This is a genomic window from Pseudomonas sp. A-1 (assembly GCF_004801855.1).
Classification (GTDB): Bacteria; Pseudomonadota; Gammaproteobacteria; order Pseudomonadales; family Pseudomonadaceae; genus Geopseudomonas.
In genome coordinates, this window is sequence record NZ_SSTC01000001.1 from 1 (window position 1) to 56,955 (window position 56,955).

The 56,955-nt window shown below is 67.5% G+C and carries 51 protein-coding genes and 1 pseudogene (1 of these 52 only partly in view); 28 read left to right on the forward strand and 24 right to left on the reverse strand.

The features are described from left to right. The 3 genes from E5198_RS00005 to E5198_RS00015 form a co-directional block, all read right to left on the reverse strand. Positions 1-167, reverse strand: a 167-nt coding sequence (locus E5198_RS00005) for a DUF4381 family protein (RefSeq protein ID WP_136487965.1), incomplete at its 3' end; no start/stop codon positions are given. Continuing rightward, positions 164-1,111, reverse strand: a complete 948-nt coding sequence (locus E5198_RS00010; protein WP_136487966.1) for a DUF58 domain-containing protein — start codon at positions 1,109-1,111, stop codon at positions 164-166. The genes E5198_RS00005 and E5198_RS00010, both read right to left, overlap by 4 nt. 10 nt (positions 1,112-1,121) lie before the next feature. Beyond that, positions 1,122-2,081: a MoxR family ATPase gene (locus tag E5198_RS00015; protein WP_136487967.1), complete on the reverse strand. Its 960-nt coding sequence runs from the start codon at positions 2,079-2,081 to the stop codon at positions 1,122-1,124. A 176-nt stretch (positions 2,082-2,257) separates the two neighbouring features. Here E5198_RS00015 and E5198_RS00020 point away from each other — a divergent pair, with 176 nt between their 5' ends. The 15 genes from E5198_RS00020 (at position 2,258) to E5198_RS00090 (ending at position 20,650) form a co-directional block, all read left to right on the forward strand. After that, entirely contained in the window at positions 2,258-7,117 is a 4,860-nt protein-coding gene (locus E5198_RS00020) for an NAD-glutamate dehydrogenase (RefSeq protein ID WP_136487968.1), read from the forward strand. Between the two features lie 101 nt (positions 7,118-7,218). Next, on the forward strand, positions 7,219-8,562 hold the full coding sequence (locus tag E5198_RS00025) for a glutamine synthetase family protein (protein ID WP_136487969.1): 1,344 nt from the start codon (positions 7,219-7,221) through the stop codon (positions 8,560-8,562). An 81-nt stretch (positions 8,563-8,643) separates the two neighbouring features. Continuing rightward, positions 8,644-10,038 carry an MFS transporter gene (locus tag E5198_RS00030; RefSeq protein ID WP_136487970.1) on the forward strand — a complete coding sequence of 465 codons (1,395 nt, stop codon included), beginning with the start codon at positions 8,644-8,646 and terminating at the stop codon, positions 10,036-10,038. Positions 10,039-10,192: 154 nt separating this feature from the next. Next, a complete protein-coding gene (locus tag E5198_RS00035; RefSeq protein WP_136487971.1) occupies positions 10,193-11,647 on the forward strand; it encodes a sigma-54 dependent transcriptional regulator in 1,455 nt (484 codons plus the stop codon). Next, on the forward strand, positions 11,644-12,510 hold the full coding sequence (locus E5198_RS00040; protein WP_236574771.1) for a P-loop NTPase: 867 nt from the start codon (positions 11,644-11,646) through the stop codon (positions 12,508-12,510). The genes E5198_RS00035 and E5198_RS00040 overlap by 4 nt, the downstream gene beginning before the upstream one ends. 218 nt (positions 12,511-12,728) lie before the next feature. Then, positions 12,729-13,322, forward strand: a complete 594-nt coding sequence (gene ccmA / locus E5198_RS00045; RefSeq protein ID WP_372239852.1) for a cytochrome c biogenesis heme-transporting ATPase CcmA — start codon at positions 12,729-12,731, stop codon at positions 13,320-13,322. Beyond that, positions 13,315-13,986, forward strand: coding sequence for a heme exporter protein CcmB (gene ccmB / locus E5198_RS00050; RefSeq protein WP_136487973.1), 672 nt, complete (start codon positions 13,315-13,317; stop codon positions 13,984-13,986). The genes ccmA and ccmB overlap by 8 nt, the downstream gene beginning before the upstream one ends. A gap of 17 nt (positions 13,987-14,003) precedes the next feature. After that, positions 14,004-14,747, forward strand: a complete 744-nt coding sequence (locus E5198_RS00055; protein ID WP_136487974.1) for a heme ABC transporter permease — start codon at positions 14,004-14,006, stop codon at positions 14,745-14,747. Beyond that, complete coding sequence (gene ccmD / locus E5198_RS00060) at positions 14,744-14,920, forward strand: heme exporter protein CcmD (RefSeq protein ID WP_090347346.1); 177 nt, start codon at positions 14,744-14,746, stop codon at positions 14,918-14,920. The genes E5198_RS00055 and ccmD overlap by 4 nt, the downstream gene beginning before the upstream one ends. Next, on the forward strand, positions 14,917-15,396 hold the full coding sequence (gene ccmE, locus E5198_RS00065) for a cytochrome c maturation protein CcmE (RefSeq protein ID WP_136487975.1): 480 nt from the start codon (positions 14,917-14,919) through the stop codon (positions 15,394-15,396). Before ccmD ends, ccmE begins: the two co-directional genes overlap by 4 nt. Next, positions 15,393-17,366 (forward strand): heme lyase CcmF/NrfE family subunit, encoded by a 1,974-nt coding sequence (locus tag E5198_RS00070; RefSeq protein WP_136487976.1) that lies wholly within the window; start codon positions 15,393-15,395, stop codon positions 17,364-17,366. Before ccmE ends, E5198_RS00070 begins: the two co-directional genes overlap by 4 nt. Continuing rightward, on the forward strand, positions 17,363-17,893 hold the full coding sequence (locus E5198_RS00075) for a DsbE family thiol:disulfide interchange protein (RefSeq protein ID WP_136487977.1): 531 nt from the start codon (positions 17,363-17,365) through the stop codon (positions 17,891-17,893). The genes E5198_RS00070 and E5198_RS00075 overlap by 4 nt, the downstream gene beginning before the upstream one ends. Then, entirely contained in the window at positions 17,893-18,384 is a 492-nt protein-coding gene (locus E5198_RS00080; protein ID WP_136487978.1) for a cytochrome c-type biogenesis protein, read from the forward strand. Before E5198_RS00075 ends, E5198_RS00080 begins: the two co-directional genes overlap by 1 nt. After that, complete coding sequence (ccmI, locus tag E5198_RS00085; RefSeq protein WP_136487979.1) at positions 18,381-19,583, forward strand: c-type cytochrome biogenesis protein CcmI; 1,203 nt, start codon at positions 18,381-18,383, stop codon at positions 19,581-19,583. The genes E5198_RS00080 and ccmI overlap by 4 nt, the downstream gene beginning before the upstream one ends. Before the next feature lie 191 nt (positions 19,584-19,774). After that, on the forward strand, positions 19,775-20,650 hold the full coding sequence (locus E5198_RS00090) for a hypothetical protein (protein WP_136487980.1): 876 nt from the start codon (positions 19,775-19,777) through the stop codon (positions 20,648-20,650). Positions 20,651-20,722: 72 nt separating this feature from the next. Here E5198_RS00090 and E5198_RS00095 read toward each other — a convergent pair whose 3' ends face one another. Next, the gene (locus E5198_RS00095) at positions 20,723-21,559 is read right to left on the reverse strand and encodes an ion transporter (RefSeq protein ID WP_136487981.1); all 837 of its coding nucleotides are present in this window, start codon (positions 21,557-21,559) and stop codon (positions 20,723-20,725) included. Positions 21,560-21,791: 232 nt separating this feature from the next. Here E5198_RS00095 and smc point away from each other — a divergent pair, with 232 nt between their 5' ends. From smc to E5198_RS00145, 10 genes are all read left to right on the forward strand, one after another. Then, positions 21,792-25,277 (forward strand): chromosome segregation protein SMC, encoded by a 3,486-nt coding sequence (gene smc, locus E5198_RS00100; RefSeq protein ID WP_136487982.1) that lies wholly within the window; start codon positions 21,792-21,794, stop codon positions 25,275-25,277. Between the two features lie 144 nt (positions 25,278-25,421). Continuing rightward, a complete protein-coding gene (gene zipA, locus E5198_RS00105) occupies positions 25,422-26,333 on the forward strand; it encodes a cell division protein ZipA (protein WP_136487983.1) in 912 nt (303 codons plus the stop codon). A 69-nt stretch (positions 26,334-26,402) separates the two neighbouring features. Beyond that, positions 26,403-28,790: an NAD-dependent DNA ligase LigA gene (ligA, locus tag E5198_RS00110; protein WP_136487984.1), complete on the forward strand. Its 2,388-nt coding sequence runs from the start codon at positions 26,403-26,405 to the stop codon at positions 28,788-28,790. A gap of 206 nt (positions 28,791-28,996) precedes the next feature. Then, positions 28,997-30,092, forward strand: a protein-coding gene (prfB, locus tag E5198_RS00115; protein ID WP_136487985.1) for a peptide chain release factor 2 whose coding sequence is annotated in 2 segments (ribosomal slippage) — positions 28,997-29,068 and positions 29,070-30,092 — 1,095 coding nt in all. Because the reading frame shifts where the segments join, the coding sequence is not laid out codon by codon here. Positions 30,093-30,186: 94 nt separating this feature from the next. Further along, positions 30,187-31,692, forward strand: coding sequence for a lysine--tRNA ligase (gene lysS / locus E5198_RS00120; RefSeq protein WP_136487986.1), 1,506 nt, complete (start codon positions 30,187-30,189; stop codon positions 31,690-31,692). 140 nt (positions 31,693-31,832) lie between these two features. After that, a complete protein-coding gene (locus E5198_RS00125) occupies positions 31,833-32,384 on the forward strand; it encodes a hypothetical protein (RefSeq protein WP_136487987.1) in 552 nt (183 codons plus the stop codon). Positions 32,385-32,396: 12 nt separating this feature from the next. Beyond that, positions 32,397-33,689 (forward strand): flavohemoglobin expression-modulating QEGLA motif protein, encoded by a 1,293-nt coding sequence (locus E5198_RS00130; RefSeq protein ID WP_136487988.1) that lies wholly within the window; start codon positions 32,397-32,399, stop codon positions 33,687-33,689. 54 nt (positions 33,690-33,743) lie between these two features. Continuing rightward, positions 33,744-34,064, forward strand: coding sequence for a hypothetical protein (locus E5198_RS00135; RefSeq protein WP_136487989.1), 321 nt, complete (start codon positions 33,744-33,746; stop codon positions 34,062-34,064). Between the two features lie 55 nt (positions 34,065-34,119). Next, complete coding sequence (locus E5198_RS00140; RefSeq protein WP_136487990.1) at positions 34,120-34,482, forward strand: DUF488 domain-containing protein; 363 nt, start codon at positions 34,120-34,122, stop codon at positions 34,480-34,482. Positions 34,483-34,496: 14 nt separating this feature from the next. Then, positions 34,497-35,648 carry a PQQ-dependent sugar dehydrogenase gene (locus E5198_RS00145; protein WP_136487991.1) on the forward strand — a complete coding sequence of 384 codons (1,152 nt, stop codon included), beginning with the start codon at positions 34,497-34,499 and terminating at the stop codon, positions 35,646-35,648. Between the two features lie 48 nt (positions 35,649-35,696). Here the strand turns inward: E5198_RS00145 and E5198_RS00150 are convergent, their stop codons facing one another. The 4 genes from E5198_RS00150 to E5198_RS00165 all read right to left on the reverse strand — a co-directional run bounded on the left by E5198_RS00150 (position 35,697) and on the right by E5198_RS00165 (position 38,057). Further along, positions 35,697-36,407: an rRNA pseudouridine synthase gene (locus E5198_RS00150; RefSeq protein WP_136487992.1), complete on the reverse strand. Its 711-nt coding sequence runs from the start codon at positions 36,405-36,407 to the stop codon at positions 35,697-35,699. Positions 36,408-36,411: 4 nt separating this feature from the next. After that, positions 36,412-36,597 carry a hypothetical protein gene (locus E5198_RS00155; protein WP_136487993.1) on the reverse strand — a complete coding sequence of 62 codons (186 nt, stop codon included), beginning with the start codon at positions 36,595-36,597 and terminating at the stop codon, positions 36,412-36,414. Between the two features lie 145 nt (positions 36,598-36,742). Then, a complete protein-coding gene (locus tag E5198_RS00160; RefSeq protein ID WP_136487994.1) occupies positions 36,743-37,750 on the reverse strand; it encodes an MsnO8 family LLM class oxidoreductase in 1,008 nt (335 codons plus the stop codon). Positions 37,751-37,847: 97 nt separating this feature from the next. Then, positions 37,848-38,057 carry a cold-shock protein gene (locus E5198_RS00165; protein ID WP_090347369.1) on the reverse strand — a complete coding sequence of 70 codons (210 nt, stop codon included), beginning with the start codon at positions 38,055-38,057 and terminating at the stop codon, positions 37,848-37,850. A gap of 409 nt (positions 38,058-38,466) precedes the next feature. Between E5198_RS00165 and E5198_RS00170 the strand changes: the two genes are divergently transcribed. After that, positions 38,467-39,303, forward strand: coding sequence for a S1 RNA-binding domain-containing protein (locus tag E5198_RS00170; protein ID WP_136488051.1), 837 nt, complete (start codon positions 38,467-38,469; stop codon positions 39,301-39,303). A gap of 4 nt (positions 39,304-39,307) precedes the next feature. On the opposite strand, the gene msrA is transcribed toward E5198_RS00170, so the two are convergent. Continuing rightward, on the reverse strand, positions 39,308-39,943 hold the full coding sequence (gene msrA / locus E5198_RS00175) for a peptide-methionine (S)-S-oxide reductase MsrA (protein ID WP_136487995.1): 636 nt from the start codon (positions 39,941-39,943) through the stop codon (positions 39,308-39,310). Positions 39,944-39,945: 2 nt separating this feature from the next. Next, positions 39,946-40,464, reverse strand: a complete 519-nt coding sequence (msrB, locus tag E5198_RS00180) for a peptide-methionine (R)-S-oxide reductase MsrB (protein ID WP_136487996.1) — start codon at positions 40,462-40,464, stop codon at positions 39,946-39,948. Positions 40,465-40,970: 506 nt separating this feature from the next. On the opposite strand from msrB, the gene E5198_RS00185 reads away from it, so the two are divergent. Continuing rightward, entirely contained in the window at positions 40,971-42,140 is a 1,170-nt protein-coding gene (locus E5198_RS00185; RefSeq protein WP_136487997.1) for a p-hydroxyphenylacetate 3-hydroxylase oxygenase component, read from the forward strand. A gap of 88 nt (positions 42,141-42,228) precedes the next feature. Here the strand turns inward: E5198_RS00185 and E5198_RS00190 are convergent, their stop codons facing one another. The 3 genes from E5198_RS00190 to E5198_RS00200 form a co-directional block, all read right to left on the reverse strand. Continuing rightward, the gene (locus E5198_RS00190) at positions 42,229-42,561 is read right to left on the reverse strand and encodes a hypothetical protein (protein WP_136487998.1); all 333 of its coding nucleotides are present in this window, start codon (positions 42,559-42,561) and stop codon (positions 42,229-42,231) included. A gap of 218 nt (positions 42,562-42,779) precedes the next feature. Then, complete coding sequence (locus E5198_RS00195; protein WP_136487999.1) at positions 42,780-43,175, reverse strand: group II truncated hemoglobin; 396 nt, start codon at positions 43,173-43,175, stop codon at positions 42,780-42,782. A gap of 151 nt (positions 43,176-43,326) precedes the next feature. After that, on the reverse strand, positions 43,327-43,683 hold the full coding sequence (locus E5198_RS00200; protein ID WP_136488000.1) for a VanZ family protein: 357 nt from the start codon (positions 43,681-43,683) through the stop codon (positions 43,327-43,329). Positions 43,684-43,795: 112 nt separating this feature from the next. Here E5198_RS00200 and E5198_RS00205 point away from each other — a divergent pair, with 112 nt between their 5' ends. Beyond that, positions 43,796-45,151 carry an O-antigen ligase gene (locus E5198_RS00205; protein ID WP_136488001.1) on the forward strand — a complete coding sequence of 452 codons (1,356 nt, stop codon included), beginning with the start codon at positions 43,796-43,798 and terminating at the stop codon, positions 45,149-45,151. Positions 45,152-45,164: 13 nt separating this feature from the next. Here the strand turns inward: E5198_RS00205 and E5198_RS00210 are convergent, their stop codons facing one another. The 11 genes and pseudogenes from E5198_RS00210 to E5198_RS00260 all read right to left on the reverse strand — a co-directional run. Further along, on the reverse strand, positions 45,165-45,500 hold the full coding sequence (locus E5198_RS00210; RefSeq protein ID WP_136488002.1) for a VanZ family protein: 336 nt from the start codon (positions 45,498-45,500) through the stop codon (positions 45,165-45,167). Between the two features lie 49 nt (positions 45,501-45,549). Then, entirely contained in the window at positions 45,550-47,109 is a 1,560-nt protein-coding gene (locus tag E5198_RS00215) for an ATP-binding protein (protein WP_136488003.1), read from the reverse strand. A gap of 145 nt (positions 47,110-47,254) precedes the next feature. Continuing rightward, the gene (locus tag E5198_RS00220) at positions 47,255-48,631 is read right to left on the reverse strand and encodes a phosphomannomutase CpsG (RefSeq protein ID WP_136488004.1); all 1,377 of its coding nucleotides are present in this window, start codon (positions 48,629-48,631) and stop codon (positions 47,255-47,257) included. A gap of 221 nt (positions 48,632-48,852) precedes the next feature. After that, a complete protein-coding gene (galU, locus tag E5198_RS00225; protein ID WP_136488005.1) occupies positions 48,853-49,686 on the reverse strand; it encodes a UTP--glucose-1-phosphate uridylyltransferase GalU in 834 nt (277 codons plus the stop codon). A 145-nt stretch (positions 49,687-49,831) separates the two neighbouring features. Beyond that, positions 49,832-50,641 (reverse strand): nucleotidyltransferase domain-containing protein, encoded by an 810-nt coding sequence (locus tag E5198_RS21790; protein WP_218569019.1) that lies wholly within the window; start codon positions 50,639-50,641, stop codon positions 49,832-49,834. 214 nt (positions 50,642-50,855) lie between these two features. Next, positions 50,856-51,878, reverse strand: coding sequence for a UDP-glucose 4-epimerase GalE (galE, locus tag E5198_RS00235; protein WP_256658916.1), 1,023 nt, complete (start codon positions 51,876-51,878; stop codon positions 50,856-50,858). A gap of 3 nt (positions 51,879-51,881) precedes the next feature. After that, positions 51,882-52,592 carry a WecB/TagA/CpsF family glycosyltransferase gene (locus E5198_RS00240; protein WP_305956024.1) on the reverse strand — a complete coding sequence of 237 codons (711 nt, stop codon included), beginning with the start codon at positions 52,590-52,592 and terminating at the stop codon, positions 51,882-51,884. A 60-nt stretch (positions 52,593-52,652) separates the two neighbouring features. Continuing rightward, positions 52,653-54,452, reverse strand: a complete 1,800-nt coding sequence (gene asnB, locus E5198_RS00245; RefSeq protein WP_168772450.1) for an asparagine synthase (glutamine-hydrolyzing) — start codon at positions 54,450-54,452, stop codon at positions 52,653-52,655. A gap of 47 nt (positions 54,453-54,499) precedes the next feature. Continuing rightward, positions 54,500-55,606 carry a hypothetical protein gene (locus tag E5198_RS00250; protein ID WP_136488008.1) on the reverse strand — a complete coding sequence of 369 codons (1,107 nt, stop codon included), beginning with the start codon at positions 55,604-55,606 and terminating at the stop codon, positions 54,500-54,502. Continuing rightward, positions 55,606-55,779, reverse strand: a pseudogene (locus tag E5198_RS22270) (DapH/DapD/GlmU-related protein); the annotation flags it as partial. The pseudogene E5198_RS22270 and the gene E5198_RS00250, both read right to left, overlap by 1 nt. A 495-nt stretch (positions 55,780-56,274) precedes the next feature. Continuing rightward, positions 56,275-56,955: the 3' portion of a glycosyltransferase family 4 protein gene (locus E5198_RS00260; protein WP_136488009.1), read on the reverse strand. The gene runs 396 nt beyond the window's last position; 681 of the gene's 1,077 nt are visible here — the last part of the coding sequence; its start codon lies beyond the right edge, outside the window — the gene reads right to left on this strand; its stop codon occupies positions 56,275-56,277.

The window sequence follows — 56,955 nt, forward strand, 5'->3', positions numbered from 1 at the left end:
GGGGCGTCGAGGTCGCGCCACCAGGCCCGCAGGCGCCGGCGCTGGCGCCACAGCAGGGCGAGTCCGGCGAGCAGCAGGGCGACGAGCAGCCACCAGCCGGGCGCCGGCGGCCAGAACGGCGGCGGCGCCGGCAGCAGCGGTTCGGCCAGGCGGTCGAGGGGGCTCATGCCGGCTGCGCCTGCGGGTGTGGCAGCACCTGTTCGCGCAGCTGCTCGATCAGGTCGCGCTGGGTGGACAGCGGCAGCAGCAGCACGCCGAGCTTCTGCGCCAGGCGCTGCCAGCGCAGCTGGCGCGCCTCGCCGCGCTCGCGCCAGGCCTGGCGCAGCTCGGCGTCAGAGGTGTCCAGCTCGAGGCGCGCGTGCTCGTCGGTGAAGCGCAGCAGGCCGGCGGCCGGCAGGGCGTGGTCGAGCGGGTCGGACAGCGGCAGCAGGATCAGGTCGCAGTGGCGGGCGAGCAGGGCGAACTGCTGCTCGGCGCTGTCCACCAGGCTGCGCTCGTCGCAGATCGCCAGCACCAGGCTGCCCGGGCGCAGCACCTCGCGGGCGCGGCGCAGGGCCAGGCCGAGGCCGTCGCCGGCGCCGGGCTCGCTGTCGCGCGAGGACAGCTGCTGGTTGGCGCGCACCACCCGGCCGAGCAGCTGCAGCAGGCTCTGCTTGCTGCGCCGCGGGCGGATCTCGCTGCTGCCGGCGTCGTCGAACACCAGGCCGCCGATGCGGTCGTTGTGGGCCAGCGCGGCCCAGCCGAACAGCGCGGCGACCTGCGCGGCGAGCACCGACTTGAAGCACAGGCCGCTGCCGAAGAACAGCCGCGGGCTCTGCTCGACGAGGAGGAACACCGGGCGCTCGCGTTCCTCGTGGAACAGCTTGGTATGCGGCTCCTGGGTGCGCGCGGTGACCCGCCAGTCGATGTTGCGCACGTCGTCGCCGGCCTGGTAGACGCGCACCTGGTCGAAGTCGACACCGCGCCCGCGCAGCTTGGAGTGGTGCAGGCCGACCAGCGGGCTGCGCCGGCCGGGGCTGGAGAACAGCTGCACCTCGTCGAGGCGATGGCGCATCTCCAGCAGTTCGGCGAGGCTGACCATCACCCCCGGCGGCAGCATGTCGGCGTACATGGCCAGCGCCTCAGGCCACCGCGACCTGGTCGAGGATGCGCTGTACCACGCGGTCCTGGTCGACGCCGGCGGCTTCCGCCTCGAACGACAGGATGACGCGGTGGCGCAGCACGTCGAACAGCACCGCCTGGATGTCCTCGGGGCTGACGAAGTCGCGCCCGGCCAGCCAGGCGTGGGCGCGCGCGCAGCGGTCGAGGGCGATCGAGCCGCGCGGGCTGGAGCCCCAGGCGATCCACTCGGCCAGTTCGGCGTCGAAGCGCGCCGGGTGGCGGGTGGCCATGATCAGCTGCACCAGGTACTCCTCCACCGCGTCGGCCATGTACAGGCCGAGGATCTCGCGCTGGGCGGCGAAGATCGCCTCCTGGCTGACCAGCTGCTCGGGCTGCGCCTCGCCGCCGATGGCCTCGCCGCGCGCCTGCTGGAGGATCCGCCGCTCGACGCTGGCGTCCGGGTAGCCGATCTTCACGTGCATCAGGAAGCGGTCGAGCTGCGCCTCGGGCAGCGGGTAGGTGCCTTCCTGCTCGATGGGGTTCTGCGTGGCCATCACCAGGAACAGCCCGGGCAGCTCGTAGGTGCTGCGGCCGATGCTGACCTGGCGCTCGGCCATCGCCTCGAGCAGCGCCGACTGCACCTTGGCCGGGGCGCGGTTGATCTCATCGGCCAGCACCAGGTTGTGGAAGATCGGCCCGCGCTGGAACTCGAAGGTGGCGGTTTCCGGGCGGTAGATCTCGGTGCCGGTGATGTCCGCCGGCAGCAGGTCGGGGGTGAACTGGATGCGGTGGAACTCGGCCTCGAGGCCGGCGGCGAGGTCCTTGATCGCCTTGGTCTTGGCCAGCCCCGGCGCGCCCTCGACCAGCAGGTGGCCGTCGGCGAGCAGGGCGATCAGCAGGCGTTCGACCAGCCGCTCCTGGCCGAGGATCTGGCTGGAGAGGTACTGGCGCAGGGCGATCAGCGCATCACGATGGGGCATGTCCGGACTCGGCAGGGGGTTATCGGCGCAGGGCGCCGGCTCGGCCTCCACTTTAATCCATCTGCCCCCGCCTCGACCAACGCCGCGCGGTCGCCGGCCGAACGGGTGTGCCGGCGCCGGCAGCCCTGCTAACGTGTCAGAAGGCAGCGGCCGGTGGCGGCCAGCGGAGAACAGTCATGGGTTTGTTCAGTGCAGTGGACCGGGACGATTTCCATCGCCAGTTGCACGAGGTGCTGGCGCGCCAGGTCGAGGAGCGCGGGCTCGGCCAGGTGGACCTGTTCGCCCGCCAGTTCTTCGCTAGCGTGGCCCTCGACGAGCTGGCCGAGCGGCGCCTGGCCGACCTGGCCGGCGCCTGCCTGTCGGCCTGGCGCCTGCTCGAGCGCTTCGACCCGGGCGAGCCGCAGGTGGTGCTGTTCAGCCCCGACTACGAACGCCACGGCTGGCAGTCGCCGCACACCGTGCTGCAGATGCTGCATGCCGACATGCCGTTCCTGGTCGACTCGCTGCACATGGAGCTGCGCCGCCGCGGCCACGCGGTGCACAGCCTGCAGAACTGCGTGCTGAGCCTGCGCCGCGGCGCCGACGGCGAGCTGCTCGAGCTGCTGGAGGCCGGCGCCGAAGGGCCGGAGGTGCGCCGCGAGGCGCTGCTGTGCCTGGAGATCGACCGCTGCGCCAACGCCGGCGAGCAGCACATGCTGGCCAAGGCGCTGCACGAGGTGCTCGGCGACGTGCGCCTGGCGGTGGGCGACTTCGCGCCCATGCAGGCGCGCGTGCGCGCCCTGCTGGACAATCTCGAGCCGGCCTGCCTGGCCGCGCACGTCGAGGACTGCGCCGAGGTGGCCGCGTTCCTCGACTGGCTGCTGGACAACCACTTCACCTTCCTCGGCTACGAGGAGTTCACCGTCGAGGCGCAGGCCGACGGCAGCGGCCTGCTGGTCTACGTCGAGGATTCGCTGCTCGGCCTGTCGCGGCGCCTGCGCCCGGGCCTGCCGGCGGCGCAGCGCTGGGTGTCGGCGCAGGCCATGGCCTGGCTGCGTGCGCCCTGCCTGCTGTCGTTCGCCAAGGCCGACCAGCCGGCGCGGGTGCACCGCGCGGCCTACCCGGACTACGTGTCGCTGCGCCAGTTCAGCCCGGACGGCCAGGTGCTGCGCGAGTGCCGCTTCATCGGCCTGTACACCTCGCCGGTGTACGTCGAGAGCATGCGCCACATCCCCTGCGTGCGGCAGAAGGTGGCCGAGGTGATCCGCCGCGCCGGCTTCGCCCCCGGCGCTCACCTGGGCAAGAGCCTGGCACAGGTGCTCGAGGTGCTGCCGCGCGACGACCTGTTCCAGACCCCGGTGGAGGAGCTGACCGCCACCGCGGTGGCGATCGTGCAGATCCAGGAGCGCAAGCGCCTGCGCGTGTTCCTGCGCCGCGACCCCTACGGCCACTTCTGCTACTGCCTGGTCTACGTGCCGCGCGACATCTACTCCAGCGAGATCCTCCAGCGCATCGAGCGGGTGCTGCGCGAGCGGCTGGGCGCCAGCGACTGCGAGTTCTGGACCTGGTTCTCCGAGTCGGTGCTGGCGCGCGTGCAGTTCATCTTGCGCGTCGACCCGCAGCGCCCGGCGGCGATCGAGGCGCGCGTGCTGGAGCAGGAGGTGATCCAGGCCTGCCGCGGCTGGCAGGAGGAGTTCGCCAGCCTGCTGGTGGAGAGCCTCGGCGAGGCGCGCGCCACCGACCTGCTGGCCGCCGGCGGCTTCCCGGCCGGCTACCGCGAGCGCTTCGAGCCGCACGAGGCGGTGGTCGACCTGCGCCACCTGCTCGAACTGTCGCGCGAGCGGCCGCTGGTACTGAGGTTCTACCAGGCGCCGCTGGAGCGCGGCCGCAACCTGCACTGCAAGATCTACCACGCCGAGACGCCGCTGGCGCTGTCGGACATGCTGCCGATCCTCGAGAACCTCGGCCTGCGCGTGCTCGGCGAGTTCCCCTTCCGCCTGCGCCGCCACGACGGCAGCCAGTTCTGGATCCACGACTACAACTTCACCTACGCCGAGGGCATCGACGTCGACCTGGTGCAGCTCAACGACATCCTCCAGGACGCCTTCATCCACATCGTCCAGGGCGACGCCGAGAACGACGGCTTCAACCGCCTGGTGCTCGGCGCCGGGCTGCCCTGGCGCGAGGTGGCGGTGCTGCGCGCCTACGGCCGCTACCTCAAGCAGATCCGCCTGGGCTTCGACCTCGGCTACATCGCCGCCACCCTGAGCAACCACGCCGACATCGCCCGCGAGCTGATCCGCCTGTTCAAGACCCGCTTCTACCTGGCGCGCAAGCTGCCGGTCGAGGAGCTGGCGGACAAGCAGCAGCGTCTGGAACAGGCCATTCTCGGCGCGCTGGAGCAGGTCCAGGTGCTCAACGAGGACCGCATCCTGCGCCGCTACCTGGAGCTGATCCGCGCCACCCTGCGCAGCAACTTCTACCAGAGCGGCGCGGACGGCGCGGCCAAGGACTACCTGAGCTTCAAGCTCGACCCGCACCTGATCAGCGAGATGCCGCGGCCGGTGCCGCGCTACGAGATCTTCGTCTACTCGCCCAGGGTCGAGGGCGTGCACCTGCGCGGCGGCAAGGTGGCGCGCGGCGGCCTGCGCTGGTCGGACCGCGAGGAGGACTACCGCACCGAGGTGCTCGGCCTGGTCAAGGCGCAGCAGGTGAAGAATGCGGTGATCGTGCCGGTCGGCGCCAAGGGCGGCTTCGTGCCGCGGCGCCTGCCGCTCGGCGGCACGCGCGACGAGATCCAGGCCGAGGCGATCGCCTGCTACCGCATCTTCGTCAGCGGCCTGCTCGACCTGACCGACAACCTGGTGGAGGGCGCCGTGGTGCCGCCGCCGGGCGTGGTGCGCCATGACGAGGACGATCCCTACCTGGTGGTGGCCGCCGACAAGGGCACCGCGACCTTCTCCGACATCGCCAACGCGCTGTCCGCCGACTACGGCTTCTGGCTGGGCGACGCCTTCGCCTCCGGCGGCTCGGCCGGCTACGACCACAAGGGCATGGGCATCACCGCGCGCGGCGCCTGGGTCGGCGTGCAGCGCCACTTCCGCGAGCGCGGCATCGACGTGCAGCGCGATCCGATCACCGTGGTCGGCATCGGCGACATGGCCGGCGACGTGTTCGGCAACGGCCTGCTGCGCTCGGAGCAGCTGCTGCTGATCGGCGCCTTCAACCACCAGCACATCTTCCTCGACCCGAATCCCGATCCGGCGGCGAGCTTCGCCGAGCGCCAGCGCCTGTTCGCCCTGCCGCGCTCGAGCTGGGCCGACTACGACGCGGCGCTGATCTCGCCCGGCGGCGGGGTGTTCCCGCGCAGCGCCAAGAGCATCGCCATCAGCCCCGAGGTGCGCGCGCGCCTGGCGATCGACGCCGAGCAGCTCCCGCCCAACGAGCTGATCAGCGCGCTGCTGCGCGCGCCGGTCGACCTGTTGTGGAACGGCGGCATCGGCACCTACGTCAAGTCCAGCCACGAGAGCCACATGGACGTCGGCGACAAGGCCAACGACGCCCTGCGCGTCGACGGCCGCGAGCTGCGCTGCCAGGTGGTGGGCGAGGGCGGCAATCTCGGCATGACCCAGCTGGGGCGGGTCGAGTACTGCCTGCGCGGCGGCGCCTGCAACACCGACTTCATCGACAACGCCGGCGGGGTGACCTGCTCGGACCACGAGGTCAACATCAAGATCCTCCTCGGCGAGGTGGTGCGCGCCGGCGATCTGACCCTCAAGCAGCGCAACGAGCTGCTGCGCGAGATGACCGAGGCGGTGGCCGGCCTGGTGCTGGGCATCAGCTACCGCCAGGTGCAGGCGCTGTCGCTGGCCCAGCGCCACGCGCGCGGGCGCCTCGGCGAGTTCCGCCGGCTGATGCTCGACCTGGAGAGCCGCGGGCGCCTGGACCGCGCCTTGGAGTTCCTGCCCGGCGACGACGAGCTCAACGCGCGGGTCGCCCAGGGCCAGGCGCTGACCCGTCCGGAGCTGGCGCTGCTGCTGTCCTACAGCAAGTTCGACCTCAAGGAGGCGCTGCTGCACTCGCCGCTGGTGGACGATCCCTACCTGCGCGAGGAGCTCGACCACGCCTTCCCGCCGCAGCTGCTGGCACGCTTCCCGCAGGCCCTGGAGCACCACCGCCTGCGCCGCGAGATCATCAGCACGCGCATCGCCAACGACCTGGTCGACCACATGGGGGTGACCTTCGTCCAGCGCCTCAACGAGTCCACCGGCCTGTCGGCGGCGCACATCGCCGGCGGCTGGGTGGTGGTGCGCGACCTGTTCGACCTGCCGCACTGGTGGCAGCAGATCGAGGCGCTCGACCATCAGGTCGACGCCGAGCTGCAGCTGGCGCTGATGGAGGAGCTGATGCGCCTGGGCCGCCGCGCCACCCGCTGGCTGCTGCGCAACCGGCGCAGTGAGCTGGACATGGCGCGCGCCGTCGAGCACTTCGCGCCCTGCGTGAAGGCGCTGATCGACAACCTCGAGGAGCTGCTCGAGGGGCCGGCGCGCGCCGCCTGGCTGGCGCGCCGCGAGGAACTGGAAGGCGCCGGGGTGCCGGCCGGGCTGGCGCGCCGGCTGGCCAGCTGCGGCGACCTGTACACCCTGCTGCCGATCATCGAGGCCGCCGACGTCACCGGCCAGCCGCCGATGCGGGTGGCCGCCTGCTACTTCGCGGTGGGCGCCGAGCTGGAGCTGGGCTGGTACCTGCAGCAGCTCAACGCCCTGCCGGTGGAGAACAACTGGCAGGCGCTGGCCCGCGAGTCGCTGCGCGACGACCTCGACTGGCAGCAGCGGGCGATCACCATCGCCGTGCTGCAGATGCCCGAGGGGCCGGTGGAGATCGACAACCGCCTGACCCTGTGGCTGGCCCACCACCAGCCGCTGGTGGGGCGCTGGCGCCACCTGCTGGCCGAGCTGCGCGCCGCCAGTGGCAGCGACTACGCGGTGTACGCGGTGGCCAACCGCGAGCTGCAGGACCTGGCGCAGAGCGCCCAGGCGGGGGTGGGCATCCCGTAGGGCGAGAGTGGTTGAAATTGTGCACGGGCAGTGAGAGATTCTGCACGGATGAGGGTGGTGATGCGCAGGGCATCGGTGTCGAGGCGTCAGGGAGGGAAACGATGAAGAGTCCGGAAGAGTTGCTGCAGTTCGCCGAGCGTCTGGCGGCGGTCGAGGAAATCGAGTGCGTGACGCCGGACCTCAACGGCATCCCGCGCGGCAAGGTGATGACCGCCGAGGGCTTCCTCTCCGGGCGGCGCCTGCAGTTGGCCCGTGGCGTGCTGCTGCAGTGCCTGATGGGCGGCTATCCGCCGGCCAGCTTCTACGGCGGCGACGACGGCGACCTGGCGCTGCGCGCCGACCCGCAGCAGGTGCACATCCTGCCGTGGAGCGACACGCCGCGCGCGCTGGCGATCTGCGACGCGCTGGAAGTCGACGGCCGGCCCTGCGGGCTGTCCACCCGCGGCCTGCTGCGGCGGATCCTCGCCGAGTACGCGGCACTGGGCATCACCCCGGTGGTGGCCACCGAACTGGAGTTCTTCGTCTTCGCGCCCAACCCCGATCCGCGCGAGCCGTTCCTGCCGCCGGTGGGCCTGGACGGGCGCCGCGAGGTCGGCGCCTCGGCCTTCAGCGTCGCCTCGAGCAACGGCCTGCGGCCGTTCTTCGCCGAGGTCTACCGCTGCATGGCGGCGCTCGGCCTGCCGCGCGACACCTTCATGCACGAGATGGGCGTCAGCCAGTTCGAGATCAACTTCCCCCACGGCGACGCTTTGCGGATCGCCGACCAGACCTTCCTGTTCAAGCACCTGCTGCGCGAGGTGGCGCTCCGCCACGGGCTGATCGTGGTGTGCATGGCCAAGCCGCTGGGCGGCGTGCCGGGCAGCTCGATGCACATCCACCAGAGCCTGGTCGACGAGCGCGGGCGCAACCTGTTCAGCGATGCCGCCGGCGAGCCGACCGCGGCCTTCGCCCAGTTCATCGGCGGCCTGCAGGCGGGGCTGGCCGAACTGACCCTGCTGCTGGCGCCCAACGTCAACTCCTACCACCGCCTGGCGCACCCCTACGCCTCGCCGAACAACGCCTGCTGGGCCTACGACAACCGCGCCGCCGGCCTGCGCATCCCGGCCAGCGGCCCGGAGGCGCGGCGGGTGGAGAACCGCCTGCCGGGCGCCGACGCCAACCCCTACCTGGCGCTGGCCGCCAGCCTCGGCGCCGGCCTCTATGGCCTGCTGCGTGGCCTGCAGCCGTCGCTGCCGGCGCGCGGCGAGTTCCAGGTGCCCGATGCGCTGCGCCTGCCCACCAGCATGAACGAGGCGCTGCACCGCCTGCAGCGCAGCGGCCTGGCCCGCGAACTGTTCGGCGACGAGTTCATCGACGGCTACCTGGCCAGCAAGACCCTGGAGCTGGCCGATTTCCTCGCCGAGATCACGCCCTGGGAGCGCCGCGTGCTGGCGCCGCAGTTGTGAACCCCGGCGGCGGGACGGGGCGGCGCTGCTGCCGATCCCGCCCGCCGCCCGCCGGCGCGCCGGCCAACCCCCGGAGGATGCATGCCCCGCTCGATTTTCGCCTTCCCCTCGCTGTTCACCGCGACCCTGCTGATGCTGCTCGGCTCGGGCCTGCTGACCACCTACCTGGCCCTGCGCATGGCCGCCGAGGGCGCCGCCGGCCAGGCCGGCTGGCTGATGGCGGCGCACTATGCCGGCCTGGTGCTGGGCGGCAAGTTCGGTCACCTGATGATCAGCCGGGTCGGCCATGTGCGCGCCTATGTGGCGGCCGGCGGCATGGTCAGCGCCGCGGTGATCGCCCATGGCCTGCTGCCCTGGCTGGCCGCCTGGCTGCCGCTGCGCTTCCTGATCGGCCTGGGCATGATGACCCAGTTCATGGTGGTGGAAAGCTGGCTCAACGAGCAGGCCGAACCGCGCAAGCGCGGCCGGGTGTTCTCCATGTACATGACCGCCAGCTACCTCGGCCTGGTGCTCGGTCAGCTGGTGCTGGTGGTGCGCCCGGCGCTGGGCCTCGAGCCGCTGCTGCTGGTGGCGCTGTGCTTCTCGCTGTGCCTGGTGCCGGTGGCCACCACCCGGCGCATCCACCCGGCGCCGCTCAAGCCGGCGCCGCTGGAGCCGCGCTTCTTCCTCAAGCGGGTGCCGCAGTCGATGACCACGGTGGCCATGGCCGGCCTGGCGATCGGCGCCTTCTACGGCCTGGGGCCGGTCTACGCCGGCGCGCAGGGCCTGGAAACCCGCGAGGTCGGCCTGTTCATGACCACCTGCGTGCTCGCCGGGCTGGTGGTGCAGGCGCCGCTCGGCCGCCTGTCCGACCGCTTCGACCGCAGCCTGCTGATCCGTCTGATCGCCGTCGCCCTGGCGCTCAGCGTGCTGCCGCTGGGCCTGCTGCCGCGTCCGCCGCTGGCGCTGATGCTGGCGGTGGGCTTCGTGGTCAGCCTGCTGCTGTTCGCCCTCTATCCGCTGGCGGTGGCGCTGTCCAACGATCACGTCGAGCAGGAGCGCCGCGTCGCCCTGTCGGCCATGCTGCTGCTGGTGTTCGGTGTCGGCGCCTGCCTCGGCCCGCTGATCGCCGGCGAGCTGATGAGCCGTGGCGTGCCCCGGCTGCTCTACCTGTTCATCGGCGCCTGCGCGCTGGTGCTGGTCTGGCGGGTGCGACCGCAGGATGTGCATGGCCTGCACCGTGTCGAGGAGGCGCCGATCCAGCACGTCGCCGTGCCGGTGGCGATGGCCGGCTCGCCGCTGTCGGTGGCGCTCGACCCGCGCGTCGACGAGGCGGTGGTGCAGGAGCAGATGCAGGGCGGGGCCGCCGGCGCCGGCAGCCCGCCGGAGCAGGAGGATGCAGCCGCCGTGGATACGGCCGCCGGGGATGCCGCCACCGGGGAGTCGGCGGGCAAGGGGGATGACGGAATATCGACGCAGCGCGAGGCGGCTAGCTAGCGGCTCGCAGTCTCGGGGTGATGGGAAAACGCCACATAAAATTGACTGGCGTCAGTCTTTTGGCTTTACTGCGTGCAATTTTCCGGTGCCAGCACCGGCGGGGCGCTTCGTTTTCGTCCCCGTGGCCCCTTTCTGCCTCCCCAGCCGAGCAATCATGTGGCGTGAATCCCGAATCCTGCTGATCGACGACCTCCCCCAACGCCGCCATGATCTGGCGGTGATCTTCGACTTCCTCTGCGAGCCCTGCAGCGCTTGCACCAGCAGCGACTGGGCCGTCCAGCTCGAAGCGCAGCCGGATGTGCGTCTGTCCTGCGTGCTGCTCGGTCAGATCGACAGCAAGGGCGGCGCCCCGCGCCTGCTCAAGCAGCTCGGCGCCCGGGTGGATAACCTGCCGCTGCTGCTGTTCGGCGAGCAGAGCTGCGCCGACTGGCCGGAGGAGCTGCGCCGCCGCGTGCTGGCGCGTCTCGACATGCCGCCGAGCTACAACCAGCTGCTCGACGCCCTGCACCGCGCCCAGGTCTACCAGCAGGCCTTCGACGCCGCCCGCGAGCGCGGTCAGCAGCGCGAGTCCAACCTGTTCCGCAGCCTGGTCGGCACCAGCCGGGCGATCCAGCAGGTACGCCAGCAGATGCAGCAGGTCGCCGGCACCGAGGTCGGCGTGCTGCTGCTCGGCGAGCCCGGCAGCGGCAAGGAAGTGGTGGCGCGCAACCTGCACTACCATTCCAGCCGTCGCGAGTTTCCCTTCGTGCCGATCAGCTGCACGGCCATCGATCCGGAGCTGCTGGAAAGCGAGCTGTTCGGCTGCGAGGCCGGCGCGCTGCCCGGTGCCATCGGCAGCCGGCAGGGCCGCCTGGAACTGGCCGCCGGCGGCACCCTGTATATCGACGAGATCGCCGACCTGCCGGCCGAGCTGCAGGTGCGCCTGCTGCGCGTGCTGCAGGAGGGCAGCTTCAAGCGCACGGGCAGCGACCTGGCGCGGCCGGTCGACGTGCGGGTGATCGCCGCCACCCGTCACGACCTCGAGCAGCGGGTGGCCGATGGGCGGCTGCGCGACGATCTCTACTACCGGCTCAACCAGTTCTCCATCGAGCTGCCGCCGCTGCGCGAGCGGGTCGAGGACATCCCGCTGCTGATCAACGAACTGATCGCGCGCATGGAGCACGAGAAGCGCGGCTCGATCCGCTTCAGCTCGGCGGCGCTGATGTCGCTGTGCCGCCACGACTGGCGCGGCAACGTGCGCGAGCTGGCCAACCTGGTCGAGCGCCTGGCGATCATGCATCCCTACGGGGTGATCGGCGTCGCCGAGCTGCCGAAGAAGTTCCGCCACCTCGACGGCGAGGAAGGTCAGGCCGAGGAGGGCCCGCAGCGCGAGCCGGGCGGCGCCCTGCCGGGCATCGACGCCCCGGCGCTGCTGCCGATCGGTGGCCTGGACCTCAAGGACTATCTCAACAGCCTGGAGCGCTCGCTGATCCAGCAGGCGCTGGACGATGCCGGCGGGGTGGTGGCGCGCGCCGCCGAGCGCCTGCGCGTGCGCCGCACCACCCTGGTGGAGAAGATGCGCAAGTACGGCATGGGCCGGCGCGACGACGAGGAAGGGGGCGAGCTGTGAGCCCGCACATCGCGTCGCTGCGCGCGCAGCCGAGCGCCGTCGCGCCGGTACAGGTGATCGCGGTCGCCAGCGGCAAGGGCGGCGTCGGCAAGACCCAGGCGGCGATCAACCTGGCCTGGGCGCTGGCCGCCCGCGGCCGGCGGGTGCTGCTGCTCGACGCCAGCTTCGCCCTGCCCAACGTCGATGCGGCCCTGGCCCTGAATCCGCCGCGCACCCTCGCCGACGTGCTGGCCGGGCGCTGCCGCCTGGCCGATGCGCTGGTCGGCGGACCGGGCGGCATCCAGCTGATCGCCGGTTCGCCGGGCGAACCCCGCGAGCCGGACGCCCTGCAGCTGGGCGGGTTGATCCGCGCCTTCAGCGAGCTGCCGCGCGCGCCGGACGTGCTGCTGGTCGACTGTGCGCCGGGCATCGGCCGCGGCGTGACCACCCTGCTGCATGCCGCCAGCGAGGCGCTGCTGGTGGTCAACGATGAGCCGGCCGCCCGTGCCGATGTCCTGGCGCTGATCACCCGGCTGAACCGCGAGCACGGCATGAACCGTTTCCGCCTGCTGGCCAGCATGACCTTCGCCGCCCAGGAAGGGCCGGCCCTGCACCAGCAGCTGCTGCGTCTTACCGAGCCGCTGGGCGGGGTGTCGCTCGACTATGTCGGCGCCATTCCCTTCGACGACTCGCTGCGCCGGGCGGTGCAGCGCCAGCGTCCGCTGCTCGAGGTGTTCCCGCGCAGCCGTGCCGCCCAGGCCTACACGGCGCTGGCGGAAAAGATCGACGGCTGGCCGTTGCCGGCCAATCCGCGCGGCCATCTGGAGTTCTTCGTCGAGCGGCTGGTCGCGGCGCAGGGGCAGGGGCGTCAGCCCCGGCCTTGAAGTCGGGGCTGCGACAGCCGGTCGCATCTCCTCCTTAAGCCGGTCATAAGCTGTCGAAAATACGATCCACGGCCCTTCGGGGGCATATGTATAATGCCGCCCGACCTGGCCGGGACTAGTCCCGGCCGACGTTTTCGATCGCTCTGCCGACGGGTAGCCATGCAGTGACCAGTCCCTTCCTCGAAGCCGTTGCGCTCGCCTGCGAGCGGGACCTGCGCATGCTGTTCGAGCGGCTCGACTTCGCCCTGCATCCCGGCGAGATGCTGCAGATTTCCGGCCCCAACGGCAGCGGCAAGACCAGCCTGCTGCGCCTGCTGGCCGGGCTGATGCAGCCGACCGAGGGCGAGATCCGCCTGGCCGGCAAGCCGCTGAGCGAACAGCGCGGTGAGCTGACCCGCAACCTGCTGTGGATCGGCCATGCCGCCGGCATCAAGGGCCTGCTCAGCCCCGAGGAGAACCTCGCCTGGCTGTGCGCCCTGCACACCATGGAAACCCGCGACGCCATCTGGCAGGCGCTGCACGCGGTCGGCCTGCGCGGCTTCGAGGACGTGCCCTGCCATACCCTGTCCGCCGGCCAGCAGCGCCGCGTCGCCCTGGCCCGCCTGTACCTCGATCCGCCGCCGCTGTGGGTCCTCGACGAGCCCTTCACCGCCCTCGACAAGCACGCCGTGGCCCAGCTCGAGGAGCATCTGGCCCGCCACTGCGAGCAGGGCGGCATGGTGGTGCTGACCACCCACCACAGCCTGACCCGCAAGCCGGCCGGCTACCGCGAGCTGGACCTCGCCCGCGCAGGAAGCGTCGCCGATGAGTAACGTGTTCACCCAGCTGCTGGTGCGCGAGGCGCGCCTGCTGTGCCGCCGCCCGGCCGAGCTGCTCAACCCGCTGGTGTTCTTCGGCATCGTGGTGGCGCTGTTCCCGCTGGCCGTCGGACCGGAGAGCAAGCTGCTGGAAACCCTGTCGCCCGGCCTGGTGTGGGTCGCCGCGCTGCTCGCCGTGCTGCTGTCGCTGGACGGCCTGTTCCGCAGTGACTTCGAGGACGGCTCGCTGGAGCAGTGGGTCCTTTCGCCGCACCCGCTGCCCCTTCTGGTGCTGGCCAAGGTACTGGCACACTGGCTGTTTTCCGGCCTGGCGCTGGTCCTGCTGGCGCCGCTGCTGGCGCTGATGCTCGGCCTGCCGGCGCGCTGCCTGCCGGTGCTGCTGCTCTCCCTGCTGCTCGGCACGCCGATCCTCAGCCTGCTCGGCGCGGTCGGCGCGGCGCTGACCGTGGGTCTCAAGCGCGGCGGCCTGCTGCTGGCGCTGCTGATCCTGCCGCTGTACATCCCGGTGCTGATCCTCGGCAGCGGCGCCCTGCAGTCGGCCCTGCAGGGCCTGCCGTCGGCCGGCCACCTGCTGTGGCTGGCCAGCCTCACCGCCCTGGCGGTGACCCTGACCCCCTTCGCCATCGCCGCCGGCCTGAACATCAGTGTCGGCGAATAAGAAGTGAGCATCCTTCGATGAACTGGACGTGGTTTCACAAGCTCGGCTCGCCCAAATGGTTCTACGAGATCAGCGGCCGCTGGCTGCCCTGGCTGAGCGTGGCCGCGGCGCTGCTGCTCGCCGTCGGCACCGTGTGGGGGCTGGCCTTCGCGCCGCCGGACTACCAGCAGGGCAACAGCTTCCGGATCATCTACATCCACGTGCCGGCGGCGATCCTCGCCCAGTCCTGCTACATCATGCTGGCGGTGGCGGGGGTGGTCGGCCTGGTGTGGAAGATGAAGCTGGCCGACGTCGCCCTGCAGTGCGCCGCGCCGCTCGGCGCCTGGATGACCTTCATCGCCCTGGTCACCGGCGCGGTGTGGGGCAAGCCGACCTGGGGCGCCTGGTGGGTGTGGGACGCGCGCCTGACCTCGATGCTGATCCTGCTGTTCCTCTACTTCGGGGTGATCGCCCTCGGCCAGTCGATCAGCAACCGCGACAGTGCGGCCAAGGCCTGCGCCGTGCTGGCCATCGTCGGCGTGATCAACATCCCGATCATCAAGTACTCGGTGGAGTGGTGGAACACCCTGCACCAGCCGGCGACCTTCAAGATCACCGAGAAGCCGGCGATGCCGCCGGAGATGTGGGTGCCGCTGCTGATCATGGTCATCGGCTTCTACTGCTTCTTCGCCGTCAGCCTGCTGCTGCGCATGCGCCTCGAGGTGCTCAAGCGCGAGGCGCGGGCCAGCTGGGTCAAAGCCGAAGTGGAGCGCAGCCTGTGAGTTTCGAGTCCTTCGCCGATTTCCTCGCCATGGGCAAGCATGGCCTGTACGTATGGACTTCCTACGGCATCAGCCTGGCGGTCCTGGCCCTCAACGTCGCGCTGCCGATCCTGGCGCGCCGCCGTTACCTGCAAGACGAGGCGCGCCGTCTGCGCCGGGAGAGCAAGCAATGAATCCTGTCCGCAAGAAGCGCCTGTTCATCATCCTCGGCATCCTCGCCGGCGTCGGCGTGGCCGTCGGCCTGGCGCTCAGCGCCCTGCAGCAGAACATCAACCTGTTCTACACGCCGACGCAGATCGCCGCTGGCGAGGCGCCGCAGGACACCCGCATCCGCGCCGGCGGCATGGTCAAGGAGGGCTCGGTGAGCCGCTCGGCCGACTCGCTGGACGTGCAGTTCGTGGTCACCGACTATGCCAAGGACGTGACCATCCAGTACCGCGGCATCCTTCCCGACCTGTTCCGCGAGGGGCAGGGCATAGTCGCCCTCGGCCGCCTCAACGCGAGCGGCGTGCTGGTCGCCGACGAGGTGCTGGCCAAGCACGACGAGAACTACATGCCGCCCGAGGTGACCAAGGCGCTCAAGGACAGCGGCAAGCTGCCGGCCGGCATGCCGCCGGCGGCCATGGGTAGCGCGGAGGGCAAGCAATGATTCCCGAGCTCGGCCATCTGGCCATGATCCTCGCCCTGTGCCTGGCCGCGGTGCAGGCGACCCTGCCGATGATCGGCGCCTGGCGCGGCGACGCGCAGTGGATGAGCCTGGCCCGCCCGGCGGCCTGGGGCCAGTTCGCCTTCCTGCTGTTCTCCTTCCTGTGCCTGACCCAGGCGTTCCTGGTCGACGACTTCTCGGTGGCCTACGTGGCCAGCAACTCCAACAGCGCGCTGCCCTGGTTCTACAAGTTCAGCGCGGTGTGGGGCGCCCACGAGGGCTCGCTGCTGCTGTGGGCGCTGATCCTCGCCAGCTGGACCTTCGCCGTGTCGGTGTTCTCCCGCCAGCTGCCGGAGGTGATGCTGGCCCGCGTGCTCGGCGTGATGGGGATGATCAGCGTCGGCTTCCTGCTGTTCCTGATCGTCACCTCCAACCCCTTCGCGCGCCTGCTGCCCAACGCGCCGCGCGACGGTGGCGACCTCAACCCGCTGCTGCAGGACTTCGGCCTGATCGTCCACCCGCCGATGCTGTACATGGGCTACGTCGGATTCTCGGTGGTGTTCGCCTTCGCCATCGCCGCCCTGCTCGGCGGCCGCCTCGACGCCGCCTGGGCGCGCTGGTCGCGGCCGTGGACCATAGTCGCCTGGGCCTTCCTCAGCATCGGCATCGTGCTCGGCTCCTGGTGGGCCTACTACGAGCTGGGCTGGGGCGGCTGGTGGTTCTGGGACCCGGTGGAGAATGCCTCGTTCATGCCCTGGCTGGTCGGCACCGCGCTGCTGCACTCGCTGGCGGTGACCGAGAAGCGCGGCGTGTTCAAGAGCTGGACGGTGCTGCTGGCCATCGCCGCCTTCTCGCTGAGCCTGCTCGGCACCTTCCTGGTGCGCTCCGGCGTGCTGACCTCGGTGCACGCCTTCGCCGCCGATCCCGAGCGCGGCACCTTCATCCTGATCTTCCTGCTGTTCGTGGTCGGCAGCTCGCTGACCCTGTTCGCCCTGCGCGCGCCGGTGGTCAAGAGCGTCATCGGCTTCGGCCTGTGGTCGCGCGAGACCCTGCTGCTGGCCAACAACCTGATCCTGGTGGTGACCTGCGCCATGATCCTGCTCGGCACCCTCTATCCGCTGGTGCTCGACGCCCTGTCCGGCGCCAAGCTGTCGGTCGGCCCGCCGTACTTCAACGCGCTGTTCCTGCCGCTGATGGCCATCCTCATGGTCGCCCTGGGCGTCGGCGTGCTGGTGCGCTGGAAGGACACCCCGCTGGGCTGGCTGGGCGGCATGCTGCTGCCGGTGCTGGTCGCCAGCGGCGTGCTGGGCGTCGCTGCCGCCTTCCTGCTCGGCGACTTCCACTGGGCGGTGCTGGCCGCCTGCCTGCTGGCCGCCTGGGTGGTGCTCGCCGGGCTGCGCGACCTGCTCGACAAGACCCGCCACAAGGGGCTGGTCAAGGGCATCGCCGGCCTGTCGCGCAGCTACTGGGGCATGCAGCTGGCGCACTTCGGCATCGCGGTGACCGCCCTCGGCATCGTGCTGTCCAGCCAGTACAACGTCGAGCGTGACCTGCGCATGGCGCCCGGCGAGTCGGTGGAAGTCGGTGGCTACCGCTTCGCCTTCGACGGTACCCGTCACCACGAAGGCCCCAACTTCACCTCCGATCGCGGCACCGTGCGCGTGCTGGAGGATGGCGAGGAGATCGCCGTGCTGCATCCGGAGAAGCGTATCTACCAGGTGCGCGGCATGCCGATGACCGAGGCCGGCATCGATCCGGGCTTCACCCGCGACCTCTACGTCGCCCTCGGCGAGCCGCTGGAGAACGGCGCCTGGGCCGTGCGCCTGCACGTCAAGCCGTTCGTGCGCTGGATCTGGCTGGGCGGCCTGCTGATGGCCTGCGGCGGCCTGCTCGCCGCGCTCGACCGTCGCTACCGGGTCAAGGTGACCACCAAGGCCCGCGAGGCGCTGGGCATGACTGGAGTGCAAGCATGAAACGGGCAATCCTGCTGCTGCCGCTGCTCGGTTTCCTGGTGCTGGCCGGTTTCCTCTACAAGGGCCTGTTCCTCGATCCGCGCGACATCGGCACGACCATGATCGGCAAGCCGCTGCCCGGCTTCGCCCTGCCGTCGCTGGAAGACCCGGCGCGCACCGTCAGCTCCGGCGACCTCAAGGGGCCGGCGCTGGTCAACGTCTGGGCGACCTGGTGCCCGACCTGCCGCGCCGAGCACGCGATGCTCAACCAGCTGGCCGGGCAGGGCGTGGTGGTCTACGGCGTCAACTACAAGGACAACGGCGAGGCGGCGCGCAAGTGGCTCAACGATCTGGGCAATCCCTACCGCCTCAACGTCGAGGACCCGCAGGGCAGCCTGGGCATCAACCTCGGGGTCTACGGCGCGCCGGAAACCTTCCTGATCGACAAGGACGGCATCATCCGTCACAAGTACGTCGGCGCCATCGACGAGCGCGTCTGGCGCGAACAGCTGGCCCCGCTGTACCAGCAACTGGTGGACGCGCGCTGATGAAACGACTGCTCTCCGCAGCCCTGCTGGGCCTGACCCTGTCGCTGGGCGCCCAGGCGGCCATCGACACCTACGAGTTCAAGGACGAGGCGGCGCGCGAGCGCTACCGCACCCTCACCGAGGAGCTGCGCTGCCCGAAGTGCCAGAACCAGAACATCGCCGACTCCGACGCGCCGATCGCCATGGACCTGCGCCGCGAGATCCACCGCATGCTCGGCGAAGGCAAGAGCAACCAGGAGATCGTCGACTTCCTGGTGGCCCGCTACGGCGACTTCGTACGCTACAACCCGCCGGTCGATGCGCGTACCTGGCTGCTCTGGTACGGCCCGTGGCTGCTGCTCGGCGGCGGTCTCGGCGTGCTGGCGCTGATCGTCCTGCGTCGCCGCCGTCCCGCTGCATCCGGCCAGGGCGCCGACCTCTCCGCCGAGGAGCGCACGCGCCTCGACCAACTGCTGAAGAACGCTTCCGACAAGAGCAAGGCTGACCAATGACCGCTTTCTGGCTTGCTGCCGCGGTGCTGCTGCTGGCAGCGCTCGCCTTCCTGCTGATTCCGCTGCTGCGCGGCCGCCGCGCCCAGGCCGAGGAAGACCGCACCGCCCTCAACGTCGCCCTGTATCAGGAGCGCATCGCCGAGCTGGACGCCCAGCATGCCGCCGGCAGCCTGGATGCCGCCCAGCTGGAGGCCGGGCGCAGCGAGGCCGCCCGCGAGCTGCTGGACGACGCCGAGCAGGCCGAGGCGGCGCGTCGCCCGCTGGGCCGCTGGCTGCCGCTGACGCTGGCCGTGCTGGTGCCGGTCGCCGGCCTCGCCCTGTACCTGCACTGGGGCGCCAGCGATGCGCTGAAGCTGCGCGAACAACTGGCCGTGGCGCCGAAGAACATGGACGAGGTGATCGCGCGCCTCGAGGAAACCGTGCGCCTGCAGCCGGACCAGGCCGAGGCCTGGTACTTCCTCGGTCGCAGCTACATGGCCCAGCAGCGTCCCGGGGACGCCGCCCCGGCCTTCGCCCGCGCCGCCGAACTGGCCGGCCGCCAGCCGGAGCTGCTCGGCCAGTGGGCGCAGGCGCTGTACTTCGCCGAGGGGCAGAAGTTCACCGAGCAGGTGCGCAGCCTCGGCGAGGAGGCGCTCAGGCTCGATCCGCAGGAGGTCACCACCCTCGGCCTGCTCGGCATCGCCGCCTTCGAGGAGCAGCGCTATGGCGACGCCATGGGCTACTGGCAGCGTCTGGTGGCGGTGCTGGAGCCGAACGATCCGTCGCGCCAGGCCATCGAGGGCGGCATCGAGCGCGCCCGCGAGCAGCTGGTCGCCCGCGGCGAGAAGGTGCCCGAGGCGCCGGTCGCGCCGGCCGCGGTGGAGCTCAAGGTCCGGGTCAGCCTGGCCCCGGAACTGGCCGGCAAGGTGCAGCCGGACGACACGCTGTTCGTCTTCGCCCGTGCCGCCTCCGGTCCGCCGATGCCGCTGGCCGCCAAGCGCCTGAAGGTCTCCGACCTGCCGGTGGAGGTCAGCCTCTCCGATGCCGATGCGATGATGCCGCAGCTCAAGCTGTCCAACTTCGCCGAGATCCAGCTGGTGGCGCGCATCTCCCGTGCCGGCAGCCCGATGCAGGGCGAGTGGATCGGCCAGAGCGGCGTGCTCAAGACCCTCGAGGCGGGCGAGCAGGCGCTGGTGATCGACAAGGCGGAGCAGCCCTGACCGCCACGGCCGCTCCCCTCGGCGGAGCGGCCAGGCTCCCTGCGGCCGTCCTGGCCGGCTCGCGGCACTGCAACCAGTGGTCGGACCCGTTGTCTGAAGGATGACCCGGCTGCGACTGTCGCGCCGGGCGTCGACCAATGTCCGAGCAGGCCCGCGCCTGCCGTGGAGGCTAGCAAATGAGGCGTTGTGCCGTGGGGATCCTGATGGCCCTGATCCTGCCGCTGACGGCCTGCACCGTCGTCGAGGGGGATTACGGCTACGACGACTATCCCCGCTATGGCGACTATCCCCGCCATGGCGGCTACTACCCGCCGCCCCGCGATGGCCGCTGGCGCTGGGACGACGACCTGCGCGTCTATGTGAGCACGGGCTATCCGCGCACCTACTACCATGACCACACCTACTACCGCTGGAACGACAACCACTGGTCGTCGGGACGGCAGTTCAACGGCCCGTGGCGGGTGATCGAGCATCGCCATGTCCCGCCGCGGCTGGGGCAGCGCTACCATTCGCAGCCGCGCTACGACAATCGCCACTACGACAACCGCCGCCACGACGACCGTGGTGACGGCCAGTGGGAGCGCCGCGACCAGGGCCGCTACTACGGCCCCGGCACGCCGCAGCGCGAATGGCGCAACCCGAGCGAGGGCGAGCAGCGCCTGCGCGCATGGCAACAGGAGCAGGAGCGGGAGCGGGACTGGCGCCGCCAGCGCGAACTGCAACAGCAGCAGCGTCAGTGGCAGCAGCAGCGTCTGGACGTCCGCCAGGAGCGCCAGTGGCCGCAGCAGCGCATCGAGACGCGCCCGCAGCGGCAGTGGCAGTCGCAGCGCCCCGAGCGCCAGCAGGAGCACCAGTGGCAGCAGCGTCCGCAGCGTCAGTGGCAGCAACGCGAACAGCATCGCCAGCAGCAGGTGGGCGAGCAGCGCTCGCAGCGCCATGAGCGGCGCATGGCTTCGCCGTCCTCCTCGTCGCCGGATGACGCGGGCGGTCAGCGCATGGGGCCGGCGCGTCAGCGCGACGGCGGCCGTCAGTGGCAGGAGCGGGGCGAGAGTCGCGGCGAACGCTGAGGCGCTCCGGCGGTGGAACGGGCGCGGCGGCCTGCGGGCCCCGCGCCCTTCTTGTGCGGGCGGCGCCGGGGCTCAGTCCGCACGAGGGAACAGCGGGTGACCGCAGCGGCAGCAGAAGCTGGCGCCAGCCTCGTGGCTGGGCTTGCCGCAGGTCGGGCATGGCCGCTGCAGGCCGCCCTCGCCGCTGCGCATGGCGTTGGCCAGTTCGGCGGTGAAGATGCCGGTCGGCACGGCGATGATCGAATAGCCGGTGATCATGATCAGGCTGGCCAGGCCCTGGCCGAGCGGCGTCTTCGGCGTGATGTCGCCGAAGCCGACGGTGGTCAGGGTCACCACCGCCCAGTAGATGCTGGTGGGGATGCTGCTGAAGCCGTGGGCCGGCCCCTCGATCACGTACATCAGGGTGCCGAACACGATGACCAGGGTGCTGACGGTGAGCAGGAACACGATGATCTTCTGCCGGCTGCCCCGCAGCGCCACCAGCAGGAAATTCGCCTGGCTGAGGTAGGGCGTCAGCTTGAGCACGCGGAACACCCGCAGCATGCGCAGCACGCGGACGATGATCAGGAACTGGGCGTCGGCGAAGACGAGGGCGAGGATGCCGGGCAGCACGGCGAGCAGGTCGATCAGCCCGTAGAAGCTGAAGGCGTAGCGCAGCGGCCGGGGCGAGCAGTACAGACGGGCCAGGTACTCGACGGCGAACAGGGCGGTGAAGCTCCATTCCAGCATGCCGAGCAGGGCGCCGTGCTCGCGGCCGACCGACTCCACGCTGTCCAGCATCACCACCACCAGGCTGGCGAGGATGGCCAGCAGCAGGAACTCGTCGAAACGCCTCCCGGCCGGGGTGTCGACCTGGAAGATGATCACGTACAGGCGGTGGCGCCAGCCGGACGGCGGGTGAGGGGACATGGGCTGCTCCTTGGTCTGTCGCCAGATTAGCAGCGTCCCCTGCGCCCTGTCCGCGTGCCGTGGCGCACACATCCGCGCGAGGTCGGTGGCGCTCCGTCCGCGCCCCTCCTGAGCCGCCCGGCCCCTGTGCTAGACTGCCGCGCCGCGCAACCCCGGTCAGACGCCCGCCCATGATTCCGCCGTCCGCCCCTCTTCGTCGCCCGTCTGGCCGCCGTGCCCGGAGCCTCCCGCCATGCGCCTGAAGTGCATCCGCCTGGCCGGCTTCAAGTCCTTCGTCGACCCGACCACGGTCAGCTTTCCCAGCAACATGGCCGCGGTGGTCGGTCCCAACGGCTGCGGCAAGTCCAACATCATCGACGCCGTGCGCTGGGTGATGGGCGAGAGCTCGGCGAAGAACCTGCGCGGCGAGTCGATGACCGACGTCATCTTCAACGGCTCCAACACCCGCAAGCCGGTGGGGCAGGCGTCCATCGAGCTGGTGTTCGACAACGGCGACGGCAGCCTGGGCGGCGAGTACGCGAGCTGGAGCGAGATATCCATCCGCCGCCGGGTGACCCGCGAAGGGCAGAACACCTATTTCCTCAACGGCACCAAGTGCCGTCGGCGCGACATCACCGACATCTTCCTCGGCACCGGCCTGGGGCCGCGCAGCTACTCGATCATCGAGCAGGGGATGATCTCCAAGCTGATCGAGGCGCGCCCGGAGGATCTGCGCAACTTCATCGAGGAGGCGGCGGGCATCTCCAAGTACAAGGAGCGCCGCCGCGAGACCGAGAGTCGCATCCGCCGCACCCAGGAGAATCTCGAGCGCCTGGCCGACCTGCGCCAGGAGCTGGAGCGCCAGCTCGAGCGCCTGCAGCGCCAGGCCCAGTCCGCCGAGAAGTACCAGCAGTACAAGGCCGAGGAGCGCCAGCTCAAGGCCGAGCTGGCCGCCCTGCGCTGGCTGGCGCTGGACGAGCAGGCGCGGGCGCGGCAGAGCGTGATCGGCGACCAGGAAGTGGCCATGGAGGCGCTGGTCGCCGAGCAGCGCAACGCCGACGCCAGCATCGAGCGCCTGCGCGACGGTCACCACGAGCTGGCGGAAACCTTCAACCAGGTGCAGGCGCGCTTCTACTCGGTGGGCGGCGACATCGCGCGCATCGAGCAGAGCATCCAGCACGGCCAGCAGCGCCTGCGCCAGCTGCAGGACGACCTGCGCGAGGCCGAGCGTGCCCGCGCGGAAACCGAGGCGCACCTGGGCAACGACCGCGACCTGCTGGCCAGCCTGGCCGAGGAGCTGGCGATGCTCGAGCCCGAGCAGGAGCTGGCCCGGGCCGCCGCCGAGGAGGGCGCTTGCGCGCTGGAGGAGGCGGAGGCCGCCATGCACGCCTGGCAGGAGCAGTGGGACGCCTTCAACCAGCGCAGCGCCGAGCCGCGCCGCCAGGCCGAGGTGCAGCAGGCGCGCATCCAGCAGCTGGAGCAGAGCCTGGAGCGCCTGGTCGAGCGCCAGCGCCGTCTCGAGGACGAGCGCCGCCAGCTGGCCGGCGATCCCGCCGATGCGCGCATGGAGGAGCTGGCCGAGCAGCTGGCGGCCGGTGAGCTGGAGCTGGAGGAGCTGCAGGCCGGCGACGAACAACTGGCCGAGCGCCTGCAGCAGCTGCGCGACGAGCTGCAGCAGGCCGGGCGCGAGCAGCAGCAGGCGCAGGGCGAGCTGCAGCGCCTCAACGGCCGCCTCGCCTCGCTGGAGGCGTTGCAGCAGGCCGCGCTGGACCCGGGCGCGGGCGCCGCCGCCTGGCTGCGCGAGCAGAACCTGCAGGGTCGGCCGCGCCTGGCCGAAGGCCTGCGCGTCGAGCCCGGCTGGGAGCTGGCGGTGGAGACCGTGCTCGGCGCCGACCTGCAGGCGGTGCTGCTCGACGACTTCGCCGGTCTGGCGCTGGACGAATTCGAGCAGGGCGAACTGCGCCTGGCCTGCGCCGCGGCCGGCGGAGCGCTGCCCGGCAGCCTGCTGGACAAGGTGCAGGCACCGCTCGACCTTTCCCCCTGGCTGGGCCGGGTGCGCCCGGTCGAGTCGCTGGGGGCCGCGCTGGCGGCCCGCGACGGGCTGGCCGAGGGCGACAGCCTGATCAGCCGCGACGGCTACTGGGTCGGCCGGCACTTCCTGCGGGTGCGCCGTGGCGGCGAGACGGACGGTGGCCTGCTGGCCCGCGGCCAGGAGCTGGAGCGCCTGGCCGGCGAGAGCGCGGAGCGCGAGGCCGCCCTGGCCCTGCTGGAGGAGCGCCTGCTCGAGCTGCGCGAGCGGCAGCAGACGCAGGAGCAGGCCCGCGAGCAGCAGCGCCGGCGCATCCAGGACGAAGGCCGCCGCCAGGGCGAGCTGCGCGCCCAGCTGTCGGCGCTGCAGGCGCGCCACGAGCAGTTGGCCCTGCGCCGCCGGCGGCTGGAAGAGGAACTGGCCGAGCTGGCCGAGCAGCGCGCCCTGGAAGTGGAGCAGCTCGGCGAGTCGCGCCTGTACCTGCAGGACGCCCTGGACGCCATGGCCAGCGACACCGAGCAGCGCGAACAGCTGCTGTCCGCCCGCGATGCCCTGCGCGAGGGGCTCGACCGCATGCGTCAGGAGGCGCGCCGGCACAAGGACCATGCCCACCAGCTGGCGGTGCGGTTCGGCGCGCTGCGCGCCCAGCACGACTCCACCCGCCAGGCCCTGGAGCGTCTCGAGCTGCAGGCGGCGCGCCTGTTCGAGCGCTGCGAGCAGCTCGCTCTCAACCTGGAGGAGGGCGACGAGCCGCTGCAGGAATTGCGCATGCAGCTGGAGGGGCTGCTCGAGCGGCGCATGGCGGTGGACGAGGAAATGCGTCTGGCGCGCCTGGCCCTCGACGACGCCGACCGCGAGCTGCGCGAGGCCGAGAAGCGTCGCGGCAGCGCCGAGCAGCAGGCCCAGCTGCTGCGCAGCCAGCTCGAGCAGCAGCGCCTCGACTGGCAGACCCTCAGCGTGCGCCGCAAGGCGCTGGAGGACCAGCTGGCCGAAGACCGGCACGAGCTGTCGACCCTGCTGGCCGAACTGCCCGAGGCCGCCGCCGAGCGCGAGTGGGAGAGTCGGCTTGAGCAACTGGCCGCGCGTATCCAGCGCCTGGGGCCGATCAACCTGGCTGCCATCGAGGAATACCAGCAGCAGTCCGAGCGCAAGCGCTATCTGGATGCGCAGAACGACGACCTGGTCGAGGCGCTGGACACCCTGGAAAACGTCATCCGCAAGATCGACAAGGAAACCCGCAACCGCTTCAAGGAAACCTTCGAGCAGATCAACGCTGGCCTGCAGGCGCTGTTCCCCAAGGTGTTCGGCGGCGGTCAGGCCTATCTGGAACTTACCGGCGAGGATCTGCTCGATACAGGGGTGGCGATCATGGCGCGCCCGCCGGGCAAGAAGAACAGCACCATCCATCTGCTGTCCGGCGGCGAGAAGGCGCTGACCGCACTGGCCCTGGTATTCGCGATCTTCCAGCTCAATCCGGCGCCGTTCTGCATGCTCGACGAGGTGGATGCGCCGCTGGACGACGCCAACGTTGGCCGTTATGCGCGGCTCGTCAAGGAAATGTCGGAAAAGGTGCAGTTCATCTATATCACCCATAACAAGATCGCCATGGAAATGGCGGATCAATTGATGGGCGTGACCATGCACGAGCCGGGTTGTTCGCGTCTGGTGGCGGTAAATGTCGAGGAGGCCGTCGCATTGGCTGAAGCCTGACAGGAGCAACGGTGTATAGTTTGTGTCGACATGTTAATTTATGGGCTATTACAAGCCGCTCCGGTATATAAACGGTTCCAACCGACTGGAATGGCTGCAAGGCAATTGATTTACCCGGATTCTGATTAGGGGATTGTGTCTTTCATGGACATCGGTTTGCGCGAATGGCTGATCGTCATCGGCATCATTGTGATCGGCGGTATCCTGTTCGATGGCTGGCGCCGCATGCGCGGCAGCAAGGGACGGTTGAAGCTCAAGCTCGACCGCAGCGTCGCCAGCCTGCCGGATGACGACGAGGAAGATCCGAGCCTGCTCGGCCCCTCTCGCGTGGTCAACAAGCACCAGGAGCCTTCGCTCGATGAGGAGGAACTCCCGGCCACGCGCGCGCAGCGCCGCGAGGAGCCTTCGGCCGGCGACCTGGAGCTCGATCTCAACGAGCCGGGCCTCGCCGCCGAGCCGGCGGGTGTGCGGGTCGAGGAGCGCGAGGCGCCGCGCGGCCGGGACAAGAGCCGCGACAAGGCTGCCGAGAAGACCGGCGAGAAGATCGTGGAAAAGCCGCTGGAGAAGAGCGGCAAGGCGGCCGACAAGGCCCCGGCGGCCAAGGCCGAGCCGCGCGAGCTGCCGCCGTTCGACGAGGTGCTGGTGATCAACGTGGTTGCCCGCGACCCCAACGGCTTCAAGGGCGCGGCGCTGGTGCAGAGCATCCTCGAGAGCGGCCTGCGCTTCGGCGACATGGACATCTTCCATCGCCACGAGAGCATGACCGGCAATGGCGAGGTGCTGTTCTCCATGGCCAACGGCGTCAAGCCGGGCACCTTCGACCTCGAGGACCTCGACCACTTCAGCACCCGTGCGGTCAGCTTCTTCCTCGGCCTGCCCGGTCCGCGCCATCCCAAGCAGGCCTTCGACCTGATGGTCGCCGCCGCCCGCAAGCTGTCCCACGAGCTCGACGGCGAGCTGAAGGACGAGCAGCGCAGCGTGATGACCGCGCAGACCATCGAGCACTACCGCCAGCGCATCGTCGAGTTCGAGCGCCGGGCGCTGATGAAGCGTTGATCTTCGTGTCTTGAGAAGCAGCCCTGCGTTCCGCGCAGGGCTGCTTTTTTCGTTTTATGGAACCCTGTCATGACCACTACCGCCGCCCAGCGCATCGCCGAACTGCGCGCCGAGCTCAACGAGCACAATCACCGCTACTACGTGCTCGACCAGCCGAGCATCCCGGATGCCGAATATGATCGCCTGTTCCACGAACTCAGGGCGCTGGAAATCGAGCATCCCGAACTGGTGACGGCGGACTCGCCGACCCAGCGCGTCGGCGGGCAGGCGCTGGCCGAGTTCGGCCAGGTGCGTCACGAGATTCCCATGCTCAGCCTGGGCAACGCCTTCGCCGAGGACGACCTGCGCGACTTCGACCGCCGGGTGCGCGAGGGCCTCGGCGAGCTGCTGCCGGCCGGCGCCCCTTCAGGCGACCTGTTCGGCGGCGGCGCCGAGGTGGAGTACGCCTGCGAGCCCAAGCTCGACGGCCTGGCGGTCAGCCTGCGCTACGAGGACGGCGTGCTGGTGCGCGGCGCCACCCGCGGCGACGGCAGCACCGGGGAGGACATCACCGCCAACGTGCGCACCGTGCGCAACATCCCGCTGCGCCTGCACGGCGCGGGCTGGCCGCGGGTGCTGGAGGTGCGCGGCGAGGTGTACATGTCGCGTGCCGGTTTCGAGGCGCTCAACGCGCGTGCCATCGAGAGCGGCGGCAAGACCTTCGCCAACCCGCGCAACGCCGCCGCCGGCAGCCTGCGCCAGCTCGACCCGAAGATCACCGCCAGCCGCCCGCTGGAGTTCTGCGCCTATGGCGTCGGCCAGGTGGAAGGCGAGCTGGCCGGCACCCAGGTCGGCGTCCTCGAGTCGCTCAGGGGCTGGGGGGTGCCGATCAGCCGCGAGCTCAGACTGGCGCGCGGTGTCGAGGCGGCGCTGGGCTACTACCGGGCCATCGGCGACAGGCGCGACGCGCTGGCCTACGAGATCGACGGCGTGGTGTTCAAGGTCAACCGCATCGACTGGCAGCGCGAGCTGGGCTTTCGCGCCCGCGAGCCACGCTGGGCCATCGCCCACAAGTTCCCCGCCCGCGAGGAGCTGACCGAGCTGCTCGACGTCGAGTTCCAGGTCGGCCGCACCGGCGCGGTGACCCCGGTGGCGCGCCTCAAGCCGGTGCAGGTGGCCGGCGTCACGGTGTCCAACGCCACCCTGCACAACATGGACGAGGTGGCGCGCCTGGGGTTGATGATCGGCGACACCGTGATCATCCGCCGCGCCGGCGACGTGATCCCGCAGGTGGTGCAGGTGGTCGCCGAGCGTCGCCCGGCCGACGCGCGGCCGGTGAGCATTCCCGAGCATTGCCCGGTGTGCGGCTCGCACGTCGAGCGCACCCGGCTGATCAGGCGCGGCAAGGGCAAGGCGCAGGTCAGCGAGGGCTCGATCTACCGCTGCGTCGGCCGCCTGAGCTGCCAGGCGCAGCTCAAGCAGGCGATCATCCACTTCGTCTCGCGCCGCGCCATGGACATCGACGGCCTTGGCGAGCGGATCGTCGAGCAACTGGTCGACGTCGGCCTGGTGAAGTCGCCGGCCGACCTCTACACCCTGACCTTCGACCAGGTGGTGGTGCTGGAAGGCTTCGCCGAACTGTCGACCCGCAACCTGCTGGCCGCCATCGAGGCCAGCCGGCGACCGCCGCTGGCGCGCTTCATCTTCGCCCTCGGCATTCCCGACGTCGGCGAGGAAACCGCCAAGCTGCTGGCGCGCGCCCTGGGCTCGCTGGCACGCATCCAGGTGGCGCTGCCCGAGGTGCTGACCTGGCTGCCGGACGTCGGCCTGGAAGTGGCCCACGAGATCCACAGCTTCTTCGAGGATGGGCACAACCGCACGGTGATCGCCCGCCTGCTCGAGTGCGGCGTGGAGCTTGAGGAGGAGGGCGAGCTGCACGCCGAGTTCGCCGCCTGTGCGACCCTCCCCGAGCTGATCGACCGGCTGAACATTCCGGGCATCGCCGCCACCGGGGCGAAGAACCTCGCCGCTGCTGCGGGCGACAGCCTCGAAGGGGTGATCGCCCTCAGTCAGGACTGGCTGAGCCTCAAGGCCGCCAAGGGCCTCACCGAGAAGGCCCGCGAGGGCCTGCGCGCGTTCTTCGCCGAGCCGGCCAGCGTCGAGCGGGCCCGTGCCATCGAGGCGCAGCTGCGCGCGTTCGGCATGCACTGGCAGAGCGCGAAGGCCGTGGTGGCCGGCCTGCCGCTGGCCGGGCAGACCTGGGTGCTCACCGGCACCCTCGAGGCCATGAGCCGCGACGAGGGCAAGGCGCGGCTCGAGGCGCTCGGCGCCAAGGTCGCCGGTTCGGTGTCGGCCAAGACCCACTGCGTGGTCGCCGGTCCCGGCGCCGGCTCCAAGCTGGCCAAGGCCAACGAGCTGGGCGTGAAGGTGCTCGACGAAGAGGCTTTCCTCGCGCGGCTGGCCGAGCTGGGCGGTTGATCACACTCGATCGTGCCCATGCTCCGAGTGGGCACGTGCGTTCAGCCGCTCCTGCGGCTGGACGCGGAGCGTCCATGGCTCGGACTCCCACGCGGAGCGTGGGAGCCATCAGGTCCTGTGCTTTGTCGCGGCGCTGCTGCCAGCGCGCGCCGACTGACGTATACTTTTGCGCTTTTCTCCAGTTCCGCCCGCGAGTGACGCCAGCCATGGAAATCAATCCGATCCTCAACGCCATCAAGGACCTGACCAGCCGCACCCAGTCTATTCGGGGGTATCTTTGACTACGATCAGAAGCATGACCGTCTGACCGAAGTCAACCGCGAGCTGGAAGACCCGAACGTCTGGAACAATCCGGAGTACGCGCAGAATCTCGGCCGCGAGCGCGCCATGCTGGCGCAGATCGTCGAGACCCTCGACGAGCTGACCGGTGGCCTGGCCGACTGCAGCGACCTGCTGGAGATGGCCGTCGAGGAGAACGACGAGGGCGCCGTGGCCGACGTCGAGGCCGAAGTGGCCCGCCTGCGCGAGATCCTCGAGAAGCTCGAGTTCCGCCGCATGTTCAGCGGCGAGATGGACGCCAGCAACTGCTACCTGGACATCCAGGCCGGCTCCGGTGGTACTGAGGCCCAGGACTGGGCCAACATCCTGCTGCGCATGTACCTGCGCTGGGCCGACAAGCACGGCTTCGACGCCGAGATCGTCGAACTGTCCGAGGGCGAGGTCGCCGGCATCAAGAGCGCCACCGTGCACGTGCGCGGCGAGTACGCCTTCGGCTGGCTGCGCACCGAGATCGGCGTGCACCGCCTGGTGCGCAAGAGCCCGTTCGACTCCGGCAACCGCCGCCACACCTCGTTCTCCGCGGTGTTCGCCTCGCCGGAGATCGACGACAACATCGAGATCGACATCAATCCGGCCGATCTGCGCACCGATACCTACCGCTCCTCCGGTGCCGGTGGCCAGCACGTCAACACCACCGACTCGGCGGTGCGGATCACCCACATCCCGACCAATACCGTGGTCAGCTGCCAGAACCAGCGCTCCCAGCACGCCAACCGCGACACCGCGATGAAGATGCTGCGCGCCAAGCTGTACGAGCTGGAGATGCAGAAGCGCCGCGAGGCCTCCCAGGCGCTGGAGGAAACCAAGTCGGACATCGGCTGGGGCCACCAGATCCGCTCCTATGTGCTCGACCAGTCGCGGATCAAGGATCTGCGCACCGGCGTCGAGCGCAGCGACTGCGACAAGGTGCTCGACGGCGATCTGGACGAGTATCTGGAAGCCAGCCTCAAGCAGGGCCTGTAATGCACGGCGCCCCCGCCGATCGCGGGGGCGTTCGATCCACCGCGCAAATCCCGGATGTGGCGCGAGCCACGCCAAATTTGGAAAGACGACGACCATGAGCGAACAACCGCTGAACGAGCACGCCATCCACGAGGAAGAGAACAAGCTGATCGCCCAGCGCAAGGAAAAGCTTGCCGCCGTGCGCGAGAGCCAGGCGATTGCCTTCCCCAACGACTTCCGCCGCGACAGCCAGGCCGGCGACCTGCAGAAGCAGTACGCCGAGGCCGGCAAGGAAGAGCTGGAAGGCAAGCAGATCAAGGTCAGCGTGGCCGGTCGCATCATGCTCAACCGCGGCGCGTTCATGGTCCTGCAGGACACCAGCGGGCGCATCCAGTTGTACGTCAACCGCAAGACCCTGGCGGCCGAGACCCTGGAAGCCATCAAGCACTGGGACCTGGGTGACATCGTCGGCGTCAGCGGCGTGCTGGCCCGCTCCGGCAAGGGCGACCTGTACGTCGACATGCAGGAAGCCCGCCTGCTGACCAAGTCGCTGCGTCCGCTTCCGGACAAGTTCCACGGCCTGACCGACACCGAGACCCGCTACCGCCAGCGCTACGTCGACCTGATCGTCAACGAGGAAGTGCGCGAGACCTTCCGCGTGCGCTCCCAGGTGATCGCCCACATCCGCCGCTTCCTCAACGACCGCGGTTTCCTCGAAGTGGAAACCCCGATGCTGCAGACCATCCCCGGCGGTGCCGCGGCCAAGCCGTTCGAGACCCACCACAACGCGCTGGACATGCCGATGTTCCTGCGCATCGCGCCGGAGCTGTACCTCAAGCGCCTGGTGGTCGGCGGCTTCGAGAAGGTCTTCGAGATCAACCGCAACTTCCGCAACGAAGGCGTGTCGACCCGGCACAACCCCGAGTTCACCATGCTCGAGTTCTACCACGCCTACGCCGACTACGAAGACAACATGGACCTCACCGAGGAACTGTTCCGCGAGCTGGCGCAGGCGGTGCTCGGCACCACCGATGTGCCCTACGGCGACAAGGTGTTCCACTTCGGCGAGCCTTTCGCGCGCCTGTCGGTGTTCGACTCGATCCTCAAGTACAACCCGGAAATCACCGCCGCCGACCTGCAGGACATCGACACCGCCCGCGCCATCGCCAAGAAGGCCGGCGCCAAGGTGCTCGGCTTCGAGGGCCTGGGCAAGCTGCAGGTGATGATTTTCGAGGAGCTGGTCGAGCACAAGCTGGAGCAGCCGACCTTCATCACCAAGTACCCGTTCGAGGTGTCGCCGCTGGCGCGCCGCAACGACGAGGACCCGAGCGTCACCGACCGCTTCGAGCTGTTTATCGGCGGCCGCGAGATCGCCAACGCCTACTCCGAGCTGAATGACGCCGAGGACCAGGCCGAGCGTTTCCACGCCCAGGTGCGCGACAAGGACGCCGGCGACGACGAGGCCATGCACTTCGACGCCGACTTCGTGCGCGCCCTCGAGTACGGCATGCCGCCGACCGCCGGCGAAGGCATCGGCATCGACCGTCTGGTCATGCTGCTGACCGATTCGCCGTCGATCCGTGACGTGATCCTGTTCCCGCACATGCGTGCCGAGCAATAAGATGCTGGTGTGAGCGCACGTTGAATCAGGCGCCGCCTGCCGTGGTCGAACCCGGCAGTGCGGCGCCCGCGTGCGTCGTCACCACCTGCCCTGGCCGGGTCGCTGGCAGCAGGACCTTCAGTCGAAACAAGGAGTGCTCGATGAACGCAATGCGTGTGCTTGTTGTGCTGTCCTTCCTGCTGCTCGGCGGTTGCCTGGCCACCTTCAAGGAGCCGATCCCTCTCGGCGAAACGGCGCCGAAACACCTGCTCGGCACCTGGGCCGGCATGGACGAGTGGGGCGAGGAGCGTTTCCTCGAGATCACCCGCAAGGCCGATGGCGGCTACCACGCCGAGGCCTGGCGCGAGCGCCCGGACAACCGCGCCAAGGCGCGCGGCTACGACTTCACCGTCGCCCGGCATGGCCGCCGCTGGTACCTGTCGGTAGCGGCCCCGCAGCGGCTGGGCGGCAACTTCGCCTTCGGCGGCTTCGAGCTGACCGACGATGACGAACTGGTGCTCTACAGCCTGGACATCGAGCAGCTGCAGGACGCCCTGGCGCGCGGCGAACTCGCCGGGCAGACGGTCGAGACCGCGGAGGGCGATGGCGTGCTGATCGCCAGCGAACTGCCCAGGGTCTACCGTTTCCTCGACGATCCGGCCAACAGCGACGTGTTCAGCGAGGTGGCCCGCTTCGCGCGGGTCACCGAGTAACGGGGCGGGGCGATGAGCCGCAGCAAGGCGAATACCGAATACCGGCAGACCATCCGCGCGCTGTCCGACCGCCTGGTCGAGGCGCAGACGCCGATCCGCGTGCTGGATGCCATCAAGTGGGACGACGGCATCCGCGAGGGCTTCCTCAAGGCGCGCGGGCAGAAGCTGCCGGCGGTGGACCGGGCCTACTACCAGGGCCGTCCGCTGTCGTTCGATCCCGACGACAAGAAGCAGCAGTTCCAGCAGATCGAGCGCGACATCACCCGCCAGCTCGGCCAGTTCAGCCCGGTCGGGCAGATCATGCGGCGCATGTGCAAGGAATACCGCATGGTGATCCGCATGCTCGAGGCGCGCGGCACGCCCGACTTCGGGCTGATCTCCCAGGAGCTGTACGGCTCGGCCTCCGACGCCTTCCATGCCGGCGACCCGACCCTGGCCGACCTCGGCGTGATGTTCTCCACCTACCTCGACAACATCGCCGACCGCAGCGACCTCAGGGACGAACCCAAGACCCTCAACGCGACCGAGGCGGTGGCCCTGCTGCAGGGCCAGCTCAACGGCGTGTTCGGCGACGAGGCGGTGGTGCGGGTGTTCGAATCCGACGGCATCCTCGCCGACGCCGCCGCCGGCGCCGACTACATCAAGATCCGCGCCGACGCGCTGTTCAACCGGCGCGACATCCGCGCGCTGGCGGTGCACGAGGGGCTGGTGCACGTCGGCACCACCCTCAACGGCCTCAACCAGCCGATCTGCACTTTCCTGGCCAAGGGCCCGCCGTCGTCGACCATCACCCAGGAAGGCCTGGCCATCCTCATGGAGGTGATCGCCTTCGCCTCCTATCCGACCCGGCTGCGCAAGCTGACCAACCGCACCCGTGCCATCCACATGGCCGAGGAAGGCGCCGATTTCCTGCAGATCTACGAGTTCTACCGCGAGCAGGGCTACACGGCCGAGGACAGCTATTCCAACGCCATCCGCGTGTTCCGCGGCTCGACGCCGGACGGCCTGCCGTTCACCAAGGACCTGTCCTACCTCAAGGGCTTCATCCTGATCTACAACTACATCCAGCTCGCGGTGCGCAAGGGCAAGCTGGAGCAGATCCCGCTGTTGTTCTGCGGCAAGGCCACCCTCGAGGACATGCGCACCCTGCGCCAGCTGGTCGACGAGGGTCTGGTGGTGCCGCCCAGGTACCTGCCGCCGCAGTTCAGCGACCTCAACGCGCTGTCGGCGTGGATGTGCTTCTCCAACTTCCTCAACCACCTGAGCCTGGATCGCGTCGAGGCCGACTACGCCAACATCCTCTGACGGGCCGTGCCGGCCCGTCGTGCCTTTCCTCCCGATTGTTCCGGAACCATCTGCATGAGCGAGCGCAATCCCATCCCCCTGATCCTCACCGCCATCGGCAGCGTCGCCGGCACGGTCGCCGTGCTCGGCTACTACGGCTACCTGCACATCGCCAAGCCCGAGGACGCGCTGCTGCTGAGCGACTACACCATGCTCAAGACCATCCCCGGCGAGGACTACAAGGTGTCGCTCAAGCCGGCCGACCAGGTCGCCCAGTGCATCGACGGCGTGCTGGTGCTGTTCGACATCAACCAGAAGGGCCTGACCGGCGTGCTGGTCGACAACAAGAAGCGCGCCGTGCGCTGCATGGGCCAGGAGACGCCGCAGGCCGAGTGAACCCCGCGCGCTGGTCTATCCTTGCCCGGACCAGCAGGAGCGGGAGGGTGGCGCGGTGATCGTCTGCAAGCGGGTCTATCAGCCGGCGGCGGCGGATGACGGCTATCGGGTTCTGGTCGACCGGCTGTGGCCGCGCGGCTGTCGCAAGGCCGAACTGGCGCTGGATGCCTGGCTGCGCGAGCTGGCACCTTCGGACGGCGTGCGCCGCGCCTTCGCCCACGAGCCGCAGCATTTCGACGCCTTCCGCGCGGCCTACCGGGCCGAGCTGGCGGCTGCGCCGGCGCTCTGGCAACCGCTGCTGGAGCGGGCGCGCTCCGGCACCCTGACCCTGCTGTACGCCGCCCACGACGAGCGGTTCAACAATGCGCAGGTGCTGGCCGAGTTTCTTGCCGAGCGGCTGGCCGCCCCCGCCCCCTGACAGGGAGAGGTTCGATGAGTGTTCGTGCATCCATCCTGCGCGCCGCCGGAGCGCTGTGGCTGGTCGCGCTGCTGGAGACCGCGCAGGCCGCTCCGCTGCCGGACAGCGAGCATGGCCCGCTGGTGCTGGCGGAGGTCGCCGGCGGCCTAGAGCATCCCTGGGCGCTGGCCTTCCTGCCGGACGGCCAGGGCATGCTGGTCACCGAGCGCCCCGGCCGGCTGCGCCGGGTGAGCGCCGCGGGCGAGTTGTCGGCACCGCTGGCCGGAGTGCCGGCGGTGTTCGCCCAGGGGCAGGGCGGCCTGCTCGACATCGCCCTGTCGCCGCAGTTCGCCACGGATCGCCTGGTCTACCTGAGCTACGCCGAGCGCGGCGTGGACGGGCTGGCCGGCACCGCGGTCGGTCGCGGCCGGCTGTCCGTCGATCTCGGGGCACTGGAGGACTTCCAGGTGATCTTCCGCCAGCAGCCCAAGCTGTCCAGTGGCGTGCACTTCGGCTCGCGGCTGGTGTTCGACCGTGCCGGCTACCTGTTCGTCACCCTCGGCGAGAACAACCAGCGCGCCACCGCCCAGGACCTCGACAAGCTGCAGGGCAAGATGGTGCGCCTGCACCCGGACGGGCGCATTCCGGCGGACAATCCCTTCGTCGGCCGTGCGGGCGCGCGGGCGGAGATCTGGTCCTACGGCCACCGCAACCCGCAGGGCGCGGCGCTCAACCCGTGGACCGGCCGGCTATGGATCCACGAGCATGGGCCGCGCGGCGGCGACGAGATCAACATCCCGCAGCCGGGACGCAACTACGGCTGGCCGCGGGCAACCCACGGCATCAACTACAGCCTGCTGCCGATCCCCGAGGCCGAGGGCGAGAGGGTGCCGGGCACCGAGCCGCCGCACCACGTCTGGAAGAAGTCGCCGGCGCTCAGCGGCATGGCCTTCTACGACGCCGAGCGCTTCCCGGCCTGGCGGCACAGCCTGTTCATCGGCGCGCTGGCCCAGCAGGCGCTGATCCGCCTGAGCCTCGATGGCGACCGGGTGGTGGGCGAGGAGCGTCTGCTGGAGCCCCTGGACAAGCGTATCCGCGACGTGCGGGTGGGGCCCGATGGCTGGGTGTATGTGCTCACCGACGAGCGCGATGGCAAGCTGCTGCGCCTGGGGCTGGCGCAGCCGTAGGCCTGGCGGGGCGGCTGATCGGGTGGCGCACGCCTGCTCGGCGTACTGTCAGAAGCGTTCGCTGGCGCCCAGGTAGCGCCACTGCCCCGATGGCAGCTTGCCCATGGCCAGCCGGCCGATGCGGATGCGGCGGATGCCCAGAACCTGCAGGCCGACGCTGCGGCAGACATGGGCGATCTGTCCCGGCTGCGGTGCCTTGAGGGCGAAGCGCAGGCGGGTCTCGCTCTGCCAGCTGACCTTGCACGGTGCCAGCGCCCGGCCCTGATAGCTCAGGCCGTGATTGAGCTGGGCGAGCTGCTGCGGTTCGAGAGTGCCGGCGACCTCGACGATGTATTCCTGCTCGATCTTGCTGAAGTCGTCGGTCAGCTTGCGGATCACGCCCCAGTTCTGGGTCAGCACCAGCAGGCCGGAGGCTTCCGGCTCCAGTGCCAGCGGCACGCTGAGGCGCTGCAGGTGGCGCCTGAGCAGACGCATCCCGGAGGCATCGTCCGCGGCGCGGCTGGCGGCGCCGAGCAGTTCGCTGGCCTGCTCGCAGCTCACGCCGGCCGGCTTGTGCAGCAGCAGGGTCGCCGGCGGCTGGGATTCGGCGCGGGCGCCGGGGAGCAGGGCGATGGCCTGTCCCGTCACCTTGAACTGCGGTTCCTCGACCACCTGCCCGTCGACCGCCACCCAGCCGCCCTCGATGTACAGCTCGGCCTCGCGGCGCGAGCAGGGCAGCAGTTCGGCGAGGCGCTTGGACAGGCGGACGGGATCGGTCATGGGGTCACTTCTTGCTGATGGTGATCTGGCGCGAGCTGCCGTAGGTCTGGCCGCTGACGCCGCGGGGGATCTGCTGGACTTCGCCGCCGGCCTTCAGGAAGGCGGCCATCTGCTCTTCGAGCTGGCGGCGGGCTTCGGCGGAGGGGACGGGGACGGTCTTCTGCTTGGATGAGCCGGGTTTGCTTTGCATGAGGAGTCTCCTGCCTGAAGCGAAAAAGGCCGCCCATTATACACGGATCGGCGCTCATTTTTTGCGCAACATGCCGGGATCCGCAAAACATTGCCCGAACATCCGCCGGCGAACGGCTGCAGCGTGCGCCGTCCGCCGGTCGGGCTCAGCGCGCCGCTGCCAGCAGGCGGTAGCTGTTCAGGCGGTCGGCGAAGCTGTGGGTCACGGTGACCAGGCCCAGTTCGTCGAGCTGGTAGTCGCGGGCGTGGGCGTGGAACTGTTCCCAGCACTGCTCCGGGGTGCCGACCACCATGGCGTCGCGGGTGGCGTCCAGCTCGGCCAGGTCGCCGGGGCTGAGCTGGCGGCGACGCTGGTCGATCTCCTCGGGGCTGAGCAGCGGCTCGCGGGCGCCGCGGCCGGTCATCATCTTGCGCCAGGCGGCGGTGCTGGCGATGCGCCTGGCTTCTTCCTCGGTCTCGGCGCAGATCACCGCCAGCGCCAGCATGCGCGCGGGCTTGTGCTCGTGCCCGGCCTCGCGGAAGTGGCGCTCGTAGTTGGCGAAGATCGCCGGCGAGCAGGCCTGCGGGGCGATGAACTTGGCCACCGACAGGCCCATGCCCAGGTAGCCGGCCAGCGACGAGCTGCCGCCGCCGGAGCCGAGCATCCACAGCTGCGGCGCCGGGTCGTTGTCCGGCAGGCAGCGCAGGCGGCTGTAGGGATGACGCTCGGGATACTCGTTGCGCAGGAAGGCGCACAGCTCGGCGGCCTGCTGCGGGAAGGTATCTTCCTCGAGCTGCTCGTAGGGGGCCGCGAGGGCGGCGGAGGCCAGCGGGGTGCCGCCCGGGGCGCGGCCGATGCCGAGGTCGATGCGCTCGGGGAACAGGCTGGCGAGCATGCGGAACACCTCGGCCACCTTGTACGGGCTGTAGTGGGTGAGCATCACGCCGCCGCTGCCGATGCGCATGTTGCGGGTGGCGCTGGCCACGCGGGCGACCATGATCTCCGGGCAGGGGTTGGCGAACTGGATGCTGTTGTGGTGCTCGGCCAGCCAGTAGCGGTGGTAGCCCAGCTCGTCGCAGGCGCGGGCCAGCTCGACCGAGCTGTTGGGCGCCTCGCGGACCGGGCGGTCGCCGTGGACGGGCGTCTGGTCGACGATGGTGAGTTTCAGCGACATGGCAGGTCTCTCGCGGAAATCGGTGGTGCGCGGCAAAAGAGCCGGAAAAGCAAAAGCCCCGCACGGGGCGGGGCTTTTGGCGAGGCGGGAAGCCGGATCAGATGATCTGGACTTCGTCGGCCTGCAGGCCTTTCTGGCCCTGGACGACCAGGAAGGAAACGGCTTGGCCTTCCTTCAGGGTCTTGAAGCCGTCGGCCTTGATGGCGCGGAAGTGCACGAACACGTCCGGACCGCTCTGCGGGGTGATGAAGCCGAAGCCCTTCTCATCGTTGAACCACTTGACGGTGCCGGTTTGACGGTTGGACATGATTGTCTCCTTGGACGGTGTTGACTACGACGCCGGAACTGCCCGGAGTCGGAACTGAGTGCAAGGAGCCAGTAAAACCGAGGTTTGATTGGATCAAGATCTGAATCAGTCGATTACGATGACACAAGCAACACAGTGCGAAGCACCCTACGCGGTAATGCGTCCGGGTGCAAATCCTTTCTGCAGGCGCGGACCTAGCCTTTTGTCTGAGAGTCGTCCGGCGGCGTCTGGAAACAGCCTCAATAACCTGGTTATTTCCTTGAAAATCAATGGCTTGTCATGGGGTGTCGGCGGTGGCGGGTAACCTGTGGCGCCTGTCGGGAAAAACGCTGCATCTGGGCGTCGGGCGGGCACGATCGGGCCGGCGAACTCGGCTAGAATGCCCGCCCTGGCAATCAAGGTACGCGACATGGCACTGATCGGGCGGTTCAATTCTCTGCAGGTGGTCAAGCACACCGACTTCGGCCTCTATCTGGACGGCGGTCCGGATGGCGAAATCCTCCTGCCCAGGCGCTACGTGCCCAAGGGCGAACCGAGCGAGATCGGCGACTGGCTCAACGTGTTCGTCTACCTGGACAGCGAGGACCGCATCATCGCCACCACGCAGAAGCCGAAGGTGCAGGTCGGCGGTTTCGCCAGCCTCAAGGTGGTGGCGATCAACCACGTCGGCCTGTTCCTCGACTGGGGGCTGCCCAAGGACCTGTTCCTGCCGCATTCCGAGGAGAAGCGCCCGCTGCAGGTCGGCGACTACGTCGTGGTGCACGTCTACCTCGACCCGCGCACCCGGCGGATCACCGCCACCGCGCGTCTGGACCGCTACCTGGACAACGCCCCGGCCAGCTACCAGAGCGGCCAGGCCGTCGACCTGCTGGTGGTCGAGCGCACCGACCTGGGCTTCAAGGCCATCGTCGACGGCAAGCACTGGGGGCTGATCCACAAGAACGAGCTGTTCAAGTTCCTCCGCAGCGGCATGCAGGAAACCGGCTACATCAAGGAAGTGCGCGCCGACGGCAAGATCAGCCTGAGCCTGCAGCCGGTCGGCCGCCAGGCGGGCGACCAGCTGGGCGAGCAGATCCTCGCCCAGCTGCGTGCGGCCGGCGGCCGCCTGGCGCTCTCCGACAAGAGCCCGCCGGAGGAAATCGCCCGCCTGTTCGGGGTGAGCAAGGGCAACTTCAAGAAGGCCATCGGCGGCCTGTACAAGCAGGGCCTGATCGTCATCCACGAGCAGGGCATCGAGCTGCGCTGAGCCCTCACCGTGACGAGCCCCACAGCTCCTGCAGGCGGGCGTCGCGGCCGCAGCGGCTGCGGTAGAAGTGGTAGCGCAGCGGATTGCGACGCGCGTAGTCCTGGTGGTATTCCTCGGCCGGATAGAAGGTGCCGGCGGGGAGGATCTCGGTGACGATGGGCCGGTCGAAGCGCGCGGAGGCCTGCAGCGCCGCCCTGGAGGCCTCGGCCTGACGTCGCTGCTCGGCGTCGGCATAGAAGATCGCGCTGCGGTACTGCGCGCCGATGTCGCAGAACTGGCCGGTGGCGGTCAGCGGGTCGATGTTCGGCCAGAAGGCATCCAGAAGCCTGGCGTAGCTGGTCCGCGTCGGGTCGTAGCGCACCAGCACCGCTTCCAGATGGCCGCTGCCGCCGGTCGAGACCTGCTCGTAGCTCGGGTTGGCCAGCGTGCCGCCGGTATAGCCCGAGGTGGTGGACAGCACTCCCGGCACCTTGTCGAAATCCGCTTCCAGACACCAGAAGCAGCCGCCGGCGAAGATCGCCGTGGCGCCCGCCTCGGGCGTCGCCGTGGGCGTCTCGCCTGCGCTCGCCAGCGACAGGGCGCCGAGCAGGACGGCTCCCGTCAGCAGGGCGCGCAGCCCCACTCTGGCCTGTCTGCGCATGCTCAGCTCCTCAGCTCCGGCAGGGGTTCCTCGCGCGGCACGAAGTGCAGCGCCAGGCCGTTGTTGCACCAGCGCTCGCCGCGCGGCGGCGGGCCGTCGTCGAACACATGCCCCTGATGCCCGCCGCAGCGCGCGCAGTGGTATTCGCTGCGCGGCCAGAACAGCCTGAAGTCGCGCCGGCGGCCGATGTGCGCGAGGTCGAGCGGCTGGGTGAAGCTCGGCCAGCCGGTGCCGCTGTCGTACTTGTGGCGGCTGTCGAACAGCGGCAGGTAGCAGGCGGCGCAGACGAAGGTGCCGTCGCGGTGTTCGTCGTTCAGCGGGCTGCTGCCGGCCGGCTCGGTGTCCTCCTCGAACAGCACGCGCCAGGCTGCCGGCGGCAGCAGGGCACGCCACTCCTCGGGCGGCTTGTCCAGCCGGGCAACCGTGGCGAGGGGCGTTGCCCGCGCCGGGCGGATGCCGCGCTCCAGCAGTGCCCAGGCGGGCAGCAGGGCGATGGCCCGCAGCAGATGGCGGCGATGCATGGCGACACCTCCGGGAGGATGCTCTGTGCAAATATTAGACAGCCTGGCGCGGCGCCGTTCCCGCTTGCGGGCCGGCGGCATCCTCGGCTGCCGATGGACGGTCGCCGACCGGGCCGAGATTCGCCCGGCAGCACGACGCTCGCCGTGATTTGTGCAAGCCATCCCGGGAGGAGGCTCGTCAGCGCCTGGCCGGATGCGCAGCCCTGCAACCATCTCGTGCGAAATCAGCTGCTTGCGGCGGGATCGCAGAGGTTTCCACCTGCCCCGCGGCGTGGTCGAAGGGCCGGCAGGTGCCGGGCGGTTCCATGAAAAATGCAATCTTGTCTATGAAAGGTGCATTCTGTCACCGTCGATGCCATCACATAATGCGCCCCGGATTGCTGGAAGCATGCAGGCAGAGTGCCTGCGGATCGACCAGACTGAATTGATCCTGGCAGTTGGGCATTTGCCGCGACCCGCAGGTGGCGGCAGACACAATAAGTATCGACCGGTATAGACAGACAGCCATGAAAAGAGCGAACCCCCTTCTCGAGAAACTGCAAACCATCCTGCCGGCCATCGCAGCCAACGCCGCCCGTGCGGAGCTCGAGCGCAAGGTCCCGGACGAGAACATCGCTCTGCTGAAGAGCATCGGCATGCACCGCGCCTTCCAGCCCAAGGCCTACGGCGGTCTGGAAATATCCCTGCCGGAATTCACCGACTGCGTGGCCGCGCTGGCCGGCGCCTGCGGCGGCACCGCCTGGGCCTTCAGCCTGCTGTGCACCCACAGCCACCAGTTGGCCATGTTCCCCAAGCAGCTGCAGGACGAGATCTGGGCTGACAACCCCGATGCCACCGCCAGCAGCAGCATCGCGCCGTTCAGCACCATCGAGGAAGCCGAGGGCGGCGTGCTGCTCAGCGGCGAGATGGGCTGGAGCAGCGGCTGCGACCACGCCGAGTGGGCCATCGTCGGCATGCGCCGCAAGAACGCCGAGGGCGAGCTGGTGTACAGCTTCGGCGTGCTGCCGCGCAGCGACTACGAGATCCGCGACGACTGGTTCTCGGTCGGCATGCGCAGCAGCGGCTCGAAGACCCTGGTGATCAAGAACGCCTTCATCCCCAACCACCGCATCCAGGCGGCCAAGGACATGATGGAAGGCAAGTCCGCCGGCTTCGGTCTGTACCCGGACAGCAAGATCTTCTATACCCCGTACCGCCCGTACTTCGCCTGCGGCTTCGCCGCCATCAGCCTGGGCGTCGCCGAGCGCATGCTCACCGCGTTCAAGGAGAAGCAGAAGAACCGCGTGCGCGCCTACACCGGCGCCGCCGTCGGCGCCGCCACCCCGGCGCTGATGCGCCTGGCCGAGTCGACCCACCAGGTCGCCGCCGCCCGCGCCTTCCTCGAGAAGACCTGGGAAGAGCACGCCGAGTACGGCGAGCGCCACGAGTACCCGAGCCGCGAGAAGCTGGCCTACTGGCGCACCAACCAGGCCTACGCGGTGAAGATGTGCATCGCCGCCGTCGACCGCCTGTTCGAGGCCGCCGGCGCCACCAGCTGGTTCGAGAACAGCGAGATCCAGCGCCTGTTCCGCGACTCGCACATGACCGGCGCGCACGCCTACACCGACTACGACGTCTGCGCGCAGATCCTCGGCCGCGAGCTGATGGGCCTGGAGCCGGACCCGAGCATGGTCTGAGTCGCTCCGCAATGAACAAAGGGGGATTGCCGCAAGGCAATCCCCCTTTTGCTTGCCTGCGCCACCCGCGGGTGGTGCCGCCCAAGGTTCAGTCGATGCGGGTGAAGGTGGCGGTGCCGATGCCTTCGATCTGCTGGATCAGGGTGTCGCCGCCGTCCTCGACGCGGGCGTGCAGCAGGGTATTGCCCTTGCCGTCGCGGGCGGTGACGTAGCCATCGCGGTGGACCCATTCGGCGATGGCCAGCTTGTTGTCGCCCTCGCGGATGTACTCCGGGGTCAGCTCGACGGTCGTGCTGCGGACCTTCACGCCCATGGCCTCGGTGGTCATGTCGTAGGTGCCCTCGACGACATTGCCGGCCACGGCCGAGCCGGCCAGGGCCGCCAGCAGGAGGGAGAGGGGGGCGAGGGTGCGAATGTGCATGGGCGTACCTTCCTGGTCGTTGGCATCTCGTGTCGTGCGGCCCGCCAGCGGGCAGCGGCGACTGACGAGTCCAGACTAGGCAACGCCATGCAGGGTTTTGTTGATGCAAGTCGTGAAAAAGCCTGCAGTTCGATGAATTTTCCGTGACAGTCGCGTTTCTTCGGCCAAAGAAAACCCCGCGCAGCCAGGCTGGGCGGGGTTTCGGGGCGATCCGCGGCTCAGGCGCTCGCGGAGCTCTCGCGGTTGCGGATCATGTCGGCGATGGCATGCATCGGCCGCTCGAGCATCGCCTTGACCTCGTCGCTGGCGCCGACCCGCTCCAGCGCCCGGTTCATGCACAGCAGCCACTGGTCGCGCTCCTTCGGGCCGATGGCGTACGGGCGGTGCGGGCCGGTCATGCAGATGCTGCCGTACTTCTGCGCATACAGGGGCGGCCCGCCCAGCCAGCCGGAGAGGAACTCGAACAGCTTCAGGCGGATCCCCGACAGGTCCTCGCCGTGCATGCGCCGGATGTCCGCCGCCTCCGGCAACTGATCCATGCAGTCGTAGAAGGCATCGCACAGGCGGCGCACGCCTTCCTTGCCGCCGAGCAGTTGGTAGGGGGTATGGTTCATGGCACGACTCCGCCGGGTTGTTCTTGTGGACGGAGCCGATGGTGCCTGAGTGCCGTGCTGGGGATTTGACCCAGATCAGTGGCCGGCATGCCGCCGCGGAGCGCCCGCGCCCTGGTTGCGCGCGGATGTCCCTGGCGGGCGATCGAGGCAGCTACTGCTGCGCCGGCAGCCTGCGGGTCATGGGCACCGCCAGCAGATAGCCGATCAGCATGCCGGTCACGTCCGCCAGCAGATCCTGGTATTCGCCGAAGCGGTAGCCGGTCATCAGCTGCAGGTTCTCGATCAGCACGCCATAGCCCAGCAGGCCGAGCAGCAGGAGCAGGCGCTGTCCGGGAAAGGCCATGCGCCCGAGGAAGGTGAGCACGGCGAAGGCCAGGACATGATTGCCCTTGTCCCAGCCGGTGCTGAACATTGCCGAAGGATTCTTCATCAGCGCCAGGACCAGCACGCTCGCCGTGCAGACGGCGAAGGCCAGGATCCAGAGCGCGCGGGGAATACGGAAGAGCATCGTGTACCAGTCGGTTGGTGGAGGAAGGGATGTTCCTTATACTGCCGTGCCTTTCTCAGACCCTGGCAGGTCGGCGAACGAGCCGGCCGCCGCGTACGGATGATCCCGCACAATGCTTCAGAATTCCAATCGCCTCGAGCGCGTCCTGGTCGCCTCGATCCTGATCCTGCTGGTGTGGCTGCCGCTGCCGCTGGGCAGCAATCGCGAGTGGGCGATGGGGCTGTTCGTCGCGCTGGTCGGCTTGCTCTCCGGCATCTGGGGATTCGCCAGCCTGCGCAATATCCTGCCGGCGGGCAGGGCCTTCCGGCCGGCACTGCCGATGTTCGCTTTGTTGCTGTCGAGCCAGGCCTGGGTGGCAGTGCAGTGGCTCGGCGGGCTGACGGTCGACGTCGGCGCCACTATCCAGTATCTGCTGCTCGGCCTCGCCTACAGCCTGCTGTTCCTGATGGTCGTCAGCCTGTTCCATACCCGCCGGCGCCTGACCCTGCTGCTCAGCGTCGTGGTGATCAGCGGCACCTTCCAGGCCTTCCACGGCGCCTTCATGACCCTGTCGGGCATCGAGTGGCACCTGCTCACGGCCAAGACCAGCTATACCGGCGATGCCACCGGCACCTACGTCAACCGCAATCACCTGGCGGGCTATCTGGAACTCACCCTGGCGTGCGGCATCGGTCTCCTGCTGGCGCTGCGGGACGGTCGGCCGTTCCGCTGGCTCAACCTGCTGGAGATGCTCATGGGGCCCAAGGCGCGGCTGCGCCTGGCACTGGTGATCATGGTGATCGCCCTGGTGATGACCCACTCGCGCGGTGGCAATGCGGCCTTCTTCACGGCGCTGATGCTCGTCGGTGGTGTGTTCGTCCTGCGCGACAAGGGCAACCGTCTGCGCAACGGCCTGATCCTGGCCAGCATCCTGGTCATCGACGTGCTGGTGATCAGCCAGTACTTCGGCCTGGAGCGACTCAAGGACCGTGTGCTGAATACCCGGCTGACCGACGTGGTGGTGGATGGCGAAGTGGTGCAGCAGGCCAACGAGGTGCGCGACGACGTGTTCCTCTACGCCATCCCGCTGGCCCAGGACCGGCCGCTGACCGGCCAGGGTGCGGGCAGCTTCGAGTCGGTGTTCCCCAAATACCCGGGAGAGGACATCCGCCTGCACTTCGACCATGCGCACAACGACTACCTGCAGTTCTTCATCGAGTATGGCGTGCTCGGCTGCCTGCCGCTGCTGGCCTTCGTGCTGCTGGCGCTGTGGCGGGCGCTGCAGGCGCTGTGGCGGCGCGAGTCGCTGTACCGCAGCGGGGTGGGTTTCGGCGCGGCGATGGGCATAGTCGCCCTGGCCATCCACTCGCTGACCGACTTCAACCTGCAGATCCCGGCCAATGCCGCGACCCTGGTGGTGCTCTGCGCCATCGCCGTGCTGGCCAACCAGCACAGCAATCCGCGGCGCCGCTCCGCAGCGCTCGAATGAGCCGGGGAGTGGCCTAGGACGAAGGGGCGAGTCGCCGGCACACGGCCTGCGTGCCGCGCCAGACCAGCCAGGCCAACCCCACCCCCATCAGGTTGGCGGCGATGTCCAGCGCGCTGAACTGGCGGGCGGGTTGCAGGTAGTGCTGCAGCCACTCCAGCGAGGGTGCCAGGGCCAGCAGGAGGAGCCACAACAGCCAGCCCGGCAGCCGCTGGAAGGCCTGCCGGGCGGTCAGCGCCAGGCAGGCGAAGGCCAGCAGGTGCAGGACCTTGTCCGACTCATCGAACAGCTGCGGCGGCGATTCCGGGCGGAACAGGCCATAGGCAAGCGCCAGGCAGCAGCTTGCGAACAAAATTAGTCTCAAGCGGATATACCCTTCGTGAGGGGCGGCATGCGCACGGCTATGCGCATCCGGACTGCAGGGTCTGCGTGGCAAAGCCCACCACGCTGCGGCTGTCGCGGCAGAATTCCACGCCGATCAGGTGGATGGGCTCGCCGCGGGCGCGGTACTTGTCGGCGTAGCCGCGCGCCCTGAGCTGCTCCAAAGCATGGCCCTCGGGCACCAGCTCGACCACCTTGAATTCGAACAGGTAGACGTTGCCGTTGAACAGTACAGCCATGTCGATGCGCCCGCGGTTGGTGGAGTCCTCCAGGCGGATATCAAGGCCCAGCGCGGCGAAGTGACTGTAGAACACGCTGGCGTAGTAACCCTCGTACTGGGCGATGGGGTTGTTGCGGTACCAGTCGTGGGGAATGCTGGCGAAGAAGGCGCTGAACAGCGCCTGCAGACCAGCGAAATCGTTGGCCAGCAGCAGATCGTACAGCTGCGGCACATGGATGCCGTGGCGCGCCGGATCGTCCGACCAGGCCTGCAGCAGAGCCCCGTTCAGGCTGCTGCGCACTTCCTGGTTGGGGTAGCGCAGGCGCATCTGCATCAGGCCCGGCAGGCGGCGCACCGAGTCGATGGTCAGGTAGCCCGCCTGGAACATCAGCGCCTCGGTCGGGATGTGGTCGACATCGAAGCTCGACAGCAGCGACTCCAGCGCCACCATCTGCTCCAGATCCGGGGTGAAGGTCTGCCGCTGGGTGAGCAGGTCGACCAGAAAGGTCGGCGTGCCCGTCTCGAACCAGAACGGGCGGAACTCGCGCTTCTGGAACAGCAGCAGCAGGTCGAAGGGGTTGTAGACCGACTCGCCGGTCCAGTTGTAGCCGTTGTACCAGACGCGGATCTCGTCGCGATCCAGTCCCGGCAGCTCCGGTGCGAACACCTGGTCCACATCGGCGTCGGTATAACCGCAGATCGCCGAATAGCGGCCATCGATGGTGATGTCGTTGAGGTTGTTCAGCCCGGAGAACAGGCTGACCTTGCTGAACTTGGACACGCCGGTGAGCATGGCGAAGCGGATATGGGCGTCGCTGTCCTTGATCACCGAATACAGGTTGCGCAGCTCGTCGCGGATCTCGCGGGCAATCTCCGGGCGGCCGAGGTTGTCGAGGATCGGCTTGTCGTACTCGTCGACCAGCACCACCACCCGCTCGCCGGCCGCGGTGCAGGCGTGGCGGATCAGTTCGGCGAGGATGCCAGCCAGCGACTGGCTGCGGCAGACGATCCCCAGGCGCTCCTGCTGCTCCTGCAGCAGTTCGCGGCTACGCTGCTCCAGCGCGGCCAGGCTGGTCAGCACGCCGCCCCCGAAGCTGATGCGGATCACCGGATGGCGCCGGCTCCAGTCCCACTGGTCATGCGCCGCCAGGCCGCGAAACAGCGGCTCGTTGCCGGCGAACAGTTCGGCCAGGGTATCGATGAACAGGCTCTTGCCGAAGCGGCGCGGGCGGGAGAGGAAGTAGTACTTGCCCTCGTCGATCAGTTGCAGTGCTATCGCGGTCTTGTCGACGTAGTAATAGCCCTCCTCGCGGATCTCGCGGAAGGTCTGGATGCCGATGGGCAGTTTCTTGCGTTGCATGATCAAGACCGGGGCAGGAAGCGATTGTCGCGATTGTAGCCCTTCGCGCAGGTCCGGCCGAGCGCCTGGCCGCAAACGCAATGGCCGCCGGCAGCGGTTGTCCTGCTGCCAGCGGCCATGCGTCTGCGCGGCGAGTGTGTGGCCGTCAGCCCGGCTCGCCGCCGATCAGCTCCAGCAGTTCGGTGGTCCTGGCCTGCATCAGCGCGCTATCGCCGCGGCTTTCCACGTTGAGGCGGATCACCGGCTCGGTGTTCGAGGCGCGCAGGTTGAAGCGCCAGTCGGCGAAGGCCACGCTGAGGCCATCGGTGTAGTCCAGCGCGGCGCCGTCGGTGGCGTAGACGGACTCGACGCGCTGGATCACCTCGGCGGCGTCGGCCACCTTGCGGTTGATCTCGCCGGAGGAGGGGAAGGCGGCGATGCATTCGCCGACCAGGCTGGACAGCGACTGGCCGCGGCTGCACATCAGCTCGGCCACCAGCAGCCAGGGGATCATGCCGCTGTCGCAGTAGGCGAAGTCGCGGAAGTAGTGGTGCGCGCTCATCTCGCCGCCGTAGATGGCGTCGACCTCGCGCATCTTCTGCTTGATGAAGGCGTGCCCGGCCTTGCACTGCACCGCCTCGCCGCCGTTGTGCTCGACGAGGGCCAGGGTGTTCCAGGTCAGGCGCGGGTCGTGGATGATGCGTGCGCCGGCTTCCTTGCGCAGGAAGGCCTCGGCGAGCAGGCCGACGATGTAGTAGCCCTCGATGAACTGGCCCTGCTCGTCGAACAGGAAGCAGCGGTCGAAGTCGCCGTCCCAGGCGATGCCCAGATCGGCACCGTGGGCCAGCACCGCATCGCGGGTGGCGGCGCGGTTATTCTCCAGCATCGGGTTGGGGATGCCGTTGGGGAAGCTGCCGTCCGGCGTGTGGTTGACCTTGATGAACTCGAAAGGCACGCCGCGCGCCTGCAGGGCTGCCTCGATGGCGTCCAGCGCCGGGCCGGCTGCGCCGTTGCCGGCGTTGACCACCAGCTTCAGCGGCTTGAGTGCGCCGCAGTCGATGTAGGACAGCAGGTGCTCGACGTAGGCGGGGCGGCAGTTGACCTGCTGCAGCTCGCCCGGCTGCGCGGCCGGGGCGGCGAACTCGGCCTTCTCGGCGAGCAGACGGATGTCTTCCAGGCCGGTGTCGCGGCTGATCGGCTGCGAGCACTCGCGCACCAGCTTGAAGCCGTTGTAGTCGATCGGATTGTGCGAGGCGGTGACTTCGATGCCGCCATCGGCGCCCAGGTGCCAGGTGGCGAAATACACTTCCTCGGTGCCGGTCATGCCCAGGTCGAGCACCTTGACGCCGGCCTCGGTGAGGCCGCGGGCCAGGGCCGCCTTGAGGACCGGAGAGGTCTCGCGGATGTCGCCGCCGAGCACCACGGTCTGCGGCTTCAGCCATTCGGCATAAGCGCGGGCGATGCGATAGGCGATGTCTTCGTTCAGCTCGCGGCCCAGCTGGCCGCGGATGTCGTAGGCTTTGAAGCAGGTCAGTTTCGTCATTAGCGTCGATTCGGCGGCTTCCTGCCGCATGGGGGAATGATCGGGCGCGGGATTATCCGGCAGTACAGGAGATTGCTGCACGAGAATTTCGCGGGCGGTTGCAGGGCTGTGGGGGCTGTGTGGCGATGGCCGCCGTTGCGCCTGAAAGCGGCGCCGCGCGGCGACCTGGGTACCTCGGGAGGGGCGTAACCGAGGGGGCGTGTCCCTGCGGAGACCGACGCTCAAAGCCCCTTCAGATACAGGTTGTCGAAGCAGTAGTTGGTCGCCTCGACGTAGCCCTCGGCGCTGCCGCAGTCGAAGCGCTGGCCCTTGAACTTGTAGGCCAGCACGCAACCGCTCTGCGCCTGCTTCATCAGCGCGTCGGTGATCTGGATCTCGCCACCCTTGCCCGGCTCGGTGTCGGCGATCAGGTCGAAGATGTCCGGGGTGAGGATGTAGCGGCCGATGATCGCCAGGTTGGACGGCGCGTCCTCCGGCCTGGGTTTCTCCACCATGGTGTTGACCCGGTAGATGTCGTTGCGGATCAGTTCGCCGGCGATCACCCCGTACTTGTGGGTCTGGTCGCGCGGTACTTCCTGGATGGCGACGATCGAGCAGCGGAACTGCTTGTACAGCTTGACCATCTGCTCCAGCACGCCGTCACCGCCGAGGTTGAGGCACAGATCGTCGGCCAGCACCACGGCGAACGGCTCGTCGCCGATCAACGGCTGGCCGCAGAGGATCGCATGGCCGAGGCCCTTCATCTCCACCTGGCGGGTGTAGGAGAAGGTGCACTCGTCGATCAGTTCGCGGGTGCCGGCCAGGTACTTCTCCTTGTCGGTACCCTTGATCTGATGCTCAAGCTCGTAGCTGATGTCGAAGTGGTCCTCCAGTGCGCGCTTGCCGCGGCCGGTGACGATGGCCATGTGCTGCAGCCCGGCATCGCGGGCTTCCTCGACCGCGTACTGGATCAGCGGCTTGTTGACGATGGGGAGCATTTCCTTGGGCATCGCCTTGGTGGCCGGCAGGAAGCGGGTGCCGTAGCCGGCGGCGGGGAACAGGCATTTGCGGATCATGAGTTCATCCTTGGTTTGGAAAAATAGCGCATTGCTGCGCCATGCAAGAGCGCGCCGCGTAGCACAGCCGCGCGGTTGGAAAGCGACCAGCGTTTGAGGCCAGCCGGCTTGTGCGTAGCGTCACCACGCCCACGGAGAGCGGGACTTACTGGGCGACGCAGTCTGGCCAGTCTTCGCCAATCCCCAGGCTGGAGGCCAGCCGCCGGTTGATCGCGTTGTAGGTGGCCACGAAGTGCGGCACCAGTTGGCGCGCCGCCTGCAGGGCCTGCAGCAGATCCTCGGGTGCCGGTTGATACTCATGCACCATGCGATTGCGCAGCGTGCGTGCCGCCAACCAGTCCTGGGTCGACCACAGCAGGCCGAGCTTTTCCGCGCGGTTGAGATTGTCCAGCGCGCTGCCCGTCCGCTCTGCCAAGGCGCGCAGGCAGGCCGGAATCAGTTTGTCGCCGAGGTTTTCCTGCAGCCTGGCGAAGCGCGAAACGAAGGCTTCCAGCGTTTCCGACGCCGCATCATCATGCTCGAGACCGGCAAACCATGCTGTGTCTAGCGGATAGGCGAACAGGCGCTTTTCCGCACGCAATAGCCAGACGGCTTCACGCCGTACCACTTCCAGCAAGTTGAGTAGTCGCAGTTGTTCCGGGTTTTGCGCGGCGGTGGTCAATTCGATACCTTCTGTCCGGGCAATGGCATGGATCGGTTGAGGCTCGCTGGAGGGGTCGAGCAGCAGTACATCGAACTTTTGTGCGCCCAGCGCCATTTGCAATGCGGCATCGAACCTGGCAGCCGCGAGCATCCGATTGTCCAAGGCATGGCCGACCACGACCAGCAAGTCGATATCGCCACCTCGCTTGCTGTCATCGGTTCGCGAGCCGAATAGCCAGACCCGCACCTCAGGCCCGAACTGCTCACGGGCCAGCTTGACGATGGTTTCGGCGTGGGGTTGTGCAAGGTGCATGGAGTAGAGCTCAGTACCGAGAGTTAGTAGAGGCGGGCAGTATAGCCACGGCTGCAGCGATTCACGCCGCGCACCATACCCAATGCATGCTCCTACGTGTGTATGGCGGGTAGGAGCGAATTCACTCGCGACCCGTGCCGAAGGCGCGGCAAGTGGGTGGCAGCTTCGCCCCTGGCTGGGGTGGCCGCTACGGGAGCGGTAGCGAAGCCGTAGCTTACTCCCCATACCCCCGCGGATTCCCCACCTGCCAGCGCCAGGTATCCGCCATCATCGCCTCGATGCCACGCTCGGCCCTCCAGCCCAGCTCGTGCGCGGCCTTGCCCGGATCGGCCCAGCACTCGGCGATGTCGCCGGCGCGGCGCGGGGCGATGCGGTAGGCCACTGGCCGGCCGGAAGCTTTCTCGAAGGCGCGGAGCATCTCCAGCACGCTGTAGCCGGTGCCGGTGCCGAGATTCCAGACGTGTACGCCGTTCCCGTCAGAGATCGACCGCAGCGCCTTGAGGTGGCCGTCGGCGAGATCGACCACATGGATGTAGTCGCGCACCCCGGTGCCGTCGCGGGTCGGGTAGTCGTCGCCAAATATCGACAGCTCCGCGAGCTTGCCGATGGCCACCTGGGCGATGTAGGGCAGCAGGTTGTTGGGGATGCCGTTGGGATCCTCGCCGATCAGCCCGCTCTCATGGGCACCGACCGGGTTGAAGTAGCGCAGCAGGGCGATGCTCCAGCGCGGGTCGGACTTCGCCAGGTCGCCCAGCACCTCCTCGACCATCAGCTTGGAACGGCCGTAGGGATTGGTCGGCGTTCCTGTGGGGAAGTCCTCGCGGATCGGCATCCGCTCCGGCTCGCCGTAAACGGTGGCTGACGAGCTGAATACCAGGCGGAACACTCCGGCGCGGGCCATCGCCTGACACAGCGTCACGCTGCCGGCGACGTTGTTCTCGTAGTAGGCCAGTGGCTCGCGCACGCTCTCGCCGACCGCCTTGAGGCCGGCGAAGTGCAGCACGGCGGTGATGTCATGCGCTCCGAACAGTCGGTTCAGCAGGACGTGGTCGCGGATATCGCCTTCGACGAACAGCGGCGCCTTGCCGCAGATGCGCTCGACGCGATGCAGCGACTCGGCCGAGCTGTTGCTCAGGTTGTCCAGCACCACCACCTCGAAGCCGGCTTCCAGCAGGGCCAGGGTGGTATGCGAGCCGATGTAGCCGGCGCCTCCGGTAACCAGGATCTTTTCAGTCACGGATCAGCTCCCTGCACGTTTGCCCGTCAACTGGGCGAATTTTCCCTTGAGCAGCAACCAGGCGAACTTGCTGTTGGTCGTCAGATAACGCTTCCACATGCGGCCCGGCTCCTGGATCACCCGATACAGCCACTCCAGGCCCCATTTCTGCATCCACAGCGGTGCCCGTTTGACCTTGCCGGCGACCACGTCGAAGGTGCCGCCCACGCCCATCACGAAGGTTACGCCCAGCTGGTCGCGCCAGCGGTTGATGAAGTTTTCCTTCTTTGGCGAGGTGATGGCGACGAACAGTAGCTGGGCACCAGAGGTGCGGATCTTCTCGACCATCGCCGCCTCGTCGCCCCAGAAGTAGCCGTGGTGATAGCCGGCGATCTGCAGGCCCGGATAGAGCGCCTCGACCTTACGCGCGGTGGCGGTGACCACTTCGTCCTGCGCGCCGAGCAGATAGACCGACAGTCCCTCGCGGGCACTCATGGCCAGCAGCTCATGGAACAGATCGACGCCGGCAACGCGCTCGCGCACGTCATGGCCGAGGAAGCGCGCGCCGGCCACCACGCCCATACCGTCGATATTGATGATGTCGCACGACTCGACCGACTCCCGCAGCTGGGCGTCGTCGCGCATGTGTACCAGCTTGGCGACGTTGACCACCACATGCTGGGTGAAACGCCCGGCAATCACGGCCTTGCGTATGCTTTCGACGGTTTCGCCCATGCTGGCCACATCCATCGGGCAGCCCATAACTTCAATCCGTCGCATCAGAATCCCCCCCACTTAAAAACCATGCTCTTGACGCCAAAGCGCAAGCATCATCAAAGCAAAAACCTGCCGGCTTCGATCAGGTTTACAGGCCAAATGTTGTCGCCAGAGACGCTCGACCCCCTCTCTACGCAACAGCCCATCCAACCCCTCCAGCAGAAGGGGCTCAAGCCAGGCTCGCCACTCATTGCGCGACCAAGTACCGAAAGGCACTTGAAAGCCTTTCTTGGGGCGATGAACGATATCTGCAGGCAAATAGCGCTCCGCCATGGCCTTGTGGACAATCTTGCCCTTGCCCCAGCGCAAGCGGTACTCGATAGGTAAGGATTCTACAAACTGAACCAAATCGGTATCGAGCATCGGCACCCGAGCTTCCAGGGATGCGGCCATGGATATCTTATCCGCATACAGCAACAAGTCATCGGCCAGGTTCATGCGCGTATCCACACGCATCATCCTCTCAGCACCGCTCAGGCAAGGTGCTGGAGCCAACCATTGCAGCCAGTGCCCTAGCTGCTCAGATGCCCCGCCATCATCGGTCAGTCCCGTCAGAGTCTCTCGTTCCGCAGCAGTGAACAAACACGCCGCCTCGATGATCTGGCTGACGGATTCGCCCGCCGACAGTGAGCGAAACCCTCTTTCCAGAGCCTCTGGCTTTCTTTTCCAGAAAGACAGCATTGCCCCACCAGCCCGCCACAATGCAGGCCAGCCCACAATGTTGCGAAGCAGTTCTACCTGATAACGGTAATAGCCCCCCCAAGGCTCATCGGTACCTTGGCCAGTCAATACTACGGTTACATCTTCACGCGCGCGCCTGACCAACTCCCACATGGGCATCACCGAAGTTGTCCCCAACGGCTCCTCGATGCTCTTTACTATGGATGGTAAAGACGACCTGAGATGTTCCGGGGTAATAAGAACCTTATTGAACGGAAGCCCTAAGACTCTCGCGGTGTGAGCAGCATCATCAATCTCACACTCCCGGTGTCCGCCACCAAAGCCGACCGTGAAGCAGGGAGCCAATATCCCCGCACCCTTGGCCATGGCCGCGACCAGTGCCGAGTCGATTCCTCCTGAGAGCAGGATGCCGACTGGTACATCGGACAGCAATTGCCGCTCGACAGCTTGAGAAAGCTTACTTTGATAGGTCTCTATAGCCTCTTCCATGGTTCCAGTAAAACGCTCACTCGTTGCCTGAACAAAACAGGTCTGGCTACTAGTACCTGAATTCAGATCAAAACTGAGTAAATGACCTGGAGCCAACCGCTCCACACCCTGCCAAAGCGTAAAAGGGGATGGTGTATATCTGAGCGTGAGAAATTGCTGCAAGACCGAGCGGTCGAGGCCTGGAGCAGGAAGGCCGGCGGATTGCAGTGCTGACTTGACGGCACGCACTTCGGAGGCAAACACCAGCTTTTCATCGGTGTTAACAAAGTACAGGGGTTTAATACCAAAAGGATCGCGGGCCAGGAACAGCTTGCCCTTCAAGGTATCCAAGGCGGCAAAGGCAAACATGCCATTCAGTCGACGCAGAGCTGATGCCACCCCGTGAGCTGCGATCAGCTCGACCAGCGTTTCCGTATCAGAGTGCCCACGAAACGGGCCAGGTAACATTTTTCGCAGCTCAAGATGGTTGTAGATTTCACCATTGAACGTTACCCACCAACGCCTGTCCCGGCTTTGCATTGGCTGGTGTCCCGCAGGGGAAAGATCAAGGATCGATAACCGTGCATGTGCCAACCGCACGGTTCGGTTGGCACAGTTAACGACTTCAAGTCCATGCCCATCAGGCCCGCGGTGTTGCAGCGAAGACAATGCTGTCTCGTTAATCGGAAGATCAACAGATCCCAGTACACCACACATCAATTCGACCCCGCGTTAAGATGTTGCAAACGGTACCTTTGATAAAGGTAAGGGGTGATTCCCCAGCGACGAAAACCCTTGCCCCAAGGCCGCCCAAAAATATCAATGCGGCAAAACCATTCGCTATTACGCTGAAAACGTGACTCGACACGCGAAGCGAAATTTTGTGCCTCATCAAGAAGTTCGAAGTCTATCAGTAATCCAAGATATTCAGCCTGGTCATATAAGTCCCAGCGAAATGGATCCCTGTGTGAGCGGTGACTAAATCGGCGGCACAGATTGTGTTGAGGGTCATATAGGTAATTTCGAACATATAGCCATCCATTGTTGATTGCTGGCTGGGTGAGCGCTTCCAGATTAGGTAGTAATTTTTGTGTTTTTAAGAGATTTTTTATTACAAAGCAGGAGTGAAAGCCATCGATAAAATTGCCGGGAGCGTCATCAGCGTAATAGAACCAACTCCCATTTTCCTGCTGCTGAGCCAGAACCCAGTTAATCAGGCGCTCGGCACGCTCCGTGGCCAATGCTCTGATCTCATCATTCCCATAAACGGCATGCAGTGCGTAAGCAAGTGCGGCGTAACTGTTCGCGTTGACTACCATCCGGGGCTCTCGAATAGGCGCATAGGAAAGCGCCAACTCCGAACTGGTTGAATGCATGACCTCCAGAGTTTCAAGAAAATCCCAAGTCTGCTCAAAAAGCCGATCCGCCTTAACTTTAAACTCTGGTAGGCACGCTATGTCGAGAAGTGCCTCCATTACATAAGGCGTATTGGTGATGTAAGGAGTATTCGCTGGATAGACGCCATTCTTTGAGAACCAGGAGAATGGCAAGCCCCAAGCACAGTCACGTACTCTTGTGGTAGTGAATACATCAAGTGTTTCGCGTGGCGTGAGGTCGCCGGATAAATATCGCATTGCCTCGACATGCGCAAATATATTAGGCTTAACGCTCATGTATTTACGCAAGTGATTGGGGGCTATGATCTCCAGGATCCCTATCAAGGGAACAATCACTGATGACTTCTTTTTTCCCTGCGTCCACTTGATTTTGAGATCACCCAGGCTGGGCAATGACCAAATATCGTAAGGGTCGTAGTATTTCATTCAATATCCTTGCGGTAGCGTATAATCTTGGCTGGCACGCCAGCCGCAATACTCCAATCAGGTAGGTCTTTGGTAACTACCGATCCAGCCCCAACAATTACGCCGGTGCCAATATTGATCCCCGGCATCACGATGACGTTTTGACCAATCCAGACATCGTCTGCAATTACTGTAAGTTTTCGTAAAGTATCGCCCTGCTGTGCCATCGGTATGTCGGTGCGAGCATAATTGTGCTGCCTGTCAAGTAAAACTACTCCTGGCGCAATCATTACATCGTTACCAATCCGGGCGGATTTAATCGAAGTGTTCTGATTGATCTGGCAGCGATCTCCGATATGCAAATCGGGTCGAAAGCCAACATCGATACCAGGCTCCAGCTCACAGTTAATACCAATGCGACAGCCCATTCCGATCAGGATGTAGCGGCGCAAATTGCTAAATAAAAAACCACCCGGCCAAAAGCTATGAGGAAGCCTCATTGCAATCAGTCTATAAAAGCATATGAAAAGAACAGATAAAGGCTTCACAATACTTGCCTGCTTCGTCTGGTAAGATTTAATGTTATATAAAATTTGAATTGGCGTGGAATAAACTTGTCGAATAAGCTCTATAGGATTTTTGATGTGCCTCAAGTGTTTCACGCGCGAGCGCAGCGCCAGCTATCAGGTTTACTTGCTCTGATGATGCTTAGATTTTTCTTCTAATGTGGAGTAAAATATCGACTCTAAGCTTCGTGCAACTTTTGAAGCGGCAAAGTGGTCGCGCGCAAAGCTTTTGTTGAATTCAGATGTTTCTTGTAATAGTACATCGCTTTCTAGGAATTTACGTATAGCTAGGGCGAAGTCCTCAGGGTTCTTGCTGCTAATCAGTTCGCCCATGTCTCCGTCAATAAAGAAATCGCAAATTCCTCCGACTGGTCGTGTAATAACGGGCAAGCCAAAGGCCATCGCCTCCAATATAGAAGTAGGCATGCCTTCCCCGTGCCACGTTGGTAGTAAGTAAATGTCAGACTGCGTGAAGGCCTCCGATAGCGCTGAGCCAGAGAGTACTCCACAGAACTCGACGTGATCTATTCTCTTGTCAATTACGAAGCGCTTTGCATCTTCCAAAGCACCTCCGTTACCCACGACTTTAAATCGCAAATCAGGAAAATCCGATTGCAGAATTTGAAATGCCGAGAGAGCAACAAAAATTCCTTTTTCCTCCTCTATTCGGGCGAGAAAAAGCAAACTTTCAACATGGTGTCTCGCTCGAATATCTCGGCCCACTATCAAACGATCATCGAATTTCGTGGTCGTTAAAAATGTCGGCGTGTGGATACCCCATTCCAGTAACTGCCTCTTAAAGGA

Excerpts from the sequence above, each read along its gene's own strand:
- E5198_RS00165 (WP_090347369.1), bottom strand. The coding sequence starts at position 38,057 with ATGTCCAACCGTCAAACCGGCACCGTCAAGTGGTTCAACGATGAGAAG.
- E5198_RS00015 (WP_136487967.1), bottom strand. The coding sequence starts at position 2,081 with ATGCCCCATCGTGATGCGCTGATCGCCCTGCGCCAGTACCTCTCCAGC.
- E5198_RS00190 (WP_136487998.1), bottom strand. The coding sequence starts at position 42,561 with ATGCACATTCGCACCCTCGCCCCCCTCTCCCTCCTGCTGGCGGCCCTG.
- E5198_RS00025 (WP_136487969.1), top strand. The coding sequence starts at position 7,219 with ATGAAGAGTCCGGAAGAGTTGCTGCAGTTCGCCGAGCGTCTGGCGGCG.
- E5198_RS00155 (WP_136487993.1), bottom strand. The coding sequence starts at position 36,597 with ATGCAAAGCAAACCCGGCTCATCCAAGCAGAAGACCGTCCCCGTCCCC.
- E5198_RS00035 (WP_136487971.1), top strand. The coding sequence starts at position 10,193 with ATGTGGCGTGAATCCCGAATCCTGCTGATCGACGACCTCCCCCAACGC.
- msrB (WP_136487996.1), bottom strand. The coding sequence starts at position 40,464 with ATGCATCGCCGCCATCTGCTGCGGGCCATCGCCCTGCTGCCCGCCTGG.
- E5198_RS00150 (WP_136487992.1), bottom strand. The coding sequence starts at position 36,407 with ATGACCGATCCCGTCCGCCTGTCCAAGCGCCTCGCCGAACTGCTGCCC.
- E5198_RS00145 (WP_136487991.1), top strand. The coding sequence starts at position 34,497 with ATGAGTGTTCGTGCATCCATCCTGCGCGCCGCCGGAGCGCTGTGGCTG.
- E5198_RS00220 (WP_136488004.1), bottom strand. The coding sequence starts at position 48,631 with ATGACGAAACTGACCTGCTTCAAAGCCTACGACATCCGCGGCCAGCTG.
- ccmA (WP_372239852.1), top strand. The coding sequence starts at position 12,729 with ATGCTGTTCGAGCGGCTCGACTTCGCCCTGCATCCCGGCGAGATGCTG.
- E5198_RS00130 (WP_136487988.1), top strand. The coding sequence starts at position 32,397 with ATGAGCCGCAGCAAGGCGAATACCGAATACCGGCAGACCATCCGCGCG.
- ccmE (WP_136487975.1), top strand. The coding sequence starts at position 14,917 with ATGAATCCTGTCCGCAAGAAGCGCCTGTTCATCATCCTCGGCATCCTC.
- E5198_RS00030 (WP_136487970.1), top strand. The coding sequence starts at position 8,644 with ATGCCCCGCTCGATTTTCGCCTTCCCCTCGCTGTTCACCGCGACCCTG.
- E5198_RS00080 (WP_136487978.1), top strand. The coding sequence starts at position 17,893 with ATGAAACGACTGCTCTCCGCAGCCCTGCTGGGCCTGACCCTGTCGCTG.
- E5198_RS00205 (WP_136488001.1), top strand. The coding sequence starts at position 43,796 with ATGCTTCAGAATTCCAATCGCCTCGAGCGCGTCCTGGTCGCCTCGATC.
- ccmI (WP_136487979.1), top strand. The coding sequence starts at position 18,381 with ATGACCGCTTTCTGGCTTGCTGCCGCGGTGCTGCTGCTGGCAGCGCTC.
- E5198_RS00020 (WP_136487968.1), top strand. The coding sequence starts at position 2,258 with ATGGGTTTGTTCAGTGCAGTGGACCGGGACGATTTCCATCGCCAGTTG.
- ccmB (WP_136487973.1), top strand. The coding sequence starts at position 13,315 with ATGAGTAACGTGTTCACCCAGCTGCTGGTGCGCGAGGCGCGCCTGCTG.
- E5198_RS00250 (WP_136488008.1), bottom strand. The coding sequence starts at position 55,606 with ATGAAATACTACGACCCTTACGATATTTGGTCATTGCCCAGCCTGGGT.
- lysS (WP_136487986.1), top strand. The coding sequence starts at position 30,187 with ATGAGCGAACAACCGCTGAACGAGCACGCCATCCACGAGGAAGAGAAC.
- E5198_RS00125 (WP_136487987.1), top strand. The coding sequence starts at position 31,833 with ATGAACGCAATGCGTGTGCTTGTTGTGCTGTCCTTCCTGCTGCTCGGC.
- msrA (WP_136487995.1), bottom strand. The coding sequence starts at position 39,943 with ATGCGCAGACAGGCCAGAGTGGGGCTGCGCGCCCTGCTGACGGGAGCC.
- E5198_RS00055 (WP_136487974.1), top strand. The coding sequence starts at position 14,004 with ATGAACTGGACGTGGTTTCACAAGCTCGGCTCGCCCAAATGGTTCTAC.
- smc (WP_136487982.1), top strand. The coding sequence starts at position 21,792 with ATGCGCCTGAAGTGCATCCGCCTGGCCGGCTTCAAGTCCTTCGTCGAC.
- E5198_RS00170 (WP_136488051.1), top strand. The coding sequence starts at position 38,467 with ATGGCACTGATCGGGCGGTTCAATTCTCTGCAGGTGGTCAAGCACACC.
- E5198_RS00095 (WP_136487981.1), bottom strand. The coding sequence starts at position 21,559 with ATGTCCCCTCACCCGCCGTCCGGCTGGCGCCACCGCCTGTACGTGATC.
- galU (WP_136488005.1), bottom strand. The coding sequence starts at position 49,686 with ATGATCCGCAAATGCCTGTTCCCCGCCGCCGGCTACGGCACCCGCTTC.
- E5198_RS00195 (WP_136487999.1), bottom strand. The coding sequence starts at position 43,175 with ATGAACCATACCCCCTACCAACTGCTCGGCGGCAAGGAAGGCGTGCGC.
- E5198_RS00160 (WP_136487994.1), bottom strand. The coding sequence starts at position 37,750 with ATGTCGCTGAAACTCACCATCGTCGACCAGACGCCCGTCCACGGCGAC.
- E5198_RS00135 (WP_136487989.1), top strand. The coding sequence starts at position 33,744 with ATGAGCGAGCGCAATCCCATCCCCCTGATCCTCACCGCCATCGGCAGC.
- E5198_RS00070 (WP_136487976.1), top strand. The coding sequence starts at position 15,393 with ATGATTCCCGAGCTCGGCCATCTGGCCATGATCCTCGCCCTGTGCCTG.
- E5198_RS21790 (WP_218569019.1), bottom strand. The coding sequence starts at position 50,641 with ATGCACCTTGCACAACCCCACGCCGAAACCATCGTCAAGCTGGCCCGT.
- E5198_RS00075 (WP_136487977.1), top strand. The coding sequence starts at position 17,363 with ATGAAACGGGCAATCCTGCTGCTGCCGCTGCTCGGTTTCCTGGTGCTG.
- E5198_RS00010 (WP_136487966.1), bottom strand. The coding sequence starts at position 1,111 with ATGTACGCCGACATGCTGCCGCCGGGGGTGATGGTCAGCCTCGCCGAA.
- E5198_RS00200 (WP_136488000.1), bottom strand. The coding sequence starts at position 43,683 with ATGCTCTTCCGTATTCCCCGCGCGCTCTGGATCCTGGCCTTCGCCGTC.
- E5198_RS00240 (WP_305956024.1), bottom strand. The coding sequence starts at position 52,592 with ATGGGCGAAACCGTCGAAAGCATACGCAAGGCCGTGATTGCCGGGCGT.
- E5198_RS00185 (WP_136487997.1), top strand. The coding sequence starts at position 40,971 with ATGAAAAGAGCGAACCCCCTTCTCGAGAAACTGCAAACCATCCTGCCG.
- ligA (WP_136487984.1), top strand. The coding sequence starts at position 26,403 with ATGACCACTACCGCCGCCCAGCGCATCGCCGAACTGCGCGCCGAGCTC.
- zipA (WP_136487983.1), top strand. The coding sequence starts at position 25,422 with ATGGACATCGGTTTGCGCGAATGGCTGATCGTCATCGGCATCATTGTG.
- E5198_RS00215 (WP_136488003.1), bottom strand. The coding sequence starts at position 47,109 with ATGCAACGCAAGAAACTGCCCATCGGCATCCAGACCTTCCGCGAGATC.